The sequence below is a fragment of the Nitrosomonas europaea genome (genome assembly GCF_900167395.1).
In the GTDB taxonomy this organism is placed as follows: domain Bacteria; phylum Pseudomonadota; class Gammaproteobacteria; order Burkholderiales; family Nitrosomonadaceae; genus Nitrosomonas; species Nitrosomonas europaea.
Map to the genome: position 1 here is coordinate 1 of NZ_FUWK01000018.1, position 47,025 is coordinate 47,025.

General features: G+C 50.6%; 43 protein-coding genes, 1 pseudogene and 1 riboswitch. Of the genes and pseudogenes, 25 read left to right on the plus strand and 19 right to left on the minus strand.

Annotated features, from left to right (window positions below):
- A partial coding sequence (locus B5D58_RS06880; RefSeq protein ID WP_143779555.1) for a transposase occupies positions 1–312 on the plus strand: 312 nt, incomplete at its 5' end.
- Positions 313–334: 22 nt separating this feature from the next.
- Here the strand turns inward: B5D58_RS06880 and B5D58_RS06885 are convergent.
- The 8 genes and pseudogenes from B5D58_RS06885 to clpS form a co-directional block, all read right to left on the minus strand.
- Positions 335–754, minus strand: a pseudogene (locus tag B5D58_RS06885) (response regulator); the annotation flags it as partial.
- A 19-nt stretch (positions 755–773) separates the two neighbouring features.
- Entirely contained in the window at positions 774–2,270 is a 1,497-nt protein-coding gene (locus tag B5D58_RS06890; protein WP_011112292.1) for a hybrid sensor histidine kinase/response regulator, read from the minus strand.
- A 285-nt stretch (positions 2,271–2,555) separates the two neighbouring features.
- A complete protein-coding gene (locus tag B5D58_RS06895; protein ID WP_041357224.1) occupies positions 2,556–3,371 on the minus strand; it encodes an ABC transporter ATP-binding protein in 816 nt (271 codons plus the stop codon).
- 5 nt (positions 3,372–3,376) lie between these two features.
- On the minus strand, positions 3,377–4,213 hold the full coding sequence (locus B5D58_RS06900; protein WP_011112290.1) for an ABC transporter permease: 837 nt from the start codon (positions 4,211–4,213) through the stop codon (positions 3,377–3,379).
- Positions 4,214–4,217: 4 nt separating this feature from the next.
- Complete coding sequence (locus B5D58_RS06905) at positions 4,218–5,294, minus strand: ABC transporter substrate-binding protein (RefSeq protein ID WP_011112289.1); 1,077 nt, start codon at positions 5,292–5,294, stop codon at positions 4,218–4,220.
- A gap of 295 nt (positions 5,295–5,589) precedes the next feature.
- Complete coding sequence (gene pyrE / locus B5D58_RS06910) at positions 5,590–6,273, minus strand: orotate phosphoribosyltransferase (protein WP_011112288.1); 684 nt, start codon at positions 6,271–6,273, stop codon at positions 5,590–5,592.
- A gap of 18 nt (positions 6,274–6,291) precedes the next feature.
- A complete protein-coding gene (gene clpA / locus B5D58_RS06915; RefSeq protein ID WP_011112287.1) occupies positions 6,292–8,562 on the minus strand; it encodes an ATP-dependent Clp protease ATP-binding subunit ClpA in 2,271 nt (756 codons plus the stop codon).
- Between the two features lies 1 nt (position 8,563).
- A complete protein-coding gene (gene clpS, locus B5D58_RS06920) occupies positions 8,564–8,875 on the minus strand; it encodes an ATP-dependent Clp protease adapter ClpS (protein WP_011112286.1) in 312 nt (103 codons plus the stop codon).
- Between the two features lie 372 nt (positions 8,876–9,247).
- Here clpS and B5D58_RS06925 point away from each other — a divergent pair, with 372 nt between their 5' ends.
- A complete protein-coding gene (locus tag B5D58_RS06925) occupies positions 9,248–9,451 on the plus strand; it encodes a cold-shock protein (protein ID WP_011112285.1) in 204 nt (67 codons plus the stop codon).
- A gap of 120 nt (positions 9,452–9,571) precedes the next feature.
- Here B5D58_RS06925 and icd read toward each other — a convergent pair whose 3' ends face one another.
- The 7 genes from icd to B5D58_RS06960 form a co-directional block, all read right to left on the minus strand.
- Positions 9,572–10,819: an NADP-dependent isocitrate dehydrogenase gene (gene icd / locus B5D58_RS06930; protein ID WP_011112284.1), complete on the minus strand. Its 1,248-nt coding sequence runs from the start codon at positions 10,817–10,819 to the stop codon at positions 9,572–9,574.
- Between the two features lie 12 nt (positions 10,820–10,831).
- The gene (gene scpB, locus B5D58_RS06935) at positions 10,832–11,494 is read right to left on the minus strand and encodes an SMC-Scp complex subunit ScpB (protein ID WP_011112283.1); all 663 of its coding nucleotides are present in this window, start codon (positions 11,492–11,494) and stop codon (positions 10,832–10,834) included.
- Positions 11,460–12,260, minus strand: coding sequence for a segregation and condensation protein A (locus B5D58_RS06940; RefSeq protein ID WP_011112282.1), 801 nt, complete (start codon positions 12,258–12,260; stop codon positions 11,460–11,462). The genes scpB and B5D58_RS06940 overlap by 35 nt, the downstream gene beginning before the upstream one ends.
- A 39-nt stretch (positions 12,261–12,299) precedes the next feature.
- The gene (locus tag B5D58_RS06945; RefSeq protein WP_011112281.1) at positions 12,300–13,502 is read right to left on the minus strand and encodes a tryptophan--tRNA ligase; all 1,203 of its coding nucleotides are present in this window, start codon (positions 13,500–13,502) and stop codon (positions 12,300–12,302) included.
- Between the two features lie 72 nt (positions 13,503–13,574).
- Entirely contained in the window at positions 13,575–14,240 is a 666-nt protein-coding gene (locus B5D58_RS06950; RefSeq protein ID WP_011112280.1) for a site-2 protease family protein, read from the minus strand.
- Positions 14,233–14,865, minus strand: coding sequence for an L-threonylcarbamoyladenylate synthase (locus tag B5D58_RS06955; protein ID WP_011112279.1), 633 nt, complete (start codon positions 14,863–14,865; stop codon positions 14,233–14,235). The genes B5D58_RS06950 and B5D58_RS06955 overlap by 8 nt, the downstream gene beginning before the upstream one ends.
- 57 nt (positions 14,866–14,922) lie before the next feature.
- A complete protein-coding gene (locus B5D58_RS06960) occupies positions 14,923–15,840 on the minus strand; it encodes a 3',5'-nucleoside bisphosphate phosphatase (protein ID WP_173251299.1) in 918 nt (305 codons plus the stop codon).
- 120 nt (positions 15,841–15,960) lie between these two features.
- Here B5D58_RS06960 and B5D58_RS06965 point away from each other — a divergent pair, with 120 nt between their 5' ends.
- A complete protein-coding gene (locus B5D58_RS06965) occupies positions 15,961–17,199 on the plus strand; it encodes an NnrS family protein (protein WP_011112277.1) in 1,239 nt (412 codons plus the stop codon).
- A gap of 168 nt (positions 17,200–17,367) precedes the next feature.
- Here B5D58_RS06965 and B5D58_RS06975 read toward each other — a convergent pair whose 3' ends face one another.
- The gene (locus B5D58_RS06975; protein ID WP_041356800.1) at positions 17,368–17,559 is read right to left on the minus strand and encodes a hypothetical protein; all 192 of its coding nucleotides are present in this window, start codon (positions 17,557–17,559) and stop codon (positions 17,368–17,370) included.
- Positions 17,560–17,844: 285 nt separating this feature from the next.
- Between B5D58_RS06975 and B5D58_RS06980 the strand changes: the two genes are divergently transcribed.
- The 17 genes from B5D58_RS06980 (at position 17,845) to B5D58_RS07060 (ending at position 34,266) form a co-directional block, all read left to right on the plus strand.
- Positions 17,845–18,270: a Fur family transcriptional regulator gene (locus B5D58_RS06980; protein ID WP_011112276.1), complete on the plus strand. Its 426-nt coding sequence runs from the start codon at positions 17,845–17,847 to the stop codon at positions 18,268–18,270.
- 244 nt (positions 18,271–18,514) lie between these two features.
- On the plus strand, positions 18,515–20,665 hold the full coding sequence (locus B5D58_RS06985; protein WP_011112275.1) for a TonB-dependent receptor: 2,151 nt from the start codon (positions 18,515–18,517) through the stop codon (positions 20,663–20,665).
- 30 nt (positions 20,666–20,695) lie between these two features.
- On the plus strand, positions 20,696–21,175 hold the full coding sequence (locus B5D58_RS06990; RefSeq protein ID WP_011112274.1) for a c-type cytochrome: 480 nt from the start codon (positions 20,696–20,698) through the stop codon (positions 21,173–21,175).
- A 67-nt stretch (positions 21,176–21,242) separates the two neighbouring features.
- The gene (fnr, locus tag B5D58_RS06995; protein WP_011112273.1) at positions 21,243–21,986 is read left to right on the plus strand and encodes a fumarate/nitrate reduction transcriptional regulator Fnr; all 744 of its coding nucleotides are present in this window, start codon (positions 21,243–21,245) and stop codon (positions 21,984–21,986) included.
- A gap of 225 nt (positions 21,987–22,211) precedes the next feature.
- Positions 22,212–22,967 (plus strand): 30S ribosomal protein S2, encoded by a 756-nt coding sequence (gene rpsB, locus B5D58_RS07000; protein WP_011112272.1) that lies wholly within the window; start codon positions 22,212–22,214, stop codon positions 22,965–22,967.
- A gap of 74 nt (positions 22,968–23,041) precedes the next feature.
- Positions 23,042–23,926, plus strand: a complete 885-nt coding sequence (tsf, locus tag B5D58_RS07005; RefSeq protein ID WP_011112271.1) for a translation elongation factor Ts — start codon at positions 23,042–23,044, stop codon at positions 23,924–23,926.
- Between the two features lie 154 nt (positions 23,927–24,080).
- Entirely contained in the window at positions 24,081–24,794 is a 714-nt protein-coding gene (gene pyrH, locus B5D58_RS07010) for a UMP kinase (protein ID WP_011112270.1), read from the plus strand.
- Between the two features lie 105 nt (positions 24,795–24,899).
- Entirely contained in the window at positions 24,900–25,457 is a 558-nt protein-coding gene (frr, locus tag B5D58_RS07015) for a ribosome recycling factor (protein WP_011112269.1), read from the plus strand.
- A gap of 3 nt (positions 25,458–25,460) precedes the next feature.
- Positions 25,461–26,252 (plus strand): polyprenyl diphosphate synthase, encoded by a 792-nt coding sequence (uppS, locus tag B5D58_RS07020; protein ID WP_011112268.1) that lies wholly within the window; start codon positions 25,461–25,463, stop codon positions 26,250–26,252.
- A 38-nt stretch (positions 26,253–26,290) separates the two neighbouring features.
- Entirely contained in the window at positions 26,291–27,118 is an 828-nt protein-coding gene (locus B5D58_RS07025; protein WP_011112267.1) for a phosphatidate cytidylyltransferase, read from the plus strand.
- Positions 27,115–28,356, plus strand: coding sequence for a 1-deoxy-D-xylulose-5-phosphate reductoisomerase (ispC, locus tag B5D58_RS07030; RefSeq protein ID WP_011112266.1), 1,242 nt, complete (start codon positions 27,115–27,117; stop codon positions 28,354–28,356). The genes B5D58_RS07025 and ispC overlap by 4 nt, the downstream gene beginning before the upstream one ends.
- Before the next feature lie 26 nt (positions 28,357–28,382).
- On the plus strand, positions 28,383–29,750 hold the full coding sequence (rseP, locus tag B5D58_RS07035; protein ID WP_011112265.1) for an RIP metalloprotease RseP: 1,368 nt from the start codon (positions 28,383–28,385) through the stop codon (positions 29,748–29,750).
- Between the two features lie 2 nt (positions 29,751–29,752).
- Entirely contained in the window at positions 29,753–32,029 is a 2,277-nt protein-coding gene (gene bamA / locus B5D58_RS07040) for an outer membrane protein assembly factor BamA (protein WP_011112264.1), read from the plus strand.
- Between the two features lie 26 nt (positions 32,030–32,055).
- Complete coding sequence (locus B5D58_RS07045; RefSeq protein WP_011112263.1) at positions 32,056–32,619, plus strand: OmpH/Skp family outer membrane protein; 564 nt, start codon at positions 32,056–32,058, stop codon at positions 32,617–32,619.
- Between the two features lie 16 nt (positions 32,620–32,635).
- Entirely contained in the window at positions 32,636–33,097 is a 462-nt protein-coding gene (gene fabZ, locus B5D58_RS07050; protein ID WP_011112262.1) for a 3-hydroxyacyl-ACP dehydratase FabZ, read from the plus strand.
- A 21-nt stretch (positions 33,098–33,118) separates the two neighbouring features.
- Positions 33,119–33,772 (plus strand): ribonuclease HII, encoded by a 654-nt coding sequence (gene rnhB / locus B5D58_RS07055; protein ID WP_011112261.1) that lies wholly within the window; start codon positions 33,119–33,121, stop codon positions 33,770–33,772.
- A 14-nt stretch (positions 33,773–33,786) separates the two neighbouring features.
- Positions 33,787–34,266: an FKBP-type peptidyl-prolyl cis-trans isomerase gene (locus B5D58_RS07060; protein WP_011112260.1), complete on the plus strand. Its 480-nt coding sequence runs from the start codon at positions 33,787–33,789 to the stop codon at positions 34,264–34,266.
- A gap of 3 nt (positions 34,267–34,269) precedes the next feature.
- Here the strand turns inward: B5D58_RS07060 and mutS are convergent, their stop codons facing one another.
- Positions 34,270–36,891, minus strand: a complete 2,622-nt coding sequence (gene mutS, locus B5D58_RS07065) for a DNA mismatch repair protein MutS (protein WP_011112259.1) — start codon at positions 36,889–36,891, stop codon at positions 34,270–34,272.
- Between the two features lie 305 nt (positions 36,892–37,196).
- A riboswitch (Fluoride riboswitch) is annotated at positions 37,197–37,263 on the plus strand.
- A gap of 64 nt (positions 37,264–37,327) precedes the next feature.
- On the opposite strand from mutS, the gene crcB reads away from it, so the two are divergent.
- The 3 genes from crcB to B5D58_RS07080 all read left to right on the plus strand — a co-directional run bounded on the left by crcB (position 37,328) and on the right by B5D58_RS07080 (position 40,151).
- Positions 37,328–37,711: a fluoride efflux transporter CrcB gene (gene crcB / locus B5D58_RS07070; RefSeq protein WP_011112258.1), complete on the plus strand. Its 384-nt coding sequence runs from the start codon at positions 37,328–37,330 to the stop codon at positions 37,709–37,711.
- A 10-nt stretch (positions 37,712–37,721) separates the two neighbouring features.
- The gene (locus B5D58_RS07075; RefSeq protein ID WP_011112257.1) at positions 37,722–38,033 is read left to right on the plus strand and encodes a DUF190 domain-containing protein; all 312 of its coding nucleotides are present in this window, start codon (positions 37,722–37,724) and stop codon (positions 38,031–38,033) included.
- Positions 38,034–38,723: 690 nt separating this feature from the next.
- The gene (locus B5D58_RS07080) at positions 38,724–40,151 is read left to right on the plus strand and encodes a PEP-CTERM sorting domain-containing protein (protein ID WP_011112256.1); all 1,428 of its coding nucleotides are present in this window, start codon (positions 38,724–38,726) and stop codon (positions 40,149–40,151) included.
- An 85-nt stretch (positions 40,152–40,236) separates the two neighbouring features.
- Here the strand turns inward: B5D58_RS07080 and msrA are convergent, their stop codons facing one another.
- Complete coding sequence (msrA, locus tag B5D58_RS07085; RefSeq protein ID WP_234989029.1) at positions 40,237–41,505, minus strand: peptide-methionine (S)-S-oxide reductase MsrA; 1,269 nt, start codon at positions 41,503–41,505, stop codon at positions 40,237–40,239.
- 345 nt (positions 41,506–41,850) lie between these two features.
- On the opposite strand from msrA, the gene B5D58_RS07090 reads away from it, so the two are divergent.
- On the plus strand, positions 41,851–45,237 hold the full coding sequence (locus tag B5D58_RS07090) for an EAL domain-containing protein (protein WP_011112254.1): 3,387 nt from the start codon (positions 41,851–41,853) through the stop codon (positions 45,235–45,237).
- Positions 45,238–45,411: 174 nt separating this feature from the next.
- On the opposite strand, the gene B5D58_RS07095 is transcribed toward B5D58_RS07090, so the two are convergent.
- Positions 45,412–46,686 carry a pectin acetylesterase-family hydrolase gene (locus B5D58_RS07095; protein WP_011112253.1) on the minus strand — a complete coding sequence of 425 codons (1,275 nt, stop codon included), beginning with the start codon at positions 46,684–46,686 and terminating at the stop codon, positions 45,412–45,414.
- Between the two features lie 94 nt (positions 46,687–46,780).
- Between B5D58_RS07095 and B5D58_RS07100 the strand changes: the two genes are divergently transcribed.
- The coding region (locus B5D58_RS07100; RefSeq protein WP_412458335.1) for an IS1/IS1595 family N-terminal zinc-binding domain-containing protein at positions 46,781–47,025 on the plus strand (245 nt) is incomplete at its 3' end.

Below are 47,025 nucleotides of genomic sequence, written 5' to 3' on the forward strand. Positions count from 1 at the left end.
GCCGACAAAGGCTACCTCGCCCAGTGGCTCACTGAAGCACTGGACCAGCAAAACCTTCAACTCATTACTCCCCTCAGGAAAAACATGAGGCCTGTGCCTCGTACCAGGTTCGAGAAAGTCATTCTGCGTCGCCGTTCCCTGATTGAAACCGTCTTTGATGAATTGAAGAATCTTTGCCAGATCGAGCATACCCGACACCGCTCTCTCTTCAATTTTATCGTTAACCTAATGGCTGGTATCGTCGCTTACTGTTTGTCCGATAACAAACCAACTTTGAATCTGACCAGGGTCAACAGCCTGGCTAAAGCTTAAGGGCTTATCCCGAACTCAGGTTATCGGTAGCAATCGCATTCGCCAGTTCCATTGCCAGCGCGGGTGTAATGTATTTCTGGCCGGATGCCACCTGGCGGATCGCAACGACCAGTTGTGCCGGTGCGCTTTGCTTATTCAGATAACCGGCTGCACCTGCCTTGAGCGCCCGGATTGCAAACTCGTTTTCATTGTGCATGCTCAACATCAGCACTGCCAGATCCGGACACTCCTTCCTGGCTTGTTTGAGCACTTCGATCCCGTTTCGGTCCGGTAGTGAGATATCCAGCAGCATCACATCAAACGCCTGCTGACGTATGATCCTGATGGCTTGAATGCCATTTTCCGCCTCTCCGGTCACGCTGATATCACCGGTCTCACTCAAAATCTGCTTGAGCCCCTGGCGCACAATTGCATGATCATCAGTGATCATCACTTTTATCATAACCTCACTCCCATGCGCCTCAGTTCAACCTCGATTCCCGGCCGACTGTCGACTGACCATTGACCGGAATCCGGATCAGCACCTCGGTTCCCGCCAAAGGTCCGCCCTGGATATGAAACTGCCCGCCAAGCTGCTGACAGCGCTCGCGCATACTGCGTATACCGAACGAGTTTACCTTTTCCATGTCCGGATTCGTAATGCCGCAGCCATTGTCTGTTACTTCCAGATAGACCTGACTGCCTGTTTCAGCCAGTTTTACCCGTACTTCCGATGCATTTGCGTGCTTGGCGATATTGGTCAGTGCTTCCTGGAAAATCCGGAAAATCGCCACGGCCAGATCACCATCCAGCGAGATATCTTCATAATCACACGCTACAGTACAGGAAACGCCGGTACGCTGATTGAACTCCCGTGCCTGCCATTGCACTGCAGCCACAATTCCGCAATCGAGCACTCCCGGTCGCAGATCGAGCGCAATCCGGCGTGTGCTGTCGATTACCATATCGACCAGCGATTCTACCGCCTCGGCCTTGTTGCGATAAAACTCGGGCGTACGACTGGAATTATCCAGACAAGGTACCAGCTCACACTTGATTGCTGTCAAGGTTCCGCCGATATCATCGTGAATCTCGCGGGCAATTCGTGTCCGTTCCTGCTCCTTCGCCTTTTGTGAATAAGCCGAGAGCTCCTCCAGTTGCGCGCGCGAACGGGCGATTTCCAGTTCGATCTGCTTATTGCGCGTGATATTCAGCATAATCCCATCCCACAGCACCGCTCCACGTGGTGTCCGGCGTGGCGTAGCTCGCAGGCTGATCCACTTGACATCCATATCCCCTTTTGCCTGGATACGTCCTTCCCAGTTCCATGCTGAGAGATGTTCACACGAATCCTGCAACGATTGATCGTAACTTGCGACATCCGTCGCCACGATCAACCTGGCAAATGAGTTCGGTTTTTTCTGCAGATAATCGGGAGAAAGCCCGAGCAATGACCTGGAACCCTCGCTGACATAAGGAAAAAAAACGCTGCCATCCGATTCCAGTACAAACTGAAACACCAGTCCGGGCAGATTGGAAGCAATGGCACGAAAACGAGCCTCACTTCTTTCCAGTGCCAACTGCGCTTCGCGCAAGTCCCGTAAATGCCCGATATACCGCTGACATCCCCGGATTGTCGCCATCAGTTGTACCGGATCAGACTTCAGCAGTACATCCTGTACCCCCGCAGCAATCAAATGTGCCGCGGCCTGCTCATCCTGCCGGGAAACCAGCGCAATTACCGGCACATCCAGCCCCAGCCTCGCCAGTAAACCCAGCACCTGTGCCGCGCTCAGATCCGGCCGGTCATCTGTCAGCACCAGATCCCATTCCTGCTGTTGCAACCTCCCCGGCAGCATATCTGCCATCGCTACACAATCCACTTTGGCTGACAATCCCCCTTGCTCCAATAAATCACGCAGCCCCCCGGCTTCCGCTGCCGAATATCCGACCATCAGAATTGCAAGTGCCCCAACCATATCTCTAGCCCCTTACCCGCCACCTGACCGGTAACCATTCCTCACCTTAACCGTCCCCTTATTAATTTTCTCCGATGTGGGAACAAGTAATTTGTAACAGTGATCATGATCCACCGGGCAAGTGTAACACCGTAGCGTTTTTGTGAGTCACGTAGCAGACCTTCAGCCGTGAGCTGCGAACAAAGTGTAGTGAGTGGTGGGCAGTGTGATTCAGTACTTGCACCAGGACAAAAACCACTGTTTTTACAAGTCACGCGGTGGCATGGCATTCAGTTTTTGTGCCGGTTATTTTTGTTGATCAGTTGATTCGAGGGTGGGGTCGTGTTCTGCTAGGAGAGTTTCGTGTTCCAGGAATCGATCGAGTTGCTGCTGGATAGCGCGGAAAGCCGGATCTTCCGGGTTGCGGGGGCGAGTGAGTTCAATATCCATGATTTCGGCAATGTGCCCCCGGGGAGAAGAGGCCATGAGGGCAATGCGGTCTGCCAGCATGAGTGCTTCGTGCAGGTCATGGGTGATCATCAGTATGGTGGCAGCGGAGTCGTTCCAGACACTTAACAGGTAACGCTGCATCATTCGGCGGGTTTGCATATCCAGCGCGGAGAAGGGTTCGTCCAGCAGCAGCAGCCGCGGCTTTGTAGCGATGGTTCTCGCCAGGGCGATACGCTGGCGCATGCCGCCGGAAAGTTGTGAAGGCTTGTGGCCGGAAAAGGATTCCAGTCCGACCTGTTTGAGATACTGTCGTGCGTGTTCCTGAGCATCGGATTTTGCCATTCCCTGATTACGTAGAGGAAAAGCGACGTTTTCTTCCGCCGTCATCCACGGGAACAGGTTGTGGGTCTGGAAAATCAGAGCAGTTGCGGGAGCGGGGCCCTGCAGTATCTGATTGTCGTAGCTGACACTGCCATGATCCGGAAAATCCAGCCCTGCAGCCAGGTTGAGCAGAGTGGTTTTTCCGCATCCACTACGACCGAGCAGTACAGTCAGACTGCCTGGTTCTATGGTCAGGTTGTCTGCTTCGACCGAAACGGTGTTGCCGAAGGATTTACGGATATTGCTGAATTCCAGCCGGGCGCCGACGGAATGAGTGGCTATATCATTCATGGAGTTTACTGTACCCATTGCAGCAGTCTGGCGTTTGCCAGCAGTAACAGGCGGTCGATGGCAAAGCCGATGAAACCGATGGCGAGAATACCGATCATCACCAGTTTCATGTTATACATCTGTTGTGCCATGATGATCATGTAACCGAGACCGGAGTTGATACCGGCCATTTCTCCCGCCAGAACAGCCATCCATGCGCCGAAGAAGGACATGCGAATGGCAGTCATGGCACCGGGGGTAATGGCAGGTAGTCGCACGTGCCACCACATTCTCATGCGTGAAGTACCGAGGTTGCGGGCAATTTTCAGGTATTCAGCCGGAATACCATCCAGCGCAGCGATCAGCGATAGGGACATCGTTCCGAGTACCGCCATGAATACGATGAATACCGCAGCCTGACCGCCGATACCGATAACGGCGATGGTGAAGGGAATCCAGGCAACCGGAGCGATAGGGGCGAGTGACTGGACAATCGGCAGAACTAGCCGCCGTAGGAGAGGCAGTTCGATGACCATGACGGCCAGACAGGATGAGACCAGAAGCCCGGCCAGCATACCGATGCCGACACGTGCAAGGGTGATGGCAGTGGCTTCGAACAGCCCGGTTCTCTGCTGACCGAAACCGATGCTGATATTGCCGGAGAAGGCATAGGGAATGGTTTCGCTGGGAGGAGGCAGGATTTGCGGATTCAGCCACTCCATATAAGAACCCAGCTCCCAGAGCAGGATGATCAGCAGCCAGGCCAGGCAGAACCAGAGTAAGTTTGACTGGAGAATCAGCCGGACGAATCGGCTGATCAGTGTGATCTGCCGGTCGGGCCTGTCTGTGGAATGGGATTGCATCGTGTCAGGCTGGCTGGTATTTCAGATCCAGAACAGTGTCGATGACATCCGGTTTGAGGTAACCCAGTTCGGCCAGATATTTTGCGCCCTGGCGCAGTCCGCCAATTCCCGCCTGGCTGATGACCGGGTTGGGGAACTGGCGTTTGAGTGCAACCGCTAAAATCGGCCGCGGTACGCCATAGATAGGTTGTAAATCATTCAGTACCGCCTCGTAATCTTCGCTAAAGGCACGGGCAGATTCCTGCAGTACCTTGAGGTAAGTTTTCAGTACGTCACGCTGCCGATCGATGGTGTGGAGTTTGGTACTGACAACACAGTCTGCCGCTTCAGGTCCCCAGACCGAGTTTGAATCCGTCAGATAAACCGCTCCCTGTTCAGCGACGACATGTTCGGCGTAAGGCTGTGCCAGTGTGCAGACATCCAGCGCCTTGTTGGCAATGGCTTCTCCCATTCCAACCATACTTGGGAAGAAGGTCATGCGGTAGTCGTCATAGGATTTGCCATGCTGCGACATCGTGCCGTATCCGACCAATTCCAGCGTATCCAGCCGCAAGGTTCCCACACGCAGTCCTTTGCCGGCGGCATCGATGAATTCTTCTACTGATTTGACCGAGCCATTGCGTGCGACCAGCTCGATCCCGGCCTGGCCTGAGCCACCGATGATGCGCAAATCGGTGGTGCCGGCAGTGTAAGCGGCTGCGGTCATGGTCCACGGGCTATGGATCAGTTCGAGATTGTTGGAGACCAGTGCCTGCATGGAATCGGCAGGACTGTTAAATTGTGTCAGCACGACATTCAGCCCTGCCTTGCCAAACATGCCTCTTACTTTTGCCAGTAACAGATGAGAAACACAGCCTGCCGGTAAATGACCGACACGAATGGCGATACCGCCCGCAGCGGCTTCTGCACGTGTGGCTGCGGCCAGCAGTCCTGCCCCGGCAGCAGTAACGTAGAACATTCCGCATCCGCAGGTGCACAGAAACCGGCGCCTGGTCGGGATGAACAGCGTATTGTCCGTTCGTGCGACTGCCGGAGCAGTAGTATTCCTTTTAGTCAGACGGCCAATGATGTTTTTGATCATGACTGGGGATTCTCCATAAAAGTAGACTGATCATTCTCAGAAACGGATATTGTAATCGGAATTACCTGAAAAGCCAGCAGCATGAAGCAATCCGGCAGCAGCGGTTGGTGACGAAGGTACCGAGCCGCTACCCGTCACACCTTGTTCGTGATTCGCGATTGAAGATCCGCTGCAGCTTCCTCGCAATCGGGGGGGGCTCGGTGTCGTTCGTGAAGATGAAATTTCGGGTGGCGCAGCTTGTGACGAAAAATGGAGCTGCGCGGATTGCAAAAATGTGGTGGATAGGGGTCTGTCATCAGACAGAGGTACTTCTGCCTGTGTGGTTAACGGTATCCGGTACCTTTGCGCCGTAGAAGGTACGATAGGTTTCTATCGCCGGGATATGGTGGACAAGGTCTTGCCGGGTGTGCAAATAAGCGATGATGTCGTCCAGCGTGATCAGGGAGATGACCGGTATATCATATTTATTTTTAATTTCCTGCAGCGTGGAGCATTCGCTTTTACCCTTTTCCATGCGATCGAGCGCGACCATGATGCCGCACGGGGTGGCACCGGCTGCGTGAATGAGTGTGATGGACTCCCCGACAGACAAACCCGCTGATACGACATCGTCAACGATCAGGATACGTCCGGCCAGTGGAGCACCCACGATGTCACCTCCTTCTCCATGATCTTTGATTTCCTTGCGATTGAAGCTGAAGGGATGATTATGTCCGGCCTCGGCAAGTGCGATGGCAATGGTACTGACTAACGGAATGCCTTTATAGGCCGGCCCGAACAGAGCATCGAAACGAATTCCGGAAGCAAGGATGGCCTGCGCGTAGAACTGGCCAAGTTGCTTCAGTGCAAAGCCATCGTTGAACAGGCCGGCATTGAAGAAGTAGGGCGAGGGCCGGCCTGCTTTGGTTCTGAAATTGCCGAAGCGCAGTACGTCATACTGGAGGGCAAAATCAATGAATCGCCACTGGAAATCTGACATGGGTATAGATTATATATTTCAGGAAATGGCGGGCGATGCAATGTTTTCCTTGTCCTCGAATGTGAGACGGGCTTTGCCATCTTCGTCAATATCCACGGTTACTTTACCGCCATTGGCCAGATGGCCGAACAGCAGTTCATCAGCGAGTGCCCGGCGGATGATATCCTGAATAAGTCTTGCCATGGGACGGGCGCCCATCAGCGGATCAAATCCGTGGCGAGCGAGGTATTTACGCAAATTGTCGGTGAATGTGACATCCACTTTCTTTTCTTGTAACTGTGTTTCGAGTTCGATCAGGAACTTGTCGACGACGCGCAATATGATATCTTCAGTCAGTGACGTGAACGAGATGATTGCATCTAGACGGTTGCGGAATTCGGGGGTGAACAGTCGTTTTATTTCGACCATTTCATCTCCGGATTTGGTATGTTCGGTAAACCCGATCGATGTTCTGGTGAGCACATCGGCACCCGCATTCGTGGTCATGACGATGATGACGTTACGGAAATCGGCTTTGCGTCCGCTGTTGTCCGTCAACGTTCCATAATCCATGATCTGGAGCATGACGTTGAAAATATCGGGATGTGCTTTTTCAATTTCATCGAACAGCAGTACGGCGTGCGGTTGCTTGATGATGGTCTCGGTCAGCAGACCACCCTGATCGAATCCGACATATCCTGGTGGCGCGCCGATCAGTCTTGAAACGGCATGGCGTTCCATGTATTCGGACATATCAAAGCGATGCAGCGGGATTCCCAGTGTGTAGGCGAGCTGACGCGCAACTTCAGTTTTTCCCACGCCGGTGGGTCCGGAAAACAGGAAGGAGCCGATAGGTTTGCAGGTATTTCCCAGACCGCTGCGCGCCATTTTGATGGCAGATGTGAGCGCATCAATAGCTGCATCCTGCCCGAAAACGATGGCTTTGAGGTCACGATCCAGTGTCTTGAGTTTATTGCGGTCATCGCTGGATACGTTTTGTGGCGGTATCCGCGCAATTCCGGCGATGACCTGTTCGATTTCCTGGCGGCCGATAATTTTGCGCTGTCTGGATTTGGGCAGTATGCGCTGTGCTGCGCCAGCTTCATCGATGACATCGATTGCTTTGTCCGGCAAATGGCGGTCGTTGATGAAACGCGCTGATAATTCAGCTGCGGCTGTCAGTGCAACCTCGGTGTATTTGACGTTGTGATGTTTTTCGTAACGGGATTTCAAGCCGCGCAGAATTTCCACGGTTTCACCGATATCAGGCTCGGAGACATCGATTTTCTGAAAGCGCCGGGATAAAGCGTGATCTTTCTCAAAAACTCCGCGGTATTCGTTGTAGGTGGTGGCACCGATACATTTCAACCGGCCCGAGCTGAGTGCGGGTTTGAGCAGGTTGGATGCATCCAGCGTTCCACCCGATGCGGCACCGGCACCGATCAGGGTATGAATTTCATCGATGAATAAAATGGCTTTGGGGTTATCGGTAAGCTGTTTCAATACGACTTTCAGCCGCTGTTCAAAATCACCGCGGTATTTTGTTCCGGCCAGCAATGCACCCATATCCAAGGCATAAACCTGGTGATTGGCAAGCACATCTGGCACTCGGTTTTCAGTAATCCTTCTGGCCAGCCCTTCAGCAATGGCGGTTTTCCCTACCCCTGCCTCACCCACCAGCAGGGGGTTGTTTTTGCGACGGCGGCATAGTGTCTGGATGACGCGCTCGACTTCCTTTTCACGTCCAATCAGGGGGTCTATCCGGTTGGCGATTGCCTGGCTGTTCAGGTTGACAGTGTAATTTTCCAGTGTACTGCCTGAATCCTGCTGTTCACCATCAGCATTTTCCTCATTTTTTTCGGATTCACTGCTTTGCGCAGCCTTGCCTATCTTGTGGGAAATATAATTCACCACATCCAGCCGTGTTACCCCTCTTTGCTGCAGAAAATAAACCGCATGTGAATCTTTCTCACCAAAAATCGCAACCAGAACATTGGCACCGGTTACTTCTTTCTTGCCGGAAGACTGGACATGAAGAATGGCTCTCTGAATCACTCGCTGAAAACCCAGGGTGGGCTGGGTGTCAACGTCTTCGGAACCTTCGACAACCGGAGTGTGACGGGCGATATGATCCTGCAAGGATTTGCGCAAATCTTCGATATCGACTGTACAGGCGACCAGCACTTTCGCAGCACTGGGATTATCCAGTAATGCCAGTAACAGATGCTCAACCGTGATGAATTCGTGGCGTTTCTGCCGTGATTCGACGAAAGCCATATGCAAACTTACTTCCAGTTCTTGCGCAATCATATTATTCCTTCTCCATCACACACATGAGCGGATGCTGATTTTGTCTTGAAAAATCATTGACCTGCTGTACTTTTGTCACTGCAATGTCACTGGGGTAGATTCCACAGATTCCCGCACCTTCGATATGAATTTTCAACATGACCTTGGTTGCCATTTCTTCATTCATGAGAAAGAAATGGCGCAATACCTTTACCACGAAATCCATAGGCGTGAAATCATCATTGATCAGTATCACCTTGTATAGAGGGGGCGGATTCAACCTGGCTCTGCCCTTTTCGATGATACTTTCAGGATTCCGGTAATCTGCTGCCATGGCTTACATTTTCCGATGTTTCATATGTCTTATTTTATAAGAAAAAGATTTATTAGTACTTACTTCCATTAATTCTAACCGCTAATCCAGCTCACTCGGTATTTACGGCTGGTTTATCTCCCGAAGCCATAAGGGTCGATTACGACAAGGCCCTGGTTTTTCTTGAGCAGTTGGTTGGACAGTTAGCTGCCGTATTTTCCATCAGCAAGGATTTGACAGATCACATCCATCGCTTGACTTGAGACATATTTTGCGTAAAACTGCAACCGGCGTTTGGCTTCAAGTTTTCTGCAGCACTGGTTAGAGCCGTTTGCGGTCTTGAAATTCAAATAGTATCAGGGTATCCGGCCCAGTTTTTTATAGGAAGTAGAAATGGCAACAGGTACAGTAAAGTGGTTCAATGATTCAAAAGGATTTGGTTTTATTACACCGGACGACGGCAGCGAAGATTTGTTCGCACACTTTTCCGCGATCAATATGACAGGTTTCAAGACCCTGAAAGAAGGCCAGAAAGTAAGTTTTGAAGTTACGCAAGGACCAAAAGGCAAACAGGCTTCAAATATCCAGTCTGCTTGACCTGATGTATAGAGGCTGATCCTGTCGGATCAGCCTCTCCGATCTGATATTAATAAAATATCAGGTCGGGGCTTGTTTTCTGAGGATCGATACAATTTCGGAAACCTCAATCAGATGAGGTTACATCCTCGCTACCATGGCATTCCCAAATTCTGAAGAAGTGGCCTGTTTGGCGTTCGGCGTAAGTCTTGCCAGATCGTAGGTCATGATTCGATCCTGAATCGTTTTTTCCATTGAGCTGATGACAATATTGGCTGCTTCATGCCAGCCGATATGTCTGAGCATCATTTCTGCTGACAGAATAATTGACCCCGGGTTGACCTGATCCTTACCAGCATATTTGGGTGCAGTGCCGTGTGTCGCTTCGAATATTGCGATGCTGTCACTCATATTTGCACCGGGCGCGATTCCAATGCCGCCTACCTGTGCGGCCAGAGCATCGGAAATGTAGTCACCGTTCAAATTAAGGGTGGCGATGACATCATATTCATCCGGGCGCAGCAGGATTTGCTGGAGAAAGGCGTCGGCGATGACATCTTTGATGATGATTTCATTACCGTTGTGCCGCAGTATCATCCATGGCCCGCCATCCAGTAGCTCCGCACCGAATTCCTTCGCTGCCAGTTCATAACCCCATTTCTTGAAGGCACCTTCAGTGAACTTCATGATATTACCTTTGTGCACCAGTGTGACAGAGCGACGTTTATGGTCGATTGCATACTGGATGGCTTTTCTGATCAGACGCTCACTGCCTTCTTTTGAAACCGGTTTGATCCCGATCGCAGAGGAACGAGGGAATCGGATTTTGGTAATTCCCATTTCTGCCGTCAGGAAATTGATCACTTTTTCAACAGCTTCCGTTCCGGCTTCCCATTCGATTCCCGCATAGATATCTTCCGAGTTTTCACGAAATATGACCATGTCCACTTTCTCCGGTTGTTTGACCGGACTGGGTACCCCTTGGAAATAGCGTACCGGGCGCAGGCACACATACAGATCCAGTAACTGGCGCAATGCCACGTTGATCGAGCGGATACCTCCACTTACCGGTGTGGTCAGCGGCCCTTTGATGGATACCACGAATTCTTTGGCTGCCTGCAAAGTCTCATCTGGCAGCCAGATATCCTGACCATAGACCCGGGTAGATTTCTCACCGGCATATATTTCCATCCAGGAAATTTTCCGGGAGTCGCCGTATGCTTTTTTTACTGCACCATCGACAACGCTGATCATGACAGGTGTGATATCCACACCGATACCATCGCCTTCGATAAAAGGAATGATCGGGTTGTCGGGCACAACCAGGGAAGAATCATCCTTTACCCGAATTTTGCTGCCAGTGGTTGGTACTTTGATATGCTGATACATAGCGTCTCCAAATTAAAGAAGTTGTGTCGGTTCGTGTGAGGCGGGTTCGCCGGATTCCTGAATGGTGGTCGTATCCGTATCGACCGATTCAGCCTCGTCAGCAGACAGGTCGAGCGAATTGAAACTGTCCAGAGAGGGTAGCTGTTCCAGCGATTGCAGATTCAGATCATCGAGAAAATGCCGGGTGGTTGCATAAAGATAGGGCTTGCCCGGTATATCGCGCTGCCCGATGGTTTCAATCCAGCCGCGTGATTCCAGGGTTTTGATGATTTGGGTAGAAACTGCTACTCCCCGGATTTCTTCGATGTCTCCCCGGGTGACGGGCTGCCGGTAAGCAATGATGGCCAATGTTTCCATCACGGCGCGTGAATAGCGCGGTGGCCTTTGCGGATTGAGCCGATCCAGAAAAACCTGCATTTCGGGTTTGCTTTGAAAACGCCAGCCTCCCGCGACCGAGACCAGATTTATTCCGCTGTCATGCCATTTTTCACTCAGGATGGTCAGGGATTCATGCAATGTTTTTTTGTCGATATTCCCTTCGAATAATTTCTTGAGATCACTGATGGACAAGGGTTCGGGTGTCGTCAGCAGTACAGTCTCAAGAATCCTGACAACCTGATCTGGCTGAAAGGCCGTTGCTTCAGTCGGCTTGGTCAGTATGGATTGCGTGGACATAGATCATTCCAAAGCGATCTGGCTGAACGATATCGACCAGCGCCTCGCGGGCCAGCTCCAGCAAGGCCAGGAAACTGGCCACGAGTTTATGAACGTTGGTGATATCGCTGAACAGTTCGGTAAACGGGACGTTTCCCCGGGATTGAAGGTTTCTCAGGATTTCACTCATACACACTCGCACAGAAATCGTTTCGTAACGAATGGTATGGTTGCGATTGAGCCTGAGGCGTTCCAGCAGGGCAAGCCAAGTGTCGTATAAATCCTGCGGGTTGATACCGGGAAGCTGTTTTTCGGTAACGAAATCCACCCAGATACAGGCTGGCATGAAGTCCCTGCCGGCAACCGGCAGGCTGTGTATATGGATGGCAGCCTGCTTGATCCGTTCATATTCCAGAAGCCGCCGTACCAGTTCTGCACGGGGGTCGGCGTCATCTTCCCGGGGGGTTACCGGGCGGGGTAACAGCATGCGGGATTTGATGTCGATCAGTAGTGCGGTCATGAGCAGATACTCAGCAGCCAGTTCAAACTGATCGGCGCGCATGGTTTCGACATAAGCGATATATTGCCGGGTGAGTTCGGCCATGGGAATGTCCAGAATATCCAGATTATGCTTACGGATCAGATAAAGCAGCAGATCAAGCGGGCCTTCGAAAGTTTCCAGAAAAATCTGGAGTGCTTCGGGAGGAATGTACAAATCCTGCGGGACTTCCAGCAGCGGAACACCCTGCACTTTTGCAACCGGGTCGATCAGCGTGGGATTGTCCAATGTATTTTGTCTGTATCCATATTCAAGCAGGTTGTCAAATCAGAGATATCCCAACCCCAGTGCCGCTCTGACATCTCGCATGGTTTCCTCGGCCAGCCAGTTGGCTTTTTCACATCCGTCAGCAATGATCTTTCTTACCTGGGCGGGGTCCTTCTCGTACATTCTGGCACGTTCCAGAATGGGTGCCTGCTCGTCTAGTATCGCCTGAATGACAGGTTGTTTACATTCCAGACAGCCGATTCCTGCTGATGTGCAGCCTTGTTGTACCCAGTTGCGGGTTTCTGCTGATGAATAAAGTTGATGAAACTGCCATACCGGGCATTTTTCCGGATTGCCTGGGTCACTGCGTCGGATGCGTGCCGGGTCGGTCGGCATGGTACGCACTTTTCTGGTGATACTGTCGGCATCTTCCCGCAGGCCGATCGTATTGCCATACGATTTGGACATTTTCTGACCGTCCAGACCGGGCATTCTGGATGCCTGGGTCAATAGCGTCTGTGGTTCAGGCAGAATGATCTTGCTTTTTCCTTCCAGATGACCGGACAGCCGCTCGTGGTCATCAGTACTCAGGTTTTGCTGTTCCTCCAGTAGTGATCTGGCTGCGATCAGCGCACTTTCATCACCTTGTTCCTGGTAGCGGTTGCGTAGCTCGCTGTAAAGCTTTCCTTTCCTGGAGCCCATTTTTTTGATGGCTTGCGCTACTTTGTTCTCAAAATCCGGTTCTTTGCCAAAGATATGATTGAACCGTCGGGAAATTTCGCGCGTAAACTCCAGGTGAGGAGCCTGATCCTCACCTACAGGAACAAGATTGGCCCGGTAGATCAGGATGTCTGCACTCTGCAGGAGCGGATACCCAAGAAAGCCGTAGGTGCTGAGATCTTTTCCAGCAAGTTTTTCCTGCTGATCCTTATAAGTGGGAACACGTTCCAGCCAGCCAAGCGGGGTGATCATCGACAGCAGCAGATACAGTTCAGCGTGCGCCGGAACTTTCGATTGAATGAACAGAGTTGCCCGGGCAGGGTCCACTCCCGCAGCCAGCCAGTCGATCACCATATCCCAGCTGTTTTGTCCGATGATCTCGGGGGAATCATAGTGGGTCGTCAGTGCATGCCAGTCGGCAACGAAAAAGAGGCATTCATACTTCTGTTGCAGAGCCAGCCAGTTTTTCAAAACACCGTGATAGTGCCCCAGATGCAGGTTTCCAGTGGGGCGCATGCCTGAGAGAACACGGTCGACGAACATTCTACAAAGCTCCGGATATCATGGAATCAAAAAAATACAAGGTCGGTTGGTGAAATGTAAAGGTAGTTCGATTTATATATAGAGGCCGAAGAGTGTGACGATCATCTGCTTGGTGAATATGATCAGAGGCCATAACACTACGCTCAGTACCCCACTGATGAACAGTACCAGCAAAATGATAAAGCCATAGGGCTCGATTTGGGCAAACTTCCAGGCCAGCCTGCTGGGTAGCAGGCTGACAGCAATACGCCCGCCATCGAGTGGCGGCAGCGGCAGCAGGTTCAGCACCATCAGAACCACATTGATTTCGATGCCGGCAATTCCCATCAGGACCATGGGTTTGAGATAAATGCTGTCAGGCATGTTCATTCCCAGTTTGATGATGGCAGCCCAGAAGAAAGCCATCAGCAGATTGGCACCGGGCCCGGCAGCAGCCACCCACAACATATCTTTTTTGGGCTGACGTAACCGCCCGAAGTTGACCGGTACCGGCTTGGCCCAGCCGAAAAGCAGGCCACTTCCCATCAACAGTTTACTGGTTACAAACATCATCAGGGGAAGCAGAATAGTACCAACAGGATCGATGTGCCTGAGCGGGTTCAGGGTGATACGTCCGGCCATTTCTGCAGTCAGATCACCAAAATATTTGGCAACATATCCATGTGCAGCTTCATGCAGGGTAATGGCAAAAATGACGGGTAGCGCGTAGATGGCGATGCCCTGAATGATATTATCCATTAATGATTCCAAAGGGTGACAGATCGCCTTTTCCAGAACGGGCAACTTTCGGGGTGGTTTCGGTCAGGTCGATGACCGTGGTCATGTCGGTGCCGCAGGAACCGGCATCCATGACCAGTTCGATCTGGTGCTCCAGACGCTGGCGGATTTCTCCAGCATCATTCAATGGCAGTTCATCTCCAGGAAGAATGAGCGTCGAACTCAGCAAAGGTTCGTCCAGTTCGGCCAGTAGAGCCTGTACGACAGGGTGATCAGGAATACGCAACCCGATCGTGTGGCGTTTGGGATGCTGCAGACGGCGTGGGACTTCGCGGGTTGCTGCCAGAATGAAGGTATAGCTGCCGGGAGTGGCTGCCTTGAGCAGACGGTATTGTGCATTATCCACTTTCGCATACGTTGCAATCTCTGCCAGATCCCGGCATACCAGTGTGAAATTGTGATTCTGATCCACTTTGCGGATGGTACGGATACGATCCATCGCCTCTTTGTTACCGATCTGGCAACCCAGTGCGTAGCAGGAATCGGTTGGATAAGCGATGACTCCGCCTTTGCGTACGATATCGACTGCCTGGCGGATCAGTCTTGTATGAGGCGTTTGCGGGTGTATGGAAAAAAATTGGGCCATGGCTGTTTGGTAAGCTGTTATGGGTGGAAAACGTCGGGTGTTTAGAACTGGCTGTTATCAGACTGATTTGCCGGGGGACTGTAACCCGGTTTGTTCTGATTGTTCATTCAGGGTTGTTGCGCCGGTTTCGGCGTAATCAGGAATTTCCCATTCGTTCCATATCGGAGTGCATTCTGGAGGCAGTGCAGGTAGTCTGCCCAGATCAAAGTAGCTTTCTCCCGGGCCATGATAATCAGATCCACACGATGCATACAGATTCATGCGGGTGGCCAGTGCCGCAAATTGCCGCGTTTGCTCGGGAGTATGGCTGGATGAGACCACTTCGATTCCTGCTCCTCCCAGTTCACGGAATTCGCAGAGTAACTGCTCGAGCAGGTCATTGCTCAATTTATAGCGAGCTGGATGAGCAATGACTGCCTGACCTCCGCTGCCACGAATCCAGCCGATGGCTTCATCCAGGCTGACCCATACATGGGAGACATGACCGGGTTTACCTTTTACGAGATACTTCTTGAAAACAGACTTTACGTTTTTAGCATATCCCTGACTTACCAGAAATCGGGCAAAGTGAGTGCGGCCGATCAGCCTGCTGATACCCGCCTGGGCGCTGGCACCTTCAAAACTGCCATGAATGCCGAATTTGTCCAGTTGTGCGGCGATTGCCCGTGCCCGATCCATGCGGCCATCCCGGATCTTCTTCAGTCCTTCGGTCAGTGGTGGATGTTCAGGGTTGATTCCAAGTCCTAAAATATGCAAAGTCCGGCCATGCCAGGTAACAGAGATTTCAACACCACGGATCAATGTGATATTTTCCTGCTGAGCGCTGCGACTGGCCTCACTCAGTCCGGCAATGTCGTCATGGTCGGTCAGCGCCAGTACATTCACACCGCGCACAGCAGCGTGCGCTAGCAAGCGAGAAGGTGACAGCATACCGTCAGAGATAGTCGAATGGCTGTGCAGATCAATGTTGGGCATCGAGAAGTGTGTAATTACGTGGCTTCTCATCATAGCAAATTACGGCCATGATAAAAATAGCCCGACAGGCGCGGACATGCGTGAGCATCAATTTCTTATTGGGTTTTACAGGAAAATCTTATGAATAAATCGGGAACAATCTGGAAGTATCTTTCGGCAGCACCTCATCGCAGCCTGTTTCTTATGGGAGCTTTTCAGGCGGTGTTGACCATCCTGTGGTGGGTGATAGAACTGGCCGGGCGTGCCGGATTGATGGAAAGCGTAAGTTTTTCGAGCATCATGCCGATCTGGGTGCATGGATTTTTGATGGTGTACACATTTTTCCCCTTTTTCATTCTGGGGTTTTTGTTTACTACGTTTCCTAACTGGATGAATGGCGAGAAAATCAAGGCCAATCAGTATATGACGGTCTGCCTGCTGATGGCAGCCGGTGTCGTCCTGTTCTATGCCGGACTGATTGCCGGTAAATTTCTGCTATCTGCTGGATTGCTGCTGATGCTGTCCGGGTGGGCGTATGCCATTATTATCCTGTTTCATGTGCTGTTTACAGCACCGGCCGGGGATAAGCGCCATGCCTGGGTGGCCGGTATGGCATTTATTGCCGGATGGCTGGGATTGTGTGCCTATGCGTTGTGGGTGTTGACGGACGGCAGGGAAATGCTGGATTTCTCGCGCCAGGCCGGTATCTGGTTCTTTATGCTGCCGATTCTGATGACGGTATCGCACCGGATGATCCCGTTTTTTTCGAGCCGCGTGCTGGAGAATTATGTCGTGGTTCGACCATTCGGGCTGTTGTGGCTGATGGTTGGTTGTACAGTGGTACACGGCGCACTTCAACTGGCCGGCCTGCAGGAATATGTCTGGTGGGCAGATATGCTGCTTGCCGGCTGTGCATTTTATCTCAGTTATATCTGGCGGTTTTTCCGCAGTTTTCGTGTGCGACTACTGGCGGTGCTGCATATTTCATTTGCCTGGCTGGGGATTGCAATGCTGTTTTTCGGATTGCAAGGTATGCTGCTTTGGTTGAGTGACGGCGATCGTTACTGGTTTGGACTGGCGCCGCTGCACATGCTGGCTGTGGGTTATTTTGCGAGCATGGTTTTGGGGATGGCGTCACGTGTCACATTGGGCCACGGAGGTTTTCCGCTGGTGTTGGATAATCTCACATGGCTGCTGTTTATTGCTTTTCAGGTAGTTGTTCTGCTTAGAGTGATTCCGGATATTTTTCCAGGTGTTGCACCCTTGGCGCCCCAGTTTTATCTGATTGCAAGCAGTGTGTGGCTGAGCTGTTTTCTGCTGTGGGTGATCAAGTATGCGCCAATTTATTGGCGGGCTCGCGTGGATGGCAAAGCCGGTTGAATTTGTATTTTTACGAAAAAAGAAAGTACTGCCGGTTTGTTTTCACTGCATAGCCTTTTCCATCGGTGTGGCAATTTTTCGAGGAAAAGGCTATGCATGGCCTCATGTCACATCACCTGAATCTATGGGTGGTGATGCTGCTACATGCGCCCTGAATAGAATTTAAAATTAATTCTTTTCTTCTGGTGAAGATGTGTCTTCTGTCGCTTCCTCAGTCTTGTCGAGATCAGGGGCAGAATCACGTTCTATAAAAGCAGAGGGAGGTGGTTTTTCCATTGAGTGTCCATCAAGGCTTTTTTTCTCCCCGCAGGCACTTAATGCAATAGTCGTGCATGCGATCAATAAATATACATATTTCATGGTTTTTTCCTCAAGTTAGTTTGCTGAGAAGCTTTGGATGATAGTATAAGCGCCCGGTTTATACAACAGTATGGCTTACGGAAAACGGTACTGGCAGAGTATTCCCGGTGACGGTTTTAATCTGGTGCAGGCAGTTTTTACGGTATTTTCAGCTTTGATATATTCATTTTCTACTGCTTTCCATATACCAGGAAGACTCATGCTCTCAATTGAGGCGCTGGCCTGTATTCTTACTATAGCGAGATCGTTTGACGATGGCTTGCTATTACCGGTAGCTTAGTCAGTATGGATATTGCCGAGCAATTGATACAAAACGCCGGGAAGCGTTCGACTCCGGTTCGCAGTGCGGTTTTGGGCGTGTTGCTGAATGCCGAGGATGTGCTTTCCCATAGCGAAGTATTAGAACATCTGCAACAACTTGGTGCATTTGACCGGGTTACTGTATACCGTGCATTGGATTGGCTGGTTACCCAGGGTTTGGTGCATAAAGTAGCTGGGGCCGGCAGAGCCTGGCGTTTTCAGGTTACACGCAGTGAATCCATGCATCGTCACGCCCACTTTCAATGTCACCATTGTCATAAAGTTTTTTGCCTTCCGGAGGTTCAGCCGGTTTTGCCAAAAGAGCTGCCCTCTAACTTCTCTATCGATTCCATCGAACTCAATATCAAGGGTATCTGCGCTGATTGCGGTCGCGCCATGATGAGCCAGTGATGTCGTGATATTAATTGCAACATAGTTGCGTTTTGGCTATTGTTGTGTCTATAATTGCAACAATGTTGCGGCTATGGGGTTTCTGCAGGTACGCACCAACCGAATCATACATCTGCCCCGGATAGGGGTATTTATGCAGTATTTCTTCCTCCGTGTCTGTTTTTGTCATCTGTTGCTGGTATCAACAGGCAATTGGGTGTTGACATGTAAAAAACGATAAATAAAAACCGGGAAACATAAATAAGTGAAAAAACTGGAAGCCTTAATCGGTCTGATAACTTTTACAGGATTATCGTTTTGTGTCTGTGCTCAGGAAGTAACAAACAGTCCGGCTCGTGAATCTGAAGTAACGGATCGCACATCGATCAAAACATCACTTAAACCGGTGGTTGTAACGGCTGATCCTTTAAGTGGAGATCAGGCGGATATCGCTCAGCCTGTGTCGGTTTTGCAGCGGGAACGTATGCAAACACGCGATTTGCGCAATATTGGTGAAGCGGTTTCTCAGGAACTGGGGGTTTCTTCCAGTGATTTTGGTCCGGCGGTCGGTCGTCCGGTAATCCGTGGTCTGAGCGGAGCGCGAGTACGGGTGCTGGAGGATGGTATCGGTACGATGGATGTTTCCACGATCAGCGCGGATCATGCCGTGGCGGCAGAAGTGCTGTTTGCCGATCAGGTTGAGATTTTTCGCGGATCTTCGGCTCTGCTTTATGGCTCCGGTGCCAGCGGTGGGGTGGTGAATATCGTTAACCACCGGATACCTGAGCGGCTGCCTGATGAAGCAGGGGGCGATCTGTATACCCATTACAACTCGGTTGCGGATGATTTTACCGGGGCATTCCGGTTGAATGCAGGAGCAGGGCGTTTTGCCTGGCACCTGGACGGGATGAAACGGCATACCGGGGATTATTCGATTCCAGGATATGCAGAACTTAAACCGGGATCCGACGCAAAAAAAGGTGTGCTTGAGAATAGCGATGTCCGGACAACGAATTTTTCCAGTGGCTTGTCTTATGTCGGTGAACGGGGATTTCTAGGAGTTGCAGTCAGCCGTTTTGTTAATAATTATGGTGTTCCCGGACACGACCACGACCACGACCACGACCACGACCACGACCACGACCACGACCACGACCACGACCACGACCACGACCACGATAGCCATAACCACGAGCAAGGAAAGGGAGCGCGGATCAGACAAAAACAGACACGTTTCGATATTAAAGGGGCGGTAAATCATCCTCTGCCTGGAGTACAGAAAATAAAAACACGCTGGGGGTATAACAACCATGTGCACAAGGAATCGGAAGGTGATGAGGTCGGGACGTTGCTGATGAATCGTGAATGGGATGGCCGAGTTGAAATGCTGCATCAGCCGTTGGCCGGCTGGAAGGGTGTGCTGGGATTTCAGTATCAGAACCGGGATCTTGCCACTCTCGGAGAAGAAGCATTTGTTCCCAGTTCTCGAATGAATTCGCTGGGAGTGTTCTTGCTGGAAAGACGGGATGTCGGGCGCTGGCATTTTGAGATGAGCGGGCGTTTCGAACATCAGCGGACAAAACGCAAAGATGATGGCTTCGAGACCAGTCACGATGCATTCAGTATTTCCGGCGGAGTGATCCGAAAATTCGGCGATGGTTATTCTGTAGGTGGTGATATTTCTCGTACAGAACGCGCGCCGGCACTGGAAGAATTATTTTCCAACGGAGCACACCTGGCTACTGGTACGTTTGAAAGAGGTGACACCTCTCTCACTCGAGAGAAATCCAGCAATTTTGATTTATTTCTGCGTAAAAAGGGTGGCAGCCTGGACTGGACTCTGAATCTGTTTGCCAAGCTGGTCGATGATTTCATTTTTCAGCAAGAATTGGATCTGACGGGTGACGGCCTGCCAGATCGGGTCAATATGGAAGGCAGGCCAGATGAAGATGGGTATTTGTTATTGAAGTACCGTCAAAATAATGCAAATTTTCTGGGGATGGAATTTGAGACGATTGCTCATCTGCTGAGTGATCGTCGCGGTAAATTGGATCTGCGCTTGTGGACTGATTATGTCCGCGGGCGGCTGTCATCAGGAGGATATTTACCGCGCATGACACCATTTCGTTTTGGAGGGGCACTTGATTATGCTCACGGTCCATGGCGAGGTCGGATTGACGTAATGCGGGTGCATAAACAGGCGGATATCGCTCTGCTCGAAACAGACACCGCCGGTTACACTATGCTGAATGTTCAACTGGATTACCGGTTTGACTGGGGAAAGATGAATTACAACCTGTTCATACGAGGTGCCAATCTGCTGAATGAAGAGGCGAGACGCCACACTTCTTTTTTGAAAGATCGGGCACCGTTGCCTGGACGTTCCGGGCTGGTGGGAGTGCGCGTGAATTTTTAGGGCTGATTGGTTGCGGATCTTTTATCTGGGATGTTATGCACTTATCATGCCGGGCAATGGTTTAATAACTTATTAAATTTTATAGACTTTATTCGTTTACAGTTTGGTAAAACGGCAAATGTGCTAAACTTAAATGATTGTTTGCATATCTGGCTGTTTTCTTTGGAAGTGCGATCCCTGAGAGATGTCGTAAAAATGAAACTCATTTTATCCATCATGATACTTTCTGGTTGCCTGCTGTTTATATTGGCTGGCTGTGCCAGAAAAAACGACTATATGCCCCCGGCAGGGGCGACAGGTGAAAAAATCTTCAAGGGAGCCTGCGTGCAGTGTCATACACCAGTGAATGGCAAGGTAATGATACTGAGATCCGAGATGGCCAATAAGGAGGCCATTATTGAAAGAGTAACGAACGGAAAGGGATTCGGTATGCCTGCTTTTCCAAATTTGACGGGAGATTCAGTGCAGAATCTGGCGGAGTATGTGCTGGAGAACAGTGTCACCCGATAATCAGGATCGAATCGGATTTTCCTGAGACAATCGTACTAAAATTTCCTGACGAAGGTAGGAGTCAGCTTTGCATAACTGCGCAATACCCGGCCACCCCACGGCACCACAACAAAGATCCAGCTGTACGACATGCAGCCTTCGTGAATTGTGTCTGCCGGTGGGGTTGACTGATGAAGAAATAGAGTATGTTGGCAATCTGACCAACCATAAGCTCAGAGTACGGCGGGGGGAATATCTGTTGCATGCCGGGGCTGATTTCAGATCTCTCTATGCCGTAAAAAATGGCTCTTTCAAGACCTATACCTTGAGAGTGGATGGACGCCAGCAGGTGACCGGTTTCTACATGACCGGCGAGTTGCTGGGCCTGGATGCGATCAGTCCGGAGAAGCATACCTGCGACACAGTTGCGCTCGTCGACAGTGAAGTTTGTGAAGTACCTTTCATAAAACTTGAAGAGATCGGACGAAGTATTCCTTCGCTGATGAGCCAGTTCCACAAGATCATGAGTCGTGAAATTGTGCAGGATAGAGGAGTGATGATGCTTCTGGGCAGTATGCGGGCGGAAGAGAGACTGGCTGCATTTTTGCTCAATCTGTCCACTCGTCTGGCCAGGCGAGGGTACTCGTCGACCGATTTTATTTTGCGAGCGACCAGAGAAGATATCGGCAGTTATCTGGGACTCAAGCTGGAAACGGTCAGCCGGTCGTTTTCCAAACTGCAGGAAGAAGGTCTTATCACGGTTAACAACAAGCATGTCACCTTGCATGATCTCGGCAAACTGAATCGTATGATCGGCAATTCGATGGATTGATCAGAGGTTCTCAGTGGTGTTGCAGGATGACTTTTCTTGAGTGCAGAGTGTGCCATGTTATAATCGCGCGCGCTCCTGGTCTGTTTATATAGGTAGCAATTTCCCGGAGCGGGAAATTTTTTTATTAACCTTTTTAATACACAATCTACAACGCACACTTATCAGGATAGGGTGTCTTCGTAAGGAAGTATGTCGATAAGTTGCGGTTAACCCTAAGGAGAGTTCATGTCAGTTACTATGCGGCAAATGTTGGAAGCGGGCGTTCACTTTGGTCATCAGACCCGTTTCTGGAATCCGAAAATGGCCCCCTATATTTTCGGCCAGCGTAATAAGATCCATATCGTTAATCTTGAGCATACGCTCGTAATGCTCAGAGAGGCGCTGGACTATGCCCGCCGATTGACAGCAAACAAGGGAACGATTCTTTTCGTGGGAACCAAACGCCAGGCCCGTGACATCGTCATGGAAGAAGCAATACGATGTGGTGCTCCTTACGTCAATCAGCGCTGGCTGGGCGGGATGTTGACCAATTTCAAAACGATCAGGCAGTCGATCAAACGCCTGCAGGATATGGAGAAAATGGTACAGGACGGGACGCTGAACAAACTTACGAAGAAAGAAGCTCTTGATTTTCAGCGTGAATTGGAAAAGCTGAATAACAGTCTTGGTGGTATCAAGGAAATGAAAGGTTTACCGGATGCGATGTTTGTGATCGATGTCGGTTATCAGAAAGGTGCAATCGTGGAAGCGGACAAGCTGGGGATTCCGGTTGTGGGCGTGGTGGATACCAATCACAGTCCGGCAGGTGTCCGGTATGTGGTGCCGGGTAACGATGATTCCAGTCAGGCTATACGGCTTTATGCGCGTGCGATGGCGGATGCCATTCTGGAAGGACGTAACCAGTCCGTGCAGGAAATTATCGAAATGAGTAAGTCTGACGATGAAATCATGTCGGGTAGAGATCAATCTGCGGGTGCGTGAGTAAACACGCTGTCAGCGCACTTTCTGAATAAGAGCATTCGAAATTTTTCGTATTAACTTGATTTGGAGTCAGTATGGCGGAAATTACCGCAAGCATGGTTAAAGAACTGCGTGAGCTTACCGGCCTTGGCATGATGGAGTGCAAGAAGGCGCTGGTCGAAGCTGACGGAGACATGAAAGCAGCTGAGGATTTGTTACGAATCAGAAGCGGAGCCAAGGCGAGTAAAGCGGCTGGCCGTATTGCTGCAGAAGGAGTCATCAGCGGGTTTGTTACGGCGGATGGCAAACAGGGAGCCCTGGTGGAAGTCAACTGTGAAACCGACTTTGTTGCCAAGAATGAAGATTTCATCAATTTTGCCGGCAATCTGGCAAGGCTGATGGCAGACAAAAATATATCGGATACAGCGTTGCTGGAGGATATGTCTATAGCTGAGGGAGAAACGGTTGAGTCTGTCCGCAAGGCTCTGGTCATGAAGCTGGGCGAGAATATCAGTATCCGCCGCGGAATCAGCTACCAGACTAAAGATCATCTCGCAATGTATCTGCATGGAAGCAGAATCGGTGTGATGATTGACTATGCAGGGGGCGATGAGGCGCTGGGTAAGGATCTGGCCATGCATATAGCGGCCAGCAAGCCGGTGTGTGTATCCAGCGATCAGGTACCTGCCGACGCACTTGAGCGTGAGCGCCAGATATTTACCGCCCAGGCGGCAGAAAGCGGCAAACCTGCCAATATCATCGAGAAAATGGTAGAAGGACGAATTGCCAAGTATCTGGCAGAGGTGACTTTACTTGGCCAGCCTTTCGTCAAAGATCCGGATCAGACTATCGAGAAATTGTTAAAGACAAAATCTGCCAAAGTCAGTGGGTTTACGCTGTATATCGTTGGTGAAGGGATCGAGAAGAAATCCGATGATTTTGCGGCCGAGGTCATGGCGCAGGTAACCCAGTCCAAATAAGAAGGTTTTCTTCTGGGGATTGGTTTGGTTTTAGTTGAATTCAAGAAAATAATGACTGATCGTCATGAGCAGGTTGGCTTTTTTAGCGTTGAAAGCCACGACATGCTTGATCTCCAGAAGAACTTTACGATAAATCTCCTGTTCATAGGCATGTATGCCAGTCGTCTATAAACGTATTTTATTGAAATTGTCGGGCGAAGCTCTGATGGGCGATGGCCACTATGGCATCGATCGCGCGGTAGTTGAACATATCGTAGTCGAGGTTGCTGGAGTATTGCAGCTCGGTGTTGAAGTTGCGATCGTGGTAGGCGGAGGCAATATTTTTCGTGGTATGAAATCTGCGGGAGATGGAATGGATCGTGTAACGGCTGATTATATGGGGATGCTCGCTACCACCATGAATGCCTTGGCCTTGCACGATGCGATGAGACGAAACGGGGTTGTTTCACGTGTGCAGTCAGCTTTACGGATAGATCAGGTTGTCGAGCCTTATGTTCGTGGTAAGGCTTTGCGTTATCTGGATGAACGTAAAGTGGTCGTGTTCGCTGCGGGGACGGGCAATCCCTTTTTTACTACGGATACGGCGGCTGCTTTGCGTGGCATGGAGATGAATGCCAATATCGTCCTGAAAGCGACCAAGGTGGATGGGATCTATACTAGTGATCCGCTGAAGAACAAGGATGCGCAGCGTTTCCAGAGCCTGACTTTCGATGAGGCGATCAGTAAAAACCTGCAAGTGATGGATGCTACTGCACTGACTTTATGCCGGGATCAGAAACTTCCCATCAACGTATTCAGTATTTTCAAGACCGGGGCACTCAAACGGGTTATCATGGGCGAGGACGAAGGGACATCGGTATTCGTTTGAATTCTGCGATGTCTGCGGGAATGGTTTTATGTTATTAGCACAATAACGGCGGGGTCTGTGCCGGTTGCTGTCGATACACTTCAATATCAATAAACCCACTTAAATATGATTGCTGATGTAAAAAAATCTGCAGAGCAGAAAATGCAGAAAAGCCTGGATGCACTCAAAGTCGATTTCAGTAAGGTAAGAAGCGGACGTCCCCACACGGGCTTGCTGGATCACATCATGGTTGATTATTACGGTACCCCGACTCCGATCAAACAATTGGCCAACGTGACCTTGGCTGATGCACGAACCATTGGTATCATCCCGTGGGATAAAAAAATATTCTCAGCGATTGAGAAAGCGATACGTGATTCCGATCTAGGCCTGAATCCTATGACGGTAAGTGATATGGTACGGGTTCCCATGCCTCCTTTGACAGAAGAAAGGCGCAAGGATCTGACTAAAATAGTCAAAACGGAGGCTGAAGCTGCACGTGTTGCGATGAGGAATATTCGGCGTGATGCCAATGCCCATCTGAAAGAATTACTGAAGGATAAGTTGATTGCCGAAGATGAGGATCGGCGTGCACAAGATGAAATCCAGAAATTGACAGATCGTTATATTGCTGAGGTGGATAAGTTACTTCAGACCAAAGAAGCAGAACTGATGGCTGTCTGATTCATGCCCCTAACCCCAAGTTCGACACGTGGAATTCCGGAAACCGGTGCGATACCCAAGCACATCGCCATTATTATGGATGGTAATGGGCGATGGGCCAGGAAGCGTTTCCTGCCAAGGATAGCGGGGCATACGCAGGGTGTTGAAGCGGTACGAGGTACAATCAAAGCCTGTATCGAGAGAGGTGTTTCACATCTGACAATTTTCGCGTTTAGCAGCGAAAATTGGCGCAGGCCCGCAGAAGAAGTCAAGTTGCTGATGCAGTTGTTTTTGGCTGCACTTGAACGGGAGGTGACTGGACTGCATGAAAATGGAGTCCGGTTCAGGGTAATTGGTGATATTTCAAAATTCGATCCTAAAATAGTCGATTTTGTTCAACAGGGCGAGGCGCTTACAGCCGGGAATAGCCGATTGAATTTTACGGTGGCAGCAAATTATGGAGGGCGCTGGGATATCATGCAGGCTGTACGCAAAATGATTACCGAGAACCCGGATTCAGCTGTGACTTTCGATGAGCCTGATATTGCCAGGCACTTGGCACTGGCCGATGCTCCCGAGCCGGATTTGTTCATCCGGACGGGAGGTGAATGTCGGATCAGTAATTTTCTGCTTTGGCAGCTTGCCTATACCGAGTTGTATTTTACCGATACGTTATGGCCGGATTTTGATGCATCGGCCCTTGATGAGGCAATTGCATCCTACCGGAAGCGTGAGCGCCGGTTCGGGCGGACAAGTGAACAGATTGCCGGCCAGCAGGAAAATAAAAATACGGTCTCGAACGAAGACCGGGTTTAACCGTCCCATTATCCAACCAACGGGATTTACCCGTTTTCATGCTTAGTACCCGACTCCTTACCGCATTCATACTATTGACCGCCTTCCTGGCGGCATTATTTTATCTGCCGGATATTTTCTGGGCTGTATTGCTTCTGGGACTGACTGTTACTGCGGCACGGGAGTGGTGCCGCCTGGGGCAGTTTTCAGTTGGCCAGACTGTTCTGTATATGATCCTGACTACCTTGCTGGGGGGGGAACTGCTCTTTCTGGTCAGTGTGGTGTTATCCAAAAATCCGGCAGATTCATCGATGGTCTGGTTTTATGCCGCATCTGCCGTTTTCTGGCTGCTGGCAGTACCTTTCCAGTTGGCGATGAACCGGCCGATCCGTAATATATGGGTGCTCATGTCCATTGGCTGGCTGGTTTTACTGCCGGCATGCCTGTCGCTCTATCAGCTTCGTGCAATGGATCCGCTGTTGCTGCTTGGGTTTATGGGGGTGGTGTGGGTATCAGACAGTGTTGCTTATTTCATCGGGCGTGCCTATGGCAAACACAAGCTTGCACCCCGGATCAGCCCGGGCAAAACCTGGGAAGGAGTAGCTGCCGCACTGATCGGGGTACTGGTTTATGCTCTGATCTGGTTTTATTCGGTACATAAAGATCAGGCATTGGTTGGCTGGTTGATTCCTCTGTTACTCCTGCTTGCGGTGCTGGGAATAGTGGGTGATTTGTATGAATCACTGTTGAAACGGCAGGCCGGTGTCAAGGATAGTGGCACCATACTTCCCGGTCATGGCGGGGTATTGGACCGTATTGATGCATTACTGCCCGTTCTTCCCGTTGCCGCTCTTGCGGCCATTTTATTTTATTCGACTGAATCATGACCAAAACCCGTCATCTGACCATATTGGGTTCGACCGGCAGCATCGGTGAAAGTACGCTGGATGTAGTGGCCAGGCATCCTGGCCGGTATCAGGTAGTTGCGCTGACTGCTGACAGGAATGTTGAAAAAATGTTTGAGCAGTGCATACAGTTTCATCCGCCATACGCTGTGATGCTCGATGCACAGAGTGCCGAACAGCTGGAGGATAGATTGCATGCAGCGGGTTTGGATACCAGGGTGCTTTCAGGCATCGAATCACTGGAGAAAGTGGCATCCTTGCCGGAGATCGATACGGTTATGGCTGCGATTGTCGGGGCAGCTGGTATTCGGCCTACGCTTGCTGCTGCACGGACGGGAAAACATATTCTTCTGGCCAATAAGGAAACACTGGTGATGGCGGGGCGTGTCTTTATGGATACGCTCAGACAGCACCATGCGACACTGCTGCCGATAGACAGTGAACACAATGCGATTTTTCAATCCTTGCCACAACATTTCAATGGAGATCTGGCGGGATCGGGGGTGCGTCGGATATTGCTGACCGCTTCGGGCGGGCCTTTCCGCACAGTGGATTTGAAAATACTGGAAACTGTGACACCAGAACAGGCCTGCGCACATCCCAACTGGGTAATGGGCAGAAAGATATCGGTTGATTCAGCTACCATGATGAACAAAGGGCTGGAAGTCATCGAAGCTCACTGGCTGTTTAACGCCGTGCCAGAGAAGATTCAGGTGGTTATCCATCCGCAAAGCGTTATTCATTCAATGGTTGAATATATCGACGGCTCGGTACTCGCCCAACTTGGCAATCCGGATATGCGTACACCGATAGCGCACGCGTTGAGTTATCCTGAAAGAATGGAAAGTGGTGTGCAATCCCTGGATATGTTCAAGGTTGCGCGACTGGATTTCGAATCCCCGGATTTCAAGCGGTTTCCCTGTCTCAGGCTGGCGTACGAAGCGCTTGCAGCGGGAGGCAATATGCCGGCAGTGCTGAATGCTGCCAACGAAGTGGCTGTCGAAGTTTTTCTGGCTGGTAGAATACCCTTTACTGCAATTCCCGTGATGATCGAGGACGTGATGAAATCAACGGAAAGACGGGATGTCCCTGATCTGGAAGGTGTGCTCCTGGCTGATTTGCAGGCGCGCGCAACAGCTCGTGAATGGCTGGCCTGTAACATCCGGCAAAGTACAGGGCAACCAGGAAAGCCAGCATCCTCACTCAGTGCCGGGCAGTAAAACGGATAATCCTCATATATTCTGACATGACAGTGCTCGCAACGATTTTTGCATTCGTAATCGCACTTGGCCTGCTGATCACTTTTCACGAACTCGGTCATTATCTGGCCGCCCGCTGGTGTGGTGTCAAGGTTTTGCGCTTCTCGCTCGGTTTTGGTCAGCCCCTTTTCAAAAAACGTTTGGGCAATGACCAGACAGAATGGGTGGTTGCAGCGATTCCGCTGGGGGGATATGTCAAGATGTTGGATGAGCATGAGGGGCAGGTTCCAGCCGGCGAACGCCATCGTGCATTTAATCACCAACCCGTCTCCAGACGTTTTGCTATCGTGGTAGCAGGACCTGTTGCCAATTTTCTGCTGGCCATCCTGCTGTACTGGCTGCTTTTCATACTTGGAGTCAGCGGCGTGAAGCCGATACTGGGGGAAATCGAACCCGCAACGCCTGCCGCTGTGGCCGGTTTCAGGAGTGGAGATACCATTACCGGAATCGGCGATCAGGCAATTACCACTTGGCAGGAAGCACGACTGCTGCTGCTGGACAATGCGGTGGATAAAAATGCTGATGTCAGGATAACGGTGACGGGTGAAAGTGGAATTTCACGCCAGCTCAGATTTGATTTGAGCAGTCTTGGTGCAGAAGATATCGAAAAAGATTTTCTGGGAAAATTGGGTTTGAGTGCCTATCAGCCGATCATCGCTCCGGTGATCGACCAGGTGATGGCTGGCGGTGCGGCAGAGCATGCTGGCCTCGAGACAGGTGACAGGATCGTAGCGATAAATGGAAAGGGGATTACAACCTGGGAAGAGGTCGTTACGGTGATACGCTCAAGTCCCGGTCGCATACTTCTGATTGAAGCGATCCGGGACGGACAGGAGCTCGATTTGTCATTGCAGCCGGAAGCAGTCTCCGAGGGAAGTACCGAAATCGGCAAGGCAGGTATTACGCCCAAAATCGAGCATGCACTTCTGGAAGGGCTGCTGGTGAAAACCAGCTACCCGCCAGCGATGGCTCTGGCTAAAGCAGTGACTAAAACCTGGGAGATGTCTTACTTTACTTTGCGTATGCTCGGAAAAATGGTTACGGGCGATGTTTCGCTGAAAAATATCAGTGGGCCGATTACTATCGCGAACTATGCCGGCCAGTCGGCCCAAATGGGACTGGCTGCTTATCTGGGTTTTCTGGCGTTGATCAGTATCAGCCTGGGGGTGCTGAATCTCCTGCCGATCCCGGTTCTGGATGGCGGACATCTGATGTACTATTTGATCGAAATGGTACGGGGAGCACCGTTACCCGAGAGAATCATGTATATCGGTCATCAGATCGGCGTGGTTCTGCTGGTTACCCTGATGATATTCGCAATACATAATGATCTACTTCGTCTAGTTTCTGAATAGCCATGAAACTCAGGTTCCTGATATTGTTTTTTTCGCTTTATTCGTTGGGTTGTATGGCGAATGATTCGCTCGTAGTCCGGGATATACGGGTGGAGGGAATCCAGCGTACCGAGGCCGGAACGGTATTCAGCTATTTGCCTGTGAAGGTTGGAGATGTACTCGACAGTAAAAAGGCCAGTGCAGCCATCAAGGCATTGTATGCCACGGGTTTTTTCAGTGATGTCAAACTGAAATCTGAAGGTGGGTTGCTGATTGTGCAGGTTCAGGAGCGTCCTGCAATTGCCCAAATCAGCATCAATGGTGCAAAAGAGTTCGATAAAGACAAGCTCAAAGAAGGTTTGAAACAGGCTGGTTTGTCGGAATCTCGCATTTTCAGCCGCTCGTTGCTGGAAAAAGCTGAACAGGAACTGAAACGCCAGTACATCAGTCGCGGTAAGTACGCGGTCAAAATCACCACGACCACCACCCCGCTGGAGCGCAACCGTATCGGCATCAACTTCGATATCAAGGAAGGTAAGACTGCCCGCATCAAACAAATCAATATCGTTGGCAATCATGTTTTCCCCGAGGATGATCTGGTCGATCTGTTCAGTCTCAAAACACCGGGTTTTATGACCTGGTTTACCAAGGATGATCAGTATTCAAAGCAGAAATTATCGGCGGATCTCGAAACGTTGCGCTCCTACTATCTCGATCGGGGATATCTGGAGTTCAATATCGAATCCACGCAGGTTTCGATTACACCGGATATGAAGGACATCTACATTACGGTCAATGTGACCGAAGGCCCTCAATATACGGTATCCGATATCAAACTTGCCGGTGAGTTACTCGTGCCGGAGGAAGAATTACGTAAACTGATCAAACTTGAACCCGGTGGAATATTCGTACGCGAGAAACTGACCGAATCAATCAAGCTGATCAGTGACCGGCTGGGGAATGACGGTTATGCATTTGCCAATGTCAATGCCTCACCTGAACTGGATAAGGAAACCCGGAAGACTGCATTTACTTTTTTCATCGATCCGGGGCGCCGGGTTTATGTCAGACGTATCAATATCAGTGGTAACGAACGTACCCGTGATGAGGTGATCCGTCGTGAATTCCGGCAGATGGAAGGGGGATGGCATTCGACCGAGCAGATCAACCGTTCGAGGCAGCGAGTGGACAGGCTGGATTTCTTTACTGGCGTGAATATTGAAACCCCCCCGGTGGCAGATGTTCCGGATCAGGTGGATATCAACGTCAATGTGGTTGAAAAACCGACCGGAGCAATCATGTTTGGTGCCGGTTATTCTGATCGCGAAGGGATCATTCTGAACGGATCGATTGCCCAGAACAATATTCTGGGAACGGGTAACTTTTTAAGTCTGCAGGTAAATACTGGTAGCGTTAACAAGGTCATCTCTGCTTCATTCAACAATCCCTACTATACAATCAACGGGGTAAGTCTCGGTCTGGAAGCATTCAAACGTGATATCAATACCCGTTCCTTGAGTAGCGTGGGGATGTTCAATACTGATACGACTGGTGCCAATATACGGTTTGGTATTCCCGTTGCAGAGAATGATATCGTTTCATTAGGTTTGGGATATGAACACACTAAAATTGATTTGCGTGATGACAGTCCGCAACGATTCAAAGATTTCGTCGATCAATTCGGCAAGACTTCCAATAATCTTCCGATTACCCTGAGCTGGGCACGTGATCGCCGTAACAGTGCTATCTGGACGACATCCGGGATGACACAGCGGCTGTTCGGCGAATTCGGTTTGCCGTTTGGTGACCTGAATTATTACAAAGTCAGTTATGAGCAGCGATGGTTCTTTCCTGTCACAAAAATGTTCACTTTGATGCTGAATGGTGAAGTGGGCGTTGGGGACGGCTATTCCGACAAGCCACTCCCCTTTTTCAAGAATTTCTTTGCAGGCGGTTTCAACTCTGTCCGGGGATACAACATCAATACATTGGGGCCGCGTGACAGCGATGACCGGGTACTGGGTGGCAGCAAGCGTATCGTAGGGAATATCGAAGTATTGTTTCCGGTGCCATTTATGAAGGAAGACAAATCGGTTCGTCTGAGTGCGTTTGCAGATGGAGGAACGATTGTCAATTCATTCTCCGGTCTGGGTTTTGATGATTTCCGCTATTCCGCCGGACTGGCTGCAACCTGGATCTCACCCATGGGGCCGCTCAAATTCAGTGTTGCACAACCCCTCAATAATCAGTCGGGTGATAAGTTGCAGCGTTTTCAGTTTCAGTTCGGACAAACTTTCTGAATCAGAGAAGAGATTATCTGAAAGCAATGAGATACCCGTTGGATCAATACTGGCAGGGAATGTTTTTCCGGTTCGTGAAGGCATTCGTTGTTACGATGATGTTCGTTCTCCCGGTACATTCGTCTGCCGGAGAAATCAAGATCGGAGTGGTCAATACCGAGAAAGTTTTACGGGAATCGATGCCTGCTATCGAGGCACAGAAAAAGATAGAACGGGAATTTCAGGCACGCGATGCACGCATCAGGGAACTTTCTGCGCAGATTACAGCATTGCAGCAGGAGCTGGAAAAAAATACGGGCACTGTGGATGAAGAAGAACGGCGTCTGAAGGAACGTGAACTCGCCGGTCTCAGTCGACAGTATCAGCGTGCACAGCAGCAGATGCGGGAAGATCTGAGTTTGCGCCAGAATGAGGAATATGGTCTGATTCTGGAGCGTATCAATCAGGTGATCAGGGAGCTTGCAGAGAAGCAGTCCTATGATCTGATCCTGCAGTTGCAGGATTCGGTTTATCGGAGCGCTCGCATCGATATCACTGACCAGGTCATCAAAGTATTGAACGCCAGGGAATCTGCTGCCAGGAAGCCATAAATATACGATTACTGCTATGAAACAGGGAGATAGACAAACCGTGATGGATATTCATGAAATACTGAAATACCTGCCGCATCGTTATCCATTGATTCTGGTTGACCGGGTGGTTTCCCTGGAATCAGGTAAACGGATTCATGCATACAAGAATGTTTCCATCAATGAACCCTATTTTTCCGGACATTTCCCCCATCATCCCGTCATGCCGGGCGTGCTGATCATTGAGGCACTGGCCCAGGCAGCCGCCTTACTGACCATTCGGTCGGAGAACATGGAAAAGGATAATGGGCAGGTGTACTATTTTGTGGGTATCGACGCGGTACGGTTCAAGAAACCGGTCATCGCAGGGGATCAACTGGTATTGAAGGTCGAAATCACCCGCCAGCTCAAAGGTATCTGGAAATATGCTGCCTGTGCTGAAGTGGATGGCCAGGTGGTCACCGAAGCGCAACTGATGTGTACTGCCCGGGCAATCTGATTCGGTTCGCAGCGGATTCACGTGGCGGAAAGACGGATCCCGTTGAAGCATGAATATGCCCAGGACGGGAAGGTCATCTACGGTGTGGATGAAGCAGGCAGAGGGCCACTGGCCGGGCCCGTTTACGCTGCCTGTGTGGTGCTCGATCCTGCTGATGTCATCGAGGGACTGGCTGATTCCAAGCAGTTGAGCGAAAAAAAGCGAATCAGCCTGGCTGATCAGATCAAACAGCGTGCTCGTGCATGGGCAATTGCTTCTGCTTCGGTTGAAGAGATTGACCGGCTGAACATTCTGCAAGCCAGCCTACTTGCAATGCAAAGAGCAGTAGTCAGCCTGCGGCCGATTTCCAATGCGCTGGTTCTGGTGGATGGCAACCATGCGCCACGACTGGATTGTGAAGTGCAGACAGTAATCAGGGGGGATAGTCTGGTGGCCGAGATTTCAGCAGCCTCGATTCTTGCCAAAACTGCACGGGATATTGAAATGTTGCGATTGCACGAAGCTTACCCGGTCTACGGTTTCGATCGGCATAAAGGTTATCCCACCAAGGCTCACCTGGAAGCGATTCGTTTACATGGAATAACCGACATTCATCGCAGGAGTTTCGCGCCATGTGTCGGGCAATCAGTATCGGGAGCTCGAACAACGAGTTTTATCAACCAAAAGGAAGCCTGATTCAGGCGGAAAACATGCGCATAGTAAAAAATACGGTAGTGTCACTCCACTACAAAATGATCGATCAGGAAGGCAATGTAATGGAAGAAACCGAAGAGCCCGTCAGCTATCTGCATGGCGGCTATGACGGGATATTTCCAGCAGTAGAAGAAGCTTTGCATGAAAAAGAGACTGGAGCAGCCTTATCCTTGCAAATGGAACCGGAAGATGCTTTTGGTGAGTACGATGAAGAGCTCATGCGGGTCGAGCCACGCAATGCATTCCCGGAAGAAGTCGCAGTCGGAATGCAATTCGAAGGCGGTGAGGAGGATTCCGATGATTTCTGCATCTATACGGTGAGAGAGATTACGGATGATGTCGTAGTGGTAGACGGTAATCATCCTTACGCCGGTATGACGTTCCAGTTCGAGTGCACGGTGACGGAAGTACGTCCGGCAACGGCGGAAGAGCTATCTCACGGCCATGTGCACGGACCGCACGGCCATGAGCATTGATGATCAATCCGTTTGATTGAGCATCGATTTGATCAGGTAAAGCTGTTCCAGTGCACCCCGGGGGGTCAGTTCATCGGGGTGGATCCGCTCGAGGTAATCAAGCACCGGGTGCACGGAAGCAGGCACGGCTTTCGCATTTTCCTCGACTGTTTCAAATAAAGTCTGCTGAGGGCTTCTGCTGAGCGTTTCCTGCTCCAGTCTCGCCAGAATTTTTGCAGCATTCCTGATGACTCTATCAGGTACACCTGCCAGTGCGGCGACATGCAGTCCGTAACTCCGGCTGGCAGGCCCTTCCTCTATCCGGTGCAGAAAAACGATACGCCTTTTGTGCTCTACCGCTGTGACATGGATATTGACAGCTTGCGGGAACTCTTCTGCCAGCCGGGTCAGTTCGAAGTAGTGGGTGGCAAACAGGGTATAACTCTGGTTCTGGGTCAGCAGGTGGCGGGCGATGGCAAAAGCCAGTGCAAGCCCGTCGAAAGTTGAGGTACCCCGGCCGATTTCATCGACCAGTACCAGACTTTGGGCAGTTGCATTGCGTAAAATACCGGCTGCTTCCGTCATTTCCACCATAAAAGTAGAACGCCCGCCCGCGAGATCGTCGGCAGCACCAATCCGGGTGAAAATCTGGTCGATTGGTCCGATGCGGGCAATTTGGGCTGGAACAAAGCTGCCACAATGTGCCAGCAGGACGGTCAGTGCCGTCTGTCTCATGTAAGTGGATTTGCCGCCCATGTTCGGCCCGGTGATGACCAGCATTTGCCGGTTTTCCCGCGTGATCGCTCCAAGTTGTACATCATTGGCGATATAGTGCTCCACCTGATTTTCTACCACAGGATGCCGGCCGGCTTCGATGATCAGAACGGGATCATCGGTGAATACCGGTTTGGTATAGCCGGACAGAGCGGCGCGTTCGGCAAAGGCACACAAGACATCCAGTTCTGCAACCGAGCGGGCGATTTCCTGCAAGGGAATGATGAAATCAGCCAGCTGTTCCAGCAGTCGTTCGTACAACATTTTTTCCCGGGCCAGCGCCTGTTCGCGTGCGGATAATGTCTTGTGCTCGAATGCCTGTAACTCGGGAATGATATAGCGTTCCGCATTTTTCAAGGTTTGTCTGCGGCGGTAGTCCGGGGGGATTTTTTCTCCTTGAGCGCGGGTCACTTCGATATAAAAACCATGCACCCGGTTATATTCCACTTTGAGATTCGGGATTCCGGTACGCTCACGTTCGCGCGCTTCCAGCTGTAGCAGGAATTCATCGCAATTTCCCTGCAAGCCTCGCAGCTCATCCAGCTCGGCATCGAAGCCGTCAGCAATCACGCCGCCTTCGCGGATGACTGCGCCGGGTACCGGTTGCAGTGCGCGAACGAGCAATTGCGTGAGTAAGGGATCTGGTTGCATGGGCGGGATGAAACGATGAACGGCAGCTGCTGCCGAGGTTGCGATCAGTTCGATGATTCCGGGGAGTCGCATCAGGCTGTCACGCAGGCCGGACAGATCGCGGGGTCTGGCCGTTCTCAGTGCAATCCGGCTGGTAATGCGCTCGATATCGGCAATATGTTTGAACTGCTGCCGGATACCCGCATAGAGGGTTTCCGGTTGTGCCCCGATCAGGTCGGATACGGTATCGAGCCGTTGCTGCAGCGTGATCCGGTTGCGTAACGGATGATGCAGCCAGTGTCGCAACAACCGGCTGCCCATCCCGGTCGAACAAGTATCCAGCAGAGACGACAGTGTGGGTGCATCCTCGCCGCGCAGTGTCAGTGTAATTTCCAGATTGCGGCGTGTGGCGGCATCCATGCGCAAGTAGGCATCCTGTCGCTCTACCTGTAATGTATGCAGATGGCCGGGCAACTGCCCGGATGATCCATCTGTTGCGGTTTGTTGTGTCAGTCTGACGTATTCGAACAATGCGCCAGCTGCCATGATGGCTGCGTGCAAATCCTCGCAGCCAAAGGCATTCAGGTCGCGAGTGCCAAATTGCCGGGTAAGTTGCTGCATGGCATGTTCATAGTCGAACTGCCAGTCCGGTAAACGTTTGGGTCCAGCAAAATTATTCAACGTTGCTGGCAGATCGAGCGATTCCGGCAATAGAATTTCTGCCGGATGCAGGCGTTCCAGCTCGCTTGTCAGGTTATCCGAAGAGGTTTCCAGTACACGCATATCGCCCGCCGCCAGGTTGAGCCAGGCCAGCCCGATCGAGCCACGATGCAGTGCCAGTGCCAGTACGATACTGTTGCTGCGTTCTTCCAGCAATCCGGCGTCAGTCAGAGTGCCGGGGGTAAGAATGCGAATAACCTGCCGTTCTACCGGTCCCTTGCTGGTGGCGGGATCTCCGGTTTGTTCACAGATGGCGATGGATTCACCCAGCCTGACCAGTCTGGCCAGGTATTGATCGGCTGCATGAAACGGTACACCTGCCATCTTGATCGGTTCCCCGGCAGAGGATCCACGCTGGGTGAGGGTGATATCCAGCAATTTTGCTGCTTTCTCGGCATCCTCGTAAAACAGTTCATAAAAGTCCCCCATGCGGTAAAACAGCAGCTTATCGGTATGCTGCGCTTTGATCCGCAGATATTGCTGCATCATGGGGGTGTGTGAAGATTGTTCTGCTTTATTCATATAGAACGATAATTTGTTTTTATACCGTTATTTTCTGGAGGCAAATCTGACAAGGTGGAGTGGCTGGATCTTCTCGCGTTGGTACTTTGAATGGGCTCGATTGCGTTTCTGCCTTGTATATGAAGACGGTATGAATCGATTTGCTGCGTATCTCCGTACCGGGAATCCTATCTTGGTTGCTATTATACTCGCCGTGTTGCTAACCCTCGTTTGCTTACATTTTTTCCTCACCCGCGCAGTGAGGCTTGTACTGTTTATGCCAGGCTGAAACTGTCCGATGACTCGTTCTTACTGCTTCCGATATAATAATAATTGGAGATGGCATTCCTCCATTAACCGCCGCAATCTGTGGCTGATGATGCCTACGACTGGCCGGACAGGCCGCGCGTAGGTATTGCTGCCTGTCCTCAAGAAAATTTCAAGAGAGGACGATACCGTGTGGAAACCTATTCTCGCCATTGCCCTGGGTTCAACGCTTGGCGGACTTCTGCGATGGGGCTTGGGACTCAAGCTCAACAACCTGTTTCCTGACGTGCCGCCCGGTACATTGGTGGCCAATCTGATAGCCGGCTATGTCGTCGGCGTTGCAATAGCCTTTTTTGCCCACATGCCGAATTTGTCACCAGAGTGGCGTTTGCTGGTCATCACCGGCTTCTGCGGCGGGCTTTCTACCTTCTCTACCTTCTCGGCTGAAATTGTCAGCCTGCTGCAGCGTGGTCTGTATGCATGGGCCATGAGCGCGATTGCTGTTCATGTCGCGGGATCACTGATTATGACGTTGGCAGGTATCGCCACGGTGACGTGGTTTAAATCCTCATGAGGAGATTGTCATGAATGGTTACCAGATTACGTTTTTCACCCAGCAGGATCGACATCACGCCGGTAAACCTTTGGCTGACTGGCTCATGCATCTGGCTGCAGAGATGGGCTTGCGCGGAGCGACGCTGATTCCGGGCAGTGAAGGCATGGGGCATGACAAGCGTTTTCATTCGGTGCATTTTTTCGAGTTGTCGGACCAGCTGCTGGAGGTGGTGATGGTGGTCAGTGAGGAAGAGGCCGATCAGCTCTTTGCACGACTGCGCGCTGAGGGTGTACGTCTTTTTTATGTCAAGGTAGCTGCTGAATTCGGAATCATGGATTAATTCCAATTCTAAATCAAAACTTACTTTGTCGGCTTCCCCTTGCCGTATTGTTCATACTGTCTGCGGCTCGCCTTCTCGTCATTTTTGATTTGGAAATAGAATAAGACATCTCAGATCGAGTTTTCCATGAGCTGCATTCCATCCGCAACACGTAATGTGCGGTCATGTGGGATTTGATCAAAGATTCCCCAGGCTGTCGGCGGCAGACAGGGTCTGATCGATATGGGCAATCTGTCGGAATTTTTTACACTTCCTGTTATTTGTCTATTCATCATTGAAATTACAGATCATTTCTCCCGTTTTCCGGTTTTTTTGTGAGAAAAAATACGTAATTCCAACCCGGAAAATCTCAAAAAACGCTTGCAGCGTATCAAAAACCGTCGATAATTTTTACATGTCATGTCATGTCATGTCATGTCATGTCATGTCATGTCATGTCATGTCATGTCATTGCTACAATTTCGTCATTTATTGTTGTTATTCAATATTTTATATGTTTGGCATGAAAATTGCTTAAGTGATATTGGATGCCGGCTGGCAGAGGGCAGCAGGTGTTCAGTGTCTCTGCTTTTCATGCCTGCCAGAGTTGGCAGGTTTTTCAATAAATTCCAGTCCGGGGCAGCACAGTCTGGCAAGCAGTTTCAGCCATTTCAATGACCGTCCCCGGCAGTGTTTCCATGAGGACCTGATGTGAAAAATAATAACAATCGATTGATTTATACCGGTGCGTTTCTGGCCGCCACGCTGACCTTCGGACAGGTAGTGCAAGCAGATTCACTGGTTCTTAGTAGAGGTAACCAGACCATTAGTAGGGATACCGTTGTTGATAGCGTTGTTGTCGGCCACACCCTTGATGACTCTATTGCTGGTAGCGGCCACCTCATTGTCAATAATGGTGCGCAGCTGGTAAATAATGGCACTGGCCATTATCTTGGCATGATCGATGGGGTGAATTTCAACGCAGGTAATGGTTATCTTGGCCTCAATACTGACTCCATGGGTGTTGCCACCATTACCGGCGCCAGCTCGCTTTGGCAAAACGAGAAAGATCTCTACGTTGGTCGCTATGGCACGGGCTCACTCAACATTGAAAAAGGTGGGAAAGTTACTAATGCCGAAGGTGTTATCGGAGATCGTGCCGGTTCTATCGGTACTGTTACCGTTACCGATGCAGGTTCACTCTGGCAAGCTTCAAGGGGCATCATCGTTGGCGTTGTAGGTCAAGGCACGCTTGACATACGGAATGGCGGGAGAGTTAGTAATGAAGCGACTGTTATCGGCATTAGTTTAGATGGTCACAACGGTAATGTTACCGTTACCGGTGTGGGTTCACTTTTGGAAAGTACTGTGAGTACCCAGATTGAATACGGTTCACTTAACATTGAAAATGGTGGGAAAGTTATCAATGGCCATGACGGTTTTATCGGAGCCAATGTCAGTAGTATCGGTACTGCTACCGTTACTGGTACCGGTTCTCGCTGGGATAATTTAAATAAGCTTTACGTCGGTGGATGGAAGGATGGTTCTGTTCTTGGGAACGGCAGTCTCATCATCAATGATGGTGGTGCAGTTTCGGCCACCAATGGCGTGACGATCTGGTCTACCGGCAGTCTCTCAGGCAACGGCGGTACGATCGAAGGTGATGTCATCAATTATGGTCTGATCAGCCCGGGAAATTCACCGGGAGTGCTGACCATTACCGGCGATCTCACGCTTGAAAGCGATAGTGTCCTGCTCATGGAAATTTTCGGGCCAACCGCGTACGACCAGCTCATCATCGGCGGTAATTTCGTTGCGGGTGGCATACTTGAACTGGATTTTGGCGGGTACATGCCAGAATTTGATGTTCCTTACGACTTGTTCCAGGTAGCTGGTGGAATGAGTGGTGATTTTTCTGAAATCAAGTTCCTTAATCCTGCAGCTGGCTTTGATGCCGGTTTGCTATCCCTCAGCTTTGCCAGTGGAGAAAACGGCGGCATGTTCCAGTTGATTATGGCGAACAACGGTGATCCGGGAAATAACACCGTTCCTGAACCTGCCAGCATCCTGCTGATCGGGCTGGGTGGTTTGGTGATGCTGATGTTGCGGCGTCGCAGTCCGAGAATCAGTCTGGCTTAATAAGATTTAGCAGAATCTGATCCACGTGCGAAGGCTGTACCTCTGCCTTCGCACTTTCTCTTTTTCCTGCAGGATACCGTGACGATCAATCCGGAATGAATTTCAGCACATTACCGTTGATGCAATAGCGCTTATAGCTGGGGGGAGGGCCATCATCGAAAACATGGCCGAGGTGAATACCGGAGCTGGCGCTGCGAACCTCGATCCGCTGCATATAGCCGGAATGATCCTCATGGTAGGTCACTGATCCTTCAACGGGTTCGAAAAAGCTGGGCCAGCCGGTTCCGCTATTAAACTTGGTTTTGCTGAAAAACAGTGTAGCGCCGGTGATCGGATCGACAAATCTGCCCGGACGTTTCTCATCCAGATTGGAGGCGGTGAAAGGTCGCTCAGTCCCCTGCTGAAAAGCGATTTTCTGCTGTTCCGGTGTCAGCATCTGAAAGCCCAGCCATTGCCAGAAGTTCTCTTTTTCTCCAGTGTAGCCGGTGTAGCGGACCACTTCTTTCCCTTCTCTGAACAGTACGATCGTGGGTGCGGCAAACAAGGGTTTATCCAGTGTCCAATCCGCGGGAGGATTGGTATTTTTCGTCGCTACCATTGGAATATCCGCCTGCCAGTGGGCGAGAATATCCCGGTCGAACTGAGCGCAGAATTCACAATTTTCTGATTCGAAAATCACCAGTTGCTGGTCAAAATTCAGATTTTTGCCATCCAGTGATTGCGGGGAAGGGCTTGCTGGAACAGACGAGGTGTCGCCCCGGATAATATGCTGATCGGGAGCTGGATATTTCACACCTGTTCCTCCCAGACCGCAGTAACCATCGGGATTTTTCTGCAGATAATTCTGATGGTACTCTTCTGCGGTAATGTAATTTTTCAGGGGCAGGATTTCGGTCGTGATCTGGCCATAGCCGGCTGTTGCCAGTGCCTGCTGATAGATTTTTCGGGTAGTCAGTGCAAGTGTTTTCTGGTTTTCGTCATGGTAATAAACAGCACTGCGGTAATTGCTGCCGATATCATTGCCCTGGCGGTCGCCCTGAGTCGGGTTATGACTTTCCCAGAATCTGGCCAGTACGTGTTCCAGTGCCACTTGTGCGGGATCGAATGTTACTTTCACCACTTCGGCATGGTTTCGTCCGGCAGTTTTGCCGGCACGCAAGGCATGTTCAAAATTCAGGATGTCCTGATAACCGGCATCAGCGTGGTCACCCCCTGCGTAGCCACTTTCCACATCAATTACTCCGGAAAGTTCTCCCATGCGCTTCTCGGCCCCCCAGAAGCACCCCATTCCCAGAACGATGTAATCCGTTTTTGAGTCGATGGTCTGTTTTACATTTACAGAATTGGGTGTCACGGTTTTCTCCATTGCAAAGACAGTTACAACCATTATTAAACCAGTCAAAGCAGCAATAATGATTTTCATTTTTTACAGATATAAAAAGTAAATATGATTTTCTGACAATCCAGCGCATTTCCGGTTCTGACCCGATCTGGAATTCCGGCAAATAAATGGATTATCCCGCGGATTTGTGACAATGGCATTGATTTTGACATGCAGTATAATCAGCGGGCTTTTTTAGTCTCTTGGGGTCGACTTTATACAGTTAGTCAGGCCGGTTGATTTTGATAGTTTTATGGATATGGTGCAGCAGACAGGGATTTACGGTTGCATGCCTGATGGATCAGACGGGTAATCGTAATGCGGGTCCTTTATATCGATGACAATTTTAGTGATGCCGATATTGTGCGGCGCACGCTGGCGCGAACAACTCCTGAAATTGATTTGACCACGGTTGCATCGCTTGCTGAGTGCCTGGTGTGCCTGGAGAAATCCGTTCATTATGATGTGCTGCTGACCGATCTCGATCTGCCCGATGGTTCGGGTCTGGAAGTGCTGCGTTATATCAGGGAATGGCGGCTGCCACTGGCGGTGGTGATCATGACCGGACCGGGTGAGCATGACAGGGGGGGTGCAGCCTTCAAGGCGGGTGCTGACGGTTATCTGGTCAGGGAAGGGGATTATCTGGAGCGGTTGCCGCGGACATTGCACAGTGCACTGGTACGTTTCCGCACGAACGGCACAGAGCGCAATTCGCCTTTGTCACGAGTACTGTATGTCGGACATAGCCGTTCCGATATCGATCTGATGCGCCATCATTTGGCTCAACATGCACCTCATTTGCATCTGACGGCGATGACGAGTGCACAGGATGCATTGGCGCTGTTGCCTGTCAATCCGGATCAGACTGCAGATTTCGATATAGTGCTGGTGGATTACTGTCTGTCCGGAGGTATGGATGGTCTGGAGTTTATCAGGCTGTTGCGCGAGGAGCGCAAGCTGGATATTCCTATCGTGCTGATTACCCGGCAGGGAAGTGAAATGATTGCGGCGCGTGCGCTGCATCTGGGCGTGGAAGATTATCTGTCGAGGCATGAAGGCTATCTGTTCGAAGTTCCCGCTACGCTGGAAAAAGCGCGCTGGCTGGCCGAGCTGACGCGAGAACGAATCAATCTGAAACAGACCAATCTGCGTCTTTCCCATTTGCTGGCTGCCAGTCCGATGGTTCTGTACAACCTGCGTTTCACCGGAAATGTACTGCAACCTGTCTGGGTCAGCGAGAATATCGAGCGTTTGATCGGCTATACCCCGGGGGAAGCACTTGCTCCCGGCTGGTGGCTTTCTCACTTATATCCGGATGATCGTGAGCAGGTACTGGAGCGTCAGCCGATACTGCTGAGCGATGGTCAGTTGACGCATGACTACCGTTTTTACCACCGCGATGGTCGAATCATCTGGATTCTCGACGAATTGCGGCTCATCCGGAATGCTGATGGTCAGCCGCATGAGGTGGTCGGTACCTGGCTGGATATCAGTGAACATAAACAGGCCGAATTGATCAGGCAGGCACATCAGTCGGCATTGAATCTGATCGTTGCCAGCCAGCCGCTGCCGGTCATTCTGAGTGATATTGCAAAGCACCTCGAAACGATCAATCCCGATATGCTGGTTTCCATTTTGCTGCTGGATAAGCAGGCAAAATGTCTTAAGCTGGGTGCTGCACCCAGTTTGCCGGATGATTTCAATGCAACAGTCGATCAACTGGCGATTGGTGAGGGTGTCGGTTCCTGTGGTACGGCTGCCTGGCGGGGTGAAGCGGTGATCGTCTCCGATATCGATCATCATCCGTACTGGCAGCCTTATCTGGAATTTACACAGAAAGCTGATCTTCATGCGTGCTGGTCTGTTCCTTTCAAAGATGAGAATGAGAGCGTTCTGGGTACGTTTGCCATCTATCATCGTACAGTGCGTGAACCTACCTCTGCCGATCTGGTACTGGTTGAAGAATTTGCCTCCTTTACGGCGCTGGCCGTGCAAAAAGTCTATGCGGCAGAAGCCTTGAGACTGGCAGCCACGGTATTCGAATCTATTCGCGAAGGTATTGTGGTTACGGATCTGGAACCGCGTATCGTTGCTGTCAACCGCGCGTACACGGAGATTACCGGTTACAGTGCTGCTCAAGTAGTGGGCAAAAATCCCAAGATCATCCGATCCGGGCGCCATGACAAGTCGTTTTACCAGGCGATGTGGTCCAGCCTGCAGGAAGAGGGCTACTGGAGTGGAGAAATCTGGAATCGCCGCAAGAATGGTGAGATTTATCCGCAATGGCTGACTATCAGTGCAGTAAGTATCAGTTCAGCGAGTAACGGCAGGAAGGAACTCTGCAATTATGTCGGCGTATTTACCGATATTTCACAAATAAAGCAATCCGAAGCGCAGCTGGCACATCTGGCGCATTACGATCCGCTGACCGGATTACCTAATCGGCTGCTGGTGCAATCGCGCCTGCATCATGCCGTGGAGCGGGCGCAACGGTACAATCTGCGGGTAGCGACACTTTATATCGATCTGGATCGTTTCAAGAATGTCAATGACAGTCTCGGGCATCCGATCGGGGATGAGCTGTTGATCAAGCTGACCGAGCGGCTGAAGAACCGATTGCGTGAGGAAGATGCACTGGCCCGCCTGGGTGGGGATGAATTTTTACTGGTGATGGAAGATGTCAAAGATCCAAGTGAATCCGCAATTGTCGCGCAAACCCTGATCGATTTACTTGCCACCCCGTTTGTGCTGCCCAGTGGTCACGAGATTTTCATCAATGCCAGTATCGGGATCAGTCTTTTTCCGGATGACGCAAGCAATGCGACCGAATTGATTCAGCACGCTGATATGGCAATGTATCAGGCGAAAAAAGAAGGCCGCAATACCTATCGCTACCATACGGAAGCTTTGAGCATCGCGGCAAATGAACGGCTGATAATGGAAAACCGTTTGCGCCATGCACTGGCTGCCGGAGAATTCATTTTGCATTATCAGCCTTTGATCGATGCGCGTGCCGGCCACGTGATCGGGGTGGAAGCACTGGCACGCTGGCAGCCGCCTGACAATACCATCGTGCCACCGGGAAAATTCATTCCCATAGCAGAAGAAACGGGTCTCATCGTGCCGCTGGGGGAATGGGTGTTGCGCACTGCCTGTGAGCAGGGGCGCGCCTGGATCGATACCGGATTGCCGCCACTCGTGATGGCCGTCAATCTGTCGGTGCGGCAGTTTCAATCGGAGAATCTGGTTGAGCTGGTGCAGCGGATCCTGGAGGAAACGCGGCTCCCGGCGGTTTGTCTGGAGCTTGAACTGACCGAGAGTATGTTCATGGAACATGCGGAGCGATCGATTGAAACGCTGAACAGGCTGAAGGCACTTGGCATTCAGTTGGCGATCGATGATTTTGGTACGGGTTACTCGTCATTGACTTATCTGAAACGATTTCCCATCGACAAACTGAAGATCGATCAAAGTTTTGTACGCGGTCTGGCGCATGATCCCAACGACCGTGAGATTGCCGCAACGATCATTGCCATGGCGCGCGGGCTGAAATTGGGTGTGCTGGCAGAAGGTATCGAATCGGAACAGCAACTGGATTTCCTGCGTCAGCAAGGTTGTGATTATTATCAGGGATTCCTGTTTCACCGGCCGGTACCGGCAATCGAGCTGGAGGCATGGCTGCGTGAACACTCAGCCCCTCGATAAGGCTGCACAGGACAACCCGACAGTAATGAAAATGGCTGCAGAACTATTTCTGCAGCCACGAAGAACAAAATTTACAGTCACTTTGTTCGTTTCCTGATCATTCATCTTTTTAAAAACAGAAATAACCGAAGAATACTGGAGAGGTGATCTGTTTTTCCTCAGAACCTGTTCAACTCAGGGAGGAAAAGGTGCTCCGCAAGTACCGCTACACATCAGATTGATCAGTGGATAGTTTCTGTCATCAGTAACCAGCCGGTTGACCCAGTCTTTCAGGTAGATACCCCCCGCACTTTTTTCGGTGTAAAAAACACCTGGTGCAAATGCATCGACCAGACCAATGTGATATGTCCCGGCACTGATATAGTATTTCGAATTACGGTTGATCAAGGCATTTGCATGCAATGTGGTCAACATCCTCAAGCTCCATTCCACAGCCGTTACCGGTGTCAGATTGAACCACTGGTTGGGATCGTTGACGCCCTGTCCTGTCTTTCTCATGATGTTGAGAAATAACATCTGCACGTCATCCCAGGCGGTCGTCACATAAGCAAACTTGCTGTTGACGAAATGACGTTCGATCCCGGTTGCCAGACTGGTGAAAAAGTTGAGTGCGTTATAACTGCCGATCCGGTTGATTCCCGGTATCCAGGTTGCGAGGGTATGCTCAGTTCCCCATGGGCCATCGGGTTCAAAAACCGTATTCAGAAAATTGCTGGTGAAGACGCCTGTCCCTGCGTCAGACAGTAATGAAATTTTCGTTTTATCCGGGTAAATGCTGTGTAACCGGGGAAAATTCATTAAAGCGCCATAAGCACCTGCACTGGATCCGGCCACCAGTACTTGTTCGGTACCTGGTCGATCAGCTCTGTGTTTCAGCCATTCTCGCACCGCCATAAAGTTGTCAAAACCGCGATGCTGCACGAGAACGGCATCACCATGATTGATGATTCCTGAAGGATCGACATAGACTTCGTTTTTCGAGCCAAGATGTGCATCTCCCGTGCAAGAGGGGATGAAAACCATATTCCAGTCTTTCAGTGGATTATCTGCACGAGTGAAATCCAGTATTCCACCCAGTTCTTCAGGATTATTTTCGTTTTCAATCGAAGGATTATAGGCAGGCCGAGTCGTCTGTGTAACTGGTACGGTCAGCGAAGTCAGGCATGTTGCACCATTCCAGCAGGCGCCTCCTCCGTTGAAATAGATGAGTGTTTTTGCTTTGGTGCCTTTCCGGTAATAAAAATGAAACGGTTTATTGGGTAAACCGGCTTCATCCGGTAAATGACTGAACGCACAACCGGTTTTGATATCTTTATAGCGTCCGTCATCATCCAGAATGGTCGACACGTTATCGGGTATTTCGATCTTTTCCCATCCCACTGCATACGCTTGCGGGAAAAAAGAGATCAGTAACATTGAAATCAACACAGCCAGATTGAATTTCAGCATTTTTTATCCTTTTTGTAAGGCTATGTCTGCATTAAACGTTGAAAAGTCATTTTTGTCCAACGAGCTGGAACATCAATAGAGGGAGGGCACGATTATGAAAGCCTCTGATTTTCGGGAATGGGTTGGAAAAATAACGCAACTTAGCCGCGGTCAGAAAGAGCAGACCAAACATAAGCTTGGTGGAATGGTGCCACGAATCGAGGTGGCGAAGTGGCTTGAAAGTTCTTTTGAGCCGATTTGTCCGGTTTGCCAATCGAATCATTTTTATCGCTGGGGATATCAGGCGGGATTACAGCGTTTCTACTGCCGCATGTGCAAGCACACGTTTACAGCTATATC

Bases quoted from the DNA above. Each gene is read 5' to 3' on its own strand.
- uppS (WP_011112268.1), top strand. From the start codon at position 25,461: ATGCCCCTAACCCCAAGTTCGACACGTGGAATTCCGGAAACCGGTGCG.
- B5D58_RS07060 (WP_011112260.1), top strand. From the start codon at position 33,787: ATGCGCATAGTAAAAAATACGGTAGTGTCACTCCACTACAAAATGATC.
- B5D58_RS07095 (WP_011112253.1), bottom strand. From the start codon at position 46,686: ATGCTGAAATTCAATCTGGCTGTGTTGATTTCAATGTTACTGATCTCT.
- B5D58_RS07075 (WP_011112257.1), top strand. From the start codon at position 37,722: ATGAATGGTTACCAGATTACGTTTTTCACCCAGCAGGATCGACATCAC.
- B5D58_RS06980 (WP_011112276.1), top strand. From the start codon at position 17,845: ATGGATATTGCCGAGCAATTGATACAAAACGCCGGGAAGCGTTCGACT.
- ispC (WP_011112266.1), top strand. From the start codon at position 27,115: ATGACCAAAACCCGTCATCTGACCATATTGGGTTCGACCGGCAGCATC.
- B5D58_RS06955 (WP_011112279.1), bottom strand. From the start codon at position 14,865: ATGGCCCAATTTTTTTCCATACACCCGCAAACGCCTCATACAAGACTG.
- B5D58_RS06945 (WP_011112281.1), bottom strand. From the start codon at position 13,502: ATGTTCGTCGACCGTGTTCTCTCAGGCATGCGCCCCACTGGAAACCTG.
- B5D58_RS07045 (WP_011112263.1), top strand. From the start codon at position 32,056: ATGAGATACCCGTTGGATCAATACTGGCAGGGAATGTTTTTCCGGTTC.
- B5D58_RS06905 (WP_011112289.1), bottom strand. From the start codon at position 5,294: ATGATCAAAAACATCATTGGCCGTCTGACTAAAAGGAATACTACTGCT.
- B5D58_RS07090 (WP_011112254.1), top strand. From the start codon at position 41,851: ATGCGGGTCCTTTATATCGATGACAATTTTAGTGATGCCGATATTGTG.
- B5D58_RS06975 (WP_041356800.1), bottom strand. From the start codon at position 17,559: ATGAAATATGTATATTTATTGATCGCATGCACGACTATTGCATTAAGT.
- B5D58_RS06900 (WP_011112290.1), bottom strand. From the start codon at position 4,213: ATGCAATCCCATTCCACAGACAGGCCCGACCGGCAGATCACACTGATC.
- frr (WP_011112269.1), top strand. From the start codon at position 24,900: ATGATTGCTGATGTAAAAAAATCTGCAGAGCAGAAAATGCAGAAAAGC.
- B5D58_RS06960 (WP_173251299.1), bottom strand. From the start codon at position 15,840: ATGCCCAACATTGATCTGCACAGCCATTCGACTATCTCTGACGGTATG.
- B5D58_RS06890 (WP_011112292.1), bottom strand. From the start codon at position 2,270: ATGGTTGGGGCACTTGCAATTCTGATGGTCGGATATTCGGCAGCGGAA.
- B5D58_RS06925 (WP_011112285.1), top strand. From the start codon at position 9,248: ATGGCAACAGGTACAGTAAAGTGGTTCAATGATTCAAAAGGATTTGGT.
- B5D58_RS06990 (WP_011112274.1), top strand. From the start codon at position 20,696: ATGTTATGCACTTATCATGCCGGGCAATGGTTTAATAACTTATTAAAT.
- B5D58_RS06950 (WP_011112280.1), bottom strand. From the start codon at position 14,240: ATGGATAATATCATTCAGGGCATCGCCATCTACGCGCTACCCGTCATT.
- scpB (WP_011112283.1), bottom strand. From the start codon at position 11,494: ATGTCCACGCAATCCATACTGACCAAGCCGACTGAAGCAACGGCCTTT.
- mutS (WP_011112259.1), bottom strand. From the start codon at position 36,891: ATGAATAAAGCAGAACAATCTTCACACACCCCCATGATGCAGCAATAT.
- tsf (WP_011112271.1), top strand. From the start codon at position 23,042: ATGGCGGAAATTACCGCAAGCATGGTTAAAGAACTGCGTGAGCTTACC.
- B5D58_RS06965 (WP_011112277.1), top strand. From the start codon at position 15,961: ATGAATAAATCGGGAACAATCTGGAAGTATCTTTCGGCAGCACCTCAT.
- fabZ (WP_011112262.1), top strand. From the start codon at position 32,636: ATGAAACAGGGAGATAGACAAACCGTGATGGATATTCATGAAATACTG.
- B5D58_RS06895 (WP_041357224.1), bottom strand. From the start codon at position 3,371: ATGAATGATATAGCCACTCATTCCGTCGGCGCCCGGCTGGAATTCAGC.
- pyrE (WP_011112288.1), bottom strand. From the start codon at position 6,273: ATGTCAGATTTCCAGTGGCGATTCATTGATTTTGCCCTCCAGTATGAC.
- rseP (WP_011112265.1), top strand. From the start codon at position 28,383: ATGACAGTGCTCGCAACGATTTTTGCATTCGTAATCGCACTTGGCCTG.
- icd (WP_011112284.1), bottom strand. From the start codon at position 10,819: ATGTATCAGCATATCAAAGTACCAACCACTGGCAGCAAAATTCGGGTA.
- pyrH (WP_011112270.1), top strand. From the start codon at position 24,081: ATGCCAGTCGTCTATAAACGTATTTTATTGAAATTGTCGGGCGAAGCT.
- clpS (WP_011112286.1), bottom strand. From the start codon at position 8,875: ATGGCAGCAGATTACCGGAATCCTGAAAGTATCATCGAAAAGGGCAGA.
- rpsB (WP_011112272.1), top strand. From the start codon at position 22,212: ATGTCAGTTACTATGCGGCAAATGTTGGAAGCGGGCGTTCACTTTGGT.
- bamA (WP_011112264.1), top strand. From the start codon at position 29,753: ATGAAACTCAGGTTCCTGATATTGTTTTTTTCGCTTTATTCGTTGGGT.
- B5D58_RS07025 (WP_011112267.1), top strand. From the start codon at position 26,291: ATGCTTAGTACCCGACTCCTTACCGCATTCATACTATTGACCGCCTTC.
- clpA (WP_011112287.1), bottom strand. From the start codon at position 8,562: ATGATTGCGCAAGAACTGGAAGTAAGTTTGCATATGGCTTTCGTCGAA.